General features: G+C 33.3%; 52 protein-coding genes and 1 tRNA gene (2 of these 53 only partly in view). 18 read left to right on the top strand and 35 right to left on the bottom strand.

Going from position 1 to position 57,671, the window contains the following annotated elements; genetic code table 11:
* The 4 genes from EV145_RS01220 to EV145_RS01205 all read right to left on the bottom strand — a co-directional run.
* On the bottom strand, positions 1-772 hold the 5' portion of the coding sequence (locus EV145_RS01220; protein ID WP_133523424.1) for a WD40/YVTN/BNR-like repeat-containing protein. 164 nt of this gene lie to the left of the window's left edge; only the first 772 of its 936 coding nucleotides appear in the window; the start codon lies at positions 770-772; its stop codon lies beyond the left edge, outside the window.
* 75 nt (positions 773-847) lie between these two features.
* Positions 848-1,501: a DUF1080 domain-containing protein gene (locus tag EV145_RS01215; RefSeq protein WP_133523423.1), complete on the bottom strand. Its 654-nt coding sequence runs from the start codon at positions 1,499-1,501 to the stop codon at positions 848-850.
* Positions 1,502-1,705: 204 nt separating this feature from the next.
* On the bottom strand, positions 1,706-2,221 hold the full coding sequence (locus tag EV145_RS01210) for a YcxB family protein (protein WP_133523422.1): 516 nt from the start codon (positions 2,219-2,221) through the stop codon (positions 1,706-1,708).
* A gap of 113 nt (positions 2,222-2,334) precedes the next feature.
* Positions 2,335-2,416, bottom strand: a tRNA-Leu gene (locus EV145_RS01205).
* Positions 2,417-2,525: 109 nt separating this feature from the next.
* Between EV145_RS01205 and EV145_RS01200 the strand changes: the two genes are divergently transcribed.
* The 7 genes from EV145_RS01200 (at position 2,526) to EV145_RS01170 (ending at position 9,668) form a co-directional block, all read left to right on the top strand.
* Positions 2,526-3,914, top strand: a complete 1,389-nt coding sequence (locus EV145_RS01200; protein WP_133523421.1) for a dipeptidase — start codon at positions 2,526-2,528, stop codon at positions 3,912-3,914.
* 408 nt (positions 3,915-4,322) lie between these two features.
* A complete protein-coding gene (locus EV145_RS01195; protein WP_133523420.1) occupies positions 4,323-4,760 on the top strand; it encodes an energy transducer TonB in 438 nt (145 codons plus the stop codon).
* Between the two features lie 105 nt (positions 4,761-4,865).
* On the top strand, positions 4,866-5,288 hold the full coding sequence (locus tag EV145_RS01190; RefSeq protein ID WP_133523419.1) for a hypothetical protein: 423 nt from the start codon (positions 4,866-4,868) through the stop codon (positions 5,286-5,288).
* A gap of 17 nt (positions 5,289-5,305) precedes the next feature.
* Positions 5,306-6,268 carry a DUF6624 domain-containing protein gene (locus tag EV145_RS01185; RefSeq protein WP_133523418.1) on the top strand — a complete coding sequence of 321 codons (963 nt, stop codon included), beginning with the start codon at positions 5,306-5,308 and terminating at the stop codon, positions 6,266-6,268.
* Positions 6,269-6,402: 134 nt separating this feature from the next.
* The gene (locus tag EV145_RS01180) at positions 6,403-6,774 is read left to right on the top strand and encodes a BlaI/MecI/CopY family transcriptional regulator (RefSeq protein WP_133523417.1); all 372 of its coding nucleotides are present in this window, start codon (positions 6,403-6,405) and stop codon (positions 6,772-6,774) included.
* Positions 6,771-8,189: an N-acetylmuramoyl-L-alanine amidase gene (locus EV145_RS01175; protein ID WP_133523416.1), complete on the top strand. Its 1,419-nt coding sequence runs from the start codon at positions 6,771-6,773 to the stop codon at positions 8,187-8,189. The genes EV145_RS01180 and EV145_RS01175 overlap by 4 nt, the downstream gene beginning before the upstream one ends.
* Before the next feature lie 123 nt (positions 8,190-8,312).
* On the top strand, positions 8,313-9,668 hold the full coding sequence (locus EV145_RS01170; RefSeq protein WP_133523415.1) for a M56 family metallopeptidase: 1,356 nt from the start codon (positions 8,313-8,315) through the stop codon (positions 9,666-9,668).
* Between the two features lie 215 nt (positions 9,669-9,883).
* Here the strand turns inward: EV145_RS01170 and EV145_RS01165 are convergent, their stop codons facing one another.
* Positions 9,884-11,248 carry a saccharopine dehydrogenase family protein gene (locus EV145_RS01165; protein WP_133523414.1) on the bottom strand — a complete coding sequence of 455 codons (1,365 nt, stop codon included), beginning with the start codon at positions 11,246-11,248 and terminating at the stop codon, positions 9,884-9,886.
* Positions 11,249-11,439: 191 nt separating this feature from the next.
* On the opposite strand from EV145_RS01165, the gene EV145_RS01160 reads away from it, so the two are divergent.
* Together EV145_RS01160 and pckA are read left to right on the top strand one after the other, a co-directional pair.
* Complete coding sequence (locus EV145_RS01160) at positions 11,440-11,826, top strand: DUF423 domain-containing protein (protein WP_133523413.1); 387 nt, start codon at positions 11,440-11,442, stop codon at positions 11,824-11,826.
* A 300-nt stretch (positions 11,827-12,126) separates the two neighbouring features.
* Positions 12,127-13,731, top strand: coding sequence for a phosphoenolpyruvate carboxykinase (ATP) (pckA, locus tag EV145_RS01155; RefSeq protein ID WP_133523412.1), 1,605 nt, complete (start codon positions 12,127-12,129; stop codon positions 13,729-13,731).
* A 242-nt stretch (positions 13,732-13,973) separates the two neighbouring features.
* On the opposite strand, the gene EV145_RS01150 is transcribed toward pckA, so the two are convergent.
* Positions 13,974-15,032, bottom strand: a complete 1,059-nt coding sequence (locus tag EV145_RS01150; protein ID WP_133523411.1) for a phytase — start codon at positions 15,030-15,032, stop codon at positions 13,974-13,976.
* A 73-nt stretch (positions 15,033-15,105) separates the two neighbouring features.
* Positions 15,106-17,916 carry a TonB-dependent receptor gene (locus EV145_RS01145; RefSeq protein ID WP_133523410.1) on the bottom strand — a complete coding sequence of 937 codons (2,811 nt, stop codon included), beginning with the start codon at positions 17,914-17,916 and terminating at the stop codon, positions 15,106-15,108.
* 267 nt (positions 17,917-18,183) lie between these two features.
* On the opposite strand from EV145_RS01145, the gene EV145_RS01140 reads away from it, so the two are divergent.
* Positions 18,184-19,284 (top strand): DUF4407 domain-containing protein, encoded by a 1,101-nt coding sequence (locus EV145_RS01140; protein WP_133523409.1) that lies wholly within the window; start codon positions 18,184-18,186, stop codon positions 19,282-19,284.
* A gap of 143 nt (positions 19,285-19,427) precedes the next feature.
* On the opposite strand, the gene EV145_RS01135 is transcribed toward EV145_RS01140, so the two are convergent.
* From EV145_RS01135 to ruvC, 7 genes are all read right to left on the bottom strand, one after another.
* A complete protein-coding gene (locus EV145_RS01135; protein ID WP_133523408.1) occupies positions 19,428-20,141 on the bottom strand; it encodes a PH domain-containing protein in 714 nt (237 codons plus the stop codon).
* A gap of 107 nt (positions 20,142-20,248) precedes the next feature.
* The gene (locus tag EV145_RS01130; protein WP_133523407.1) at positions 20,249-20,617 is read right to left on the bottom strand and encodes an MmcQ/YjbR family DNA-binding protein; all 369 of its coding nucleotides are present in this window, start codon (positions 20,615-20,617) and stop codon (positions 20,249-20,251) included.
* A 6-nt stretch (positions 20,618-20,623) separates the two neighbouring features.
* Positions 20,624-20,974 (bottom strand): DUF4260 domain-containing protein, encoded by a 351-nt coding sequence (locus EV145_RS01125; protein ID WP_133523406.1) that lies wholly within the window; start codon positions 20,972-20,974, stop codon positions 20,624-20,626.
* Positions 20,971-21,372 (bottom strand): GNAT family N-acetyltransferase, encoded by a 402-nt coding sequence (locus EV145_RS01120; RefSeq protein WP_133523405.1) that lies wholly within the window; start codon positions 21,370-21,372, stop codon positions 20,971-20,973. The genes EV145_RS01125 and EV145_RS01120 overlap by 4 nt, the downstream gene beginning before the upstream one ends.
* Positions 21,373-21,435: 63 nt before the next feature.
* The gene (locus tag EV145_RS01115; RefSeq protein WP_133523404.1) at positions 21,436-22,221 is read right to left on the bottom strand and encodes a cyclase family protein; all 786 of its coding nucleotides are present in this window, start codon (positions 22,219-22,221) and stop codon (positions 21,436-21,438) included.
* Positions 22,222-22,284: 63 nt separating this feature from the next.
* Positions 22,285-23,421 carry a radical SAM family heme chaperone HemW gene (hemW, locus tag EV145_RS01110; protein ID WP_133523403.1) on the bottom strand — a complete coding sequence of 379 codons (1,137 nt, stop codon included), beginning with the start codon at positions 23,419-23,421 and terminating at the stop codon, positions 22,285-22,287.
* 120 nt (positions 23,422-23,541) lie between these two features.
* Entirely contained in the window at positions 23,542-24,096 is a 555-nt protein-coding gene (ruvC, locus tag EV145_RS01105; protein ID WP_026982724.1) for a crossover junction endodeoxyribonuclease RuvC, read from the bottom strand.
* Between the two features lie 109 nt (positions 24,097-24,205).
* Here ruvC and EV145_RS01100 point away from each other — a divergent pair, with 109 nt between their 5' ends.
* Complete coding sequence (locus EV145_RS01100; RefSeq protein ID WP_133523402.1) at positions 24,206-25,150, top strand: lysylphosphatidylglycerol synthase domain-containing protein; 945 nt, start codon at positions 24,206-24,208, stop codon at positions 25,148-25,150.
* Entirely contained in the window at positions 25,147-26,250 is a 1,104-nt protein-coding gene (locus EV145_RS01095; protein ID WP_133523401.1) for a glycosyltransferase family 2 protein, read from the top strand. Before EV145_RS01100 ends, EV145_RS01095 begins: the two co-directional genes overlap by 4 nt.
* Positions 26,251-26,279: 29 nt before the next feature.
* Here EV145_RS01095 and EV145_RS01090 read toward each other — a convergent pair whose 3' ends face one another.
* Together EV145_RS01090 and EV145_RS01085 are read right to left on the bottom strand one after the other, a co-directional pair.
* A complete protein-coding gene (locus EV145_RS01090; RefSeq protein ID WP_133523400.1) occupies positions 26,280-26,765 on the bottom strand; it encodes a hypothetical protein in 486 nt (161 codons plus the stop codon).
* A gap of 48 nt (positions 26,766-26,813) precedes the next feature.
* Complete coding sequence (locus EV145_RS01085; RefSeq protein ID WP_133523399.1) at positions 26,814-27,197, bottom strand: hypothetical protein; 384 nt, start codon at positions 27,195-27,197, stop codon at positions 26,814-26,816.
* 45 nt (positions 27,198-27,242) lie between these two features.
* Here EV145_RS01085 and EV145_RS01080 point away from each other — a divergent pair, with 45 nt between their 5' ends.
* Together EV145_RS01080 and EV145_RS01075 are read left to right on the top strand one after the other, a co-directional pair.
* Positions 27,243-27,743: a DUF456 domain-containing protein gene (locus EV145_RS01080; RefSeq protein WP_133523398.1), complete on the top strand. Its 501-nt coding sequence runs from the start codon at positions 27,243-27,245 to the stop codon at positions 27,741-27,743.
* Positions 27,744-28,025: 282 nt separating this feature from the next.
* On the top strand, positions 28,026-28,628 hold the full coding sequence (locus EV145_RS01075; RefSeq protein WP_133523397.1) for a DUF937 domain-containing protein: 603 nt from the start codon (positions 28,026-28,028) through the stop codon (positions 28,626-28,628).
* Positions 28,629-28,688: 60 nt separating this feature from the next.
* Here EV145_RS01075 and EV145_RS01070 read toward each other — a convergent pair whose 3' ends face one another.
* From EV145_RS01070 to EV145_RS01050, 5 genes are all read right to left on the bottom strand, one after another.
* Positions 28,689-29,597, bottom strand: coding sequence for a pseudouridine synthase (locus EV145_RS01070; protein WP_133523396.1), 909 nt, complete (start codon positions 29,595-29,597; stop codon positions 28,689-28,691).
* Between the two features lie 356 nt (positions 29,598-29,953).
* Entirely contained in the window at positions 29,954-30,910 is a 957-nt protein-coding gene (locus EV145_RS01065; RefSeq protein WP_133523395.1) for a geranylgeranylglycerol-phosphate geranylgeranyltransferase, read from the bottom strand.
* 62 nt (positions 30,911-30,972) lie between these two features.
* A complete protein-coding gene (locus EV145_RS01060; RefSeq protein ID WP_133523394.1) occupies positions 30,973-31,563 on the bottom strand; it encodes a DUF502 domain-containing protein in 591 nt (196 codons plus the stop codon).
* A gap of 75 nt (positions 31,564-31,638) precedes the next feature.
* The gene (locus tag EV145_RS01055) at positions 31,639-32,577 is read right to left on the bottom strand and encodes a mevalonate kinase (RefSeq protein WP_133523393.1); all 939 of its coding nucleotides are present in this window, start codon (positions 32,575-32,577) and stop codon (positions 31,639-31,641) included.
* Positions 32,578-32,625: 48 nt separating this feature from the next.
* Entirely contained in the window at positions 32,626-33,729 is a 1,104-nt protein-coding gene (locus tag EV145_RS01050; protein ID WP_133523392.1) for a diphosphomevalonate/mevalonate 3,5-bisphosphate decarboxylase family protein, read from the bottom strand.
* A gap of 150 nt (positions 33,730-33,879) precedes the next feature.
* On the opposite strand from EV145_RS01050, the gene EV145_RS01045 reads away from it, so the two are divergent.
* Entirely contained in the window at positions 33,880-34,356 is a 477-nt protein-coding gene (locus EV145_RS01045; protein ID WP_133523391.1) for a TspO/MBR family protein, read from the top strand.
* A 72-nt stretch (positions 34,357-34,428) separates the two neighbouring features.
* Positions 34,429-35,418, top strand: a complete 990-nt coding sequence (locus EV145_RS01040; RefSeq protein ID WP_133523390.1) for a tetratricopeptide repeat protein — start codon at positions 34,429-34,431, stop codon at positions 35,416-35,418.
* Here EV145_RS01040 and EV145_RS01035 read toward each other — a convergent pair.
* The 14 genes from EV145_RS01035 to EV145_RS00970 form a co-directional block, all read right to left on the bottom strand.
* Positions 35,402-36,136 carry a hypothetical protein gene (locus tag EV145_RS01035; RefSeq protein ID WP_133523389.1) on the bottom strand — a complete coding sequence of 245 codons (735 nt, stop codon included), beginning with the start codon at positions 36,134-36,136 and terminating at the stop codon, positions 35,402-35,404. The two genes, EV145_RS01040 and EV145_RS01035, sit on opposite strands and share 17 nt — an antisense overlap.
* Before the next feature lie 6 nt (positions 36,137-36,142).
* A complete protein-coding gene (locus tag EV145_RS01030) occupies positions 36,143-36,865 on the bottom strand; it encodes a hypothetical protein (protein WP_133523388.1) in 723 nt (240 codons plus the stop codon).
* A 6-nt stretch (positions 36,866-36,871) separates the two neighbouring features.
* On the bottom strand, positions 36,872-37,624 hold the full coding sequence (locus EV145_RS01025; protein WP_133523387.1) for a hypothetical protein: 753 nt from the start codon (positions 37,622-37,624) through the stop codon (positions 36,872-36,874).
* A gap of 11 nt (positions 37,625-37,635) precedes the next feature.
* A complete protein-coding gene (locus tag EV145_RS01020; protein ID WP_133523386.1) occupies positions 37,636-38,352 on the bottom strand; it encodes a hypothetical protein in 717 nt (238 codons plus the stop codon).
* A gap of 110 nt (positions 38,353-38,462) precedes the next feature.
* Positions 38,463-39,110 carry an HAD family hydrolase gene (locus EV145_RS01015; protein WP_133523385.1) on the bottom strand — a complete coding sequence of 216 codons (648 nt, stop codon included), beginning with the start codon at positions 39,108-39,110 and terminating at the stop codon, positions 38,463-38,465.
* Between the two features lie 4 nt (positions 39,111-39,114).
* Positions 39,115-40,323 (bottom strand): NAD(P)/FAD-dependent oxidoreductase, encoded by a 1,209-nt coding sequence (locus EV145_RS01010; protein ID WP_133523384.1) that lies wholly within the window; start codon positions 40,321-40,323, stop codon positions 39,115-39,117.
* Between the two features lie 146 nt (positions 40,324-40,469).
* The gene (locus EV145_RS01005; RefSeq protein ID WP_133523383.1) at positions 40,470-41,147 is read right to left on the bottom strand and encodes a glycerophosphodiester phosphodiesterase; all 678 of its coding nucleotides are present in this window, start codon (positions 41,145-41,147) and stop codon (positions 40,470-40,472) included.
* Between the two features lie 226 nt (positions 41,148-41,373).
* Positions 41,374-43,041, bottom strand: a complete 1,668-nt coding sequence (locus EV145_RS01000) for an alpha-amylase family glycosyl hydrolase (RefSeq protein WP_133523382.1) — start codon at positions 43,039-43,041, stop codon at positions 41,374-41,376.
* 322 nt (positions 43,042-43,363) lie between these two features.
* On the bottom strand, positions 43,364-45,223 hold the full coding sequence (locus EV145_RS00995) for a glycoside hydrolase family 13 protein (protein ID WP_133523381.1): 1,860 nt from the start codon (positions 45,221-45,223) through the stop codon (positions 43,364-43,366).
* 170 nt (positions 45,224-45,393) lie between these two features.
* Positions 45,394-47,508: a glycoside hydrolase family 97 protein gene (locus EV145_RS00990; protein ID WP_133523380.1), complete on the bottom strand. Its 2,115-nt coding sequence runs from the start codon at positions 47,506-47,508 to the stop codon at positions 45,394-45,396.
* 20 nt (positions 47,509-47,528) lie between these two features.
* The gene (locus EV145_RS00985) at positions 47,529-49,832 is read right to left on the bottom strand and encodes a glycoside hydrolase family 65 protein (RefSeq protein WP_133523379.1); all 2,304 of its coding nucleotides are present in this window, start codon (positions 49,830-49,832) and stop codon (positions 47,529-47,531) included.
* Between the two features lie 236 nt (positions 49,833-50,068).
* The gene (gene pgmB, locus EV145_RS00980) at positions 50,069-50,725 is read right to left on the bottom strand and encodes a beta-phosphoglucomutase (protein WP_133523378.1); all 657 of its coding nucleotides are present in this window, start codon (positions 50,723-50,725) and stop codon (positions 50,069-50,071) included.
* Positions 50,718-52,235: an MFS transporter gene (locus tag EV145_RS00975; protein WP_133523377.1), complete on the bottom strand. Its 1,518-nt coding sequence runs from the start codon at positions 52,233-52,235 to the stop codon at positions 50,718-50,720. The genes pgmB and EV145_RS00975 overlap by 8 nt, the downstream gene beginning before the upstream one ends.
* A 173-nt stretch (positions 52,236-52,408) precedes the next feature.
* Positions 52,409-53,440 carry a LacI family DNA-binding transcriptional regulator gene (locus EV145_RS00970; RefSeq protein WP_133523376.1) on the bottom strand — a complete coding sequence of 344 codons (1,032 nt, stop codon included), beginning with the start codon at positions 53,438-53,440 and terminating at the stop codon, positions 52,409-52,411.
* Positions 53,441-53,675: 235 nt separating this feature from the next.
* Here EV145_RS00970 and EV145_RS00965 point away from each other — a divergent pair, with 235 nt between their 5' ends.
* Both EV145_RS00965 and EV145_RS00960 read left to right on the top strand, forming a co-directional pair.
* The gene (locus EV145_RS00965; RefSeq protein WP_133523375.1) at positions 53,676-56,618 is read left to right on the top strand and encodes a SusC/RagA family TonB-linked outer membrane protein; all 2,943 of its coding nucleotides are present in this window, start codon (positions 53,676-53,678) and stop codon (positions 56,616-56,618) included.
* Positions 56,619-56,635: 17 nt separating this feature from the next.
* Positions 56,636-57,671: the 5' portion of a RagB/SusD family nutrient uptake outer membrane protein gene (locus EV145_RS00960; protein WP_133523374.1), read on the top strand. 560 nt of this gene lie beyond the right edge of the window; only the first 1,036 of its 1,596 coding nucleotides appear in the window; its start codon is at positions 56,636-56,638; its stop codon lies beyond the right edge, outside the window.

Raw genomic sequence — 57,671 nt, 5'->3', positions numbered from 1 at the left:
CAGTATTTTCGTTAATGAAACAAACCGATGTTGGGGAACCAGAACCTGGCAAGTTTGATACTTTTGTCCAACTAGTTGATCCGTTGCTAGTTTTATATAATTCATGTTTAGAAGTAATGTAATAACCAATATTATCTGATATAAAGGAAAGAGAAAGAATATCTGAATCTGAAGCTAATGTTTGGGTCCAGGTTTCACCTCCATCAAGAGTTTTGACAATTATTCCTTTATCTATAACGTTATTGGTATAGCCGCCATAAGCGTATGCAACTAAATCTGAAGTTATTACTAAATTATCTACAGTAGGACCATCATACTTTTTTATCCAAGTATTTCCAGAATCATCTGATTTTAATATCGAACCAGCTCTTACAAGCAGCCCTTTTGAAGGATTAAAAAATTTAATATCAAAAATAGTTGGACCACCCGAAATACTTTCAATTTTGTTAAACGTAGTGCCAGAATTTGTAGTAACAAACATATCTATTCTTGCGGTGTAGAATTTTTGCTCATTTAGCATAAAAGCGCTCATAAATGTTTGCTTATCTCCTGTATTTAATACACCCCATGTTTTTCCGCCAGTATTGGTTTTTGCTAAAAATCCAAAAGTCCCGCAAATTATTCCTTGATTTTTATTTATAAAGGAAATGTCAGTTAAGCTTTGAGTGGTATAGGCATCTATTCTCTCAAAAGCGGATGTTTTATTATCTTCATTTGAAGAACAGCCAAGAATCCCTAAAGTTAAAATCAAAAAGCAAATCAATTTTTTCATAACAATCTTTTTTTAAGTAGATGATTGAATATCAAAATGGTTGCGTGGAATTAGGAAGAATTTTTTTGTTTAAATTTATTTAGAGCTATTTTTTATCGTAATATTTCTGAAGTCAATTGGCGAACGCTCATAATTCAAAGAAATTTTGCCTTCTGTAGAGGAAGCGTCCGTACATTCATTTACCAATTTTCCGTTTAAGTATTGCTTAATTTTTCCGTTGAAAGATTTAATAACCACAATATTCCATTCGCCATACGGATTCTCATTTTCTAAAAACTTCGCAGAAACCACACTGGCACCAGCTTCAATTAATTTTCCGTTTACTTTTGCCGTTACTTGGTCTAGAAAGATAAAATCTCCGGTAGTCTTTTCTTTTATTTGAAATTGAATTCCTTTTGGCCAGATTTTATCAGAAGCATCTAACGGAATATTGTACATAACCCCGCTGTTTTTTACGCCTTTCATTTTGTATTTCTCGTCAAGATTCCATCTGTATTCTAGAGTAAGTTCAAAATTTTTATAACTTTTTTTGGTCATCAAACAGCTCGGATCTTCACCATGCATACGAATCATTCCGTCTGTGAACTCATACACTTTTGATGGTTCTTGTTGTGCTGTATTGGTTTTGGTAAAAGCATACCAATCGTCCATTTCTAAAACTTTTCGCTGAACGAGACAGGAGCTTAAGGTAAAAAGAAGAATAAGGGCAAAAGATGATTTTTTGAACATAACGATGAGTTTAAAAAGAAGGGATTGATTTGATTGATGATTTATTGGAAAGTAAAAATAAGGATACGGACCAATATAAAAAATAGAAGTTCTGGTTTTTTTGTTTTGAAATGATTTTTAAACCATATAAGAAATATAAGTTCACTTTAATAAATGAGCATAGTTTAATTGACTCTAGTTTTAACCACTGGCTTTTCTATTTTTTTACAAGGAAGGCTTTTGCTGAAATTTGCTAGGCAATTGATTTTTTTTGTTTTTAATCTTCAAAAAAATATCATTTCTAAACCAGTTTTCATCTTCTGGGGTTTCAAAAATTCGTTTTGGAAAAAATAAGGTTTGACCCTTAGAAATATATAAAAGATAAAGATCTTTTAATTCGAAAACTTTTATAAAATTCTGTACATCAATTGTGCCTTCTGATATTTCACCCATACGGGAAATGATTCTATCAGGGAAAATTTCGTATTGTCTCTCTTTAAAAATAATTTTGTTTTCCTTTGAATTTGCAAAACTCCAATATTTATAGATCTTAAGAACAGGATACATGAATCCAACAACTATAATAAAAAAGCTAAAAGAATCTTTCTTTCCGGTAAAAAGAACTAGAGTAGAAAACATCCACATAAAAGCAAATAACCATCCTCGTCTTTTTAATTCAAGTCTAACAAGGAACATGAAGTATTCTTTTTTTGTGAGTTGAAATTTTTTGGTTTTAATCATTTGAGGTATTCTTAGGTTACTTAGATTAATCAAATGTAATGAAGAATTTCAAAAATCTAAGAAACAGCAATAAAACAAAAAAGCTTCTGAAATATCTTCAGAAGCTTTTTTAGTGCGGATAATAGGACTCGAACCTACACGCCTTGCGGCACCAGATCCTAAGTCTGGCATGTCTACCAATTTCACCATATCCGCGTAATTGTGGGTGCAAAGATAAGCATACTTTCGAATATTCAAAGAAAAATTTCAAAAAAATTATTAATTCTCTTTTTCGTACTTTTGGGTTTCTATAAAAATAATTTAAATGGAAAATATTAAGTCCTACGTTCAACAACATAAAGATCGGTTTATCAATGAATTGATCGAATTATTAAAGATTCCGTCGGTTAGTGCCGACACTGCATACTCACAAGATGTTATTGATACAGCAGAGGCTGTTAAAGAAAGTTTATCAAAAGCAGGCTGTGATTTTGTCGAAACTTGCGACACTCCGGGTTATCCAATTATTTATGGAGAAAAAATAATCGACCCAAATCTTCCAACTGTTTTAGTTTATGGACACTACGATGTTCAACCGCCAGATCCATTAGAATTATGGACTTCACCACCATTTGAGCCGGTTATCAAAACGACAGATATTCACCCTGACGGCGCCATTTTCGCACGTGGAGCATGTGACGACAAAGGTCAAATGTATATGCACGTAAAAGCACTTGAATATATGGTGCAGAACAATGTTTTGCCTTGTAACGTAAAATTCATGATCGAAGGTGAAGAAGAAGTAGGTTCGGCAAGTTTGGCTTGGTTCGTAGAGCGCAACCAGGAAAAACTGAAAAACGACGTTATTTTAATTTCAGATACCGGAATGATTTCTAACCAACAACCGTCAATTACGACAGGTTTAAGAGGTTTGAGTTATGTTGAGGTTGAAGTTACGGGACCAAACCGCGATTTGCATTCAGGATTGTACGGTGGAGCAGTAGCGAACCCAATTAATATTTTGGCAAAAATGATTGCTTCGCTTCACGACGAAGACAATCATATTACGATTCCGGGATTTTATGATAAAGTTCAGGAATTATCTGCCGAAGAAAGAGCCGAAATGGCAAAAGCGCCTTTTAGTTTAGAAAAATATAAAAATGCTTTAAACTTAAATGATGTTTATGGCGAAAAAGGATATGTAACCAACGAACGCAACTCGATCCGTCCGACATTAGACGTAAACGGAATCTGGGGCGGTTATACTGGCGAAGGTGCAAAAACAGTTATTGCGAGTAAAGCATTTGCTAAAATCTCAATGCGTTTGGTTCCAAATCAGGATTGGGTTGAAATTACAGAACTTTTCACGAAACATTTTACAAGCATTGCTCCGGCTGGAGTTACGGTAAAAGTAACGCCTCACCACGGTGGTCAAGGTTATGTAACGCCAATTGACAGTATCGGTTATCAGGCGGCAAATAAAGCCTATACAGAAACGTTTGGAGTTCCTGCAATTCCGGTTCGTTCTGGAGGAAGTATTCCAATTGTGGCTTTGTTTGAAAAAGAATTAAAAAGCAAAACAATCTTAATGGGATTTGGTTTAGACAGTGATGCAATTCACTCGCCAAACGAACATTTCGGAATCTTTAATTACTTGAAAGGAATTGAAACGATTCCGTTGTTTTACAAGTATTTTGTGGAACTTTCTAAGTAGGTTTTAACTGCAAAGTAAGGTATGTTTTTTGCTTGCAAAGACGCAAAGGCGCAAAGTTTTTTAAGGTTTAGATACTTTGTCAAAGTTCAAAACTTTGACAAAGTTGACTTCAAAATAAATCCGTTCAGCAATGAGCGGATTTTTTTTTTTTTTTTTTGAATTTGGAATTTCAGTATTGGATTTTGAAATTATTTTGGGCGTTGCCTCCGGCCGGGCTTTCGGCTATATCTTTTATTCCGCTACGCTTCATAAAGGATACCGCCTCTATCCCTAACGCTCAGGAATACTATTGAATATTCAGGAATTCAGGTTTTTATGCTTTTTGGATGCTTAATATTTTAAGGCTGTAATTAATATGTTTAAATTAAATTAGTATTTTTATAAGAGAATAACTAAAAAAATACCACTATGTATCCAAAATTAAATTCGGTTTCCAAGGTGAAAATAGTTTTGTGTTTTGCTTTTGTTTTGTTTTTCAATGTCAGAACAACTGCGCAGGAAACAAAGGCAAAAGCAGGCTATTATCAAACAGCAGATTTGACCGAAAAACCAACTTATCCTGGTGGTATGCCGGAGTTTTATAAATTTGCTGGCCATTTTTTTAAAGTACCATCAACGCCAACAGGAATTGTGCTAAAAGGAACCATACGCGTTACTTTTATTGTTCAAAAAGATGGTTCACTAACCGATATGAAAGTCGTCAAAGATCTCGGCTATGGTACCGGCGAAGAGGCTTTGAGAGTACTGCGATTATCTCAAAAATGGATACCTGGCAAACTAAATGGCCAAGTGGTACCAGCTGAATTTCATCTTCCAATTTCTATTCAAGAACCTGATAAGCAATAGTTTTTTTTATGATTAATTAAAAAAAATGATCATAAAAGTTGCACGTTTGATTTTTATTTCTACATTTGTAGAGCAGTGTCTATAAGTGTAGAAATAATCATTTTTATGAAAAGCCATTTTTTATTATTGTTATTCGGATTATTGCTTTTAAGTTGTAAAAGCAAATTGGTGAATCAGAAAATTGATCATAAGAAAGAAGGCGTTTGGATTGATAATTATAAACAGGACAGTACGACTTATAAATCGTATGAATATTACAAACACGATATTCCGGTAAAAAAGTGGAAAATGTATATCAACGGAAAAATCTACAAAACAGAGAAATATAAAAATGGAATCTGCATTGTAAAAAGCTATTACGAAAACGGAAAAATAGAATCAAAAGGAAAAACAAAATTAGAAACAAATTCGGTTGAAACGCATTGGTTTTATTTTGGAGAATGGAAATTTTATTCGAATAGCGGAAAATTAAAAGAAATCAGAAATTACAATAAAGGAGAATTAATCTCGGAACAAAAAATAAAATAAGCCACTAACATTAAACCATGAAAAATATTATTGCTTTTAGTTTTATTGTCATGATTTGTCTTTCCGCGCAAGCGCAGACTTATAAAGAATGGATTCGCAAAGCAGATTCTTGCTATGGGAAGGAAAACTATAAAATGTCTGTTGCTTATTATGAAAAAGCTTTTAAAATGGAGCAAAAAGTTGCGAAGAATTTTTACAATGCAAGCTGTTCTGCATCTATGGCAAAAGAGAACAAAAAGGCATTTAAATGGTTGAATTTGGCAATTGACAATGGATTTCAAAACATGGATGAGCTTCAAGTTGAAATGGATTTAAAACCGTTGCATTCAGAAAAAGATTGGGAAAAAACAATTGAGAAACTGCAAAAGAAATTAGACATTATAGGTGTAAATTACGATAAGGTGCTGGAAAAAGAACTTTCGGAGATTTATACTGAAGATCAGGAAATTCGTGGAGAATTTATGAATGTGTATAAAGCACCAAAACCTGATAAAAAGAAAATTGACAGTATTGGTCAAATCATGATAAAAAAGGACAGTATTAATCTTATCAAGGTTATGAAAATACTGGACGAAAGAGGATGGTTAGGAAAAAATGTTGTAGGTGTTCAGGGAAATAAGACTTTGTTTTTGGTCATTCAGCATTCTCCTTTAAAACAGCAGCAAAAGTATTTGCCAATGTTGAGACAGGCGGTTAAAAATGGAAATGCAAACCCAATAAATCTGGCGTATTTGGAAGATAGAGTAGCTTTAAGAGAAGGAAGGCATCAAATTTACGGAAGTCAAACAGCAAAGAATAGTATAACTAATAAATGGCATGTATCGCCCTTGATTGATCCAGATAATGTCGATAAAAGACGCGCAGAAGTTGGACTTGGACCTATAGCAGATTATGCAGCAAAAATGAATATCGAATGGAATTTAGAAGATTATAAGAAAGAATTGCCTGAATTGGAAAAACTTGAAAACATTAAAGAATAATGAATTAAGAATTAAGAATTAAGAATTAAGAATTAAGAATTAAGAATTAAGAATTAAGAATTATATTAATTAAACTTCAATGTGCTTAAAAAACTTAGCAACTTAGAATCTCAGAACCTTAGAACCTTAAAAAAATGCAACTATCAAACTCAGAAGAACAATTAATGGAACATCTTTGGAAGCTTGAAAAGGCTTTTATGAAAGATCTGCTCGAAGCGTATCCAGAACCAAAGCCTGCAACAACAACTGTTGCAACGCTTTTAAAACGAATGATTGACAAAAAATTTGTTGCGTATAATGAATTCGGAAATTCAAGAGAGTATTATCCGTTGGTAAAAAAGACGGCTTATTTTTCGAAACATGTAAACGGATTAATCAGCAATTTTTTTAATAATTCGGCCTCACAATTTGCTTCGTTTTTTACAACCGAAACAAATCTATCTGCTTCAGAATTAGAAGATCTTAAAAAAATAATCGACTCAGAAATTCAAAAAAAGAAAAAATGATAGACTTTCTTGTGAAATCAACGATTAGCTTAAGTATTCTTTTGGTTGTGTACCATTTATTCTTGCAAAAAGAAAAAATGTTTCGCTTCAACAGGTATTTTTTATTAGTCAGTTTGTTTTTTTCAATAACAGTGTCTTTTATATCTTTTGAAATTCAACAAGATATTCCTATTGCGTACAATAATGTAATTAAGTTTCAGAATATAACGGCAAACACGCTTCCAATTCAGGAAGAAGTGACAAGTATAAACATAGAAGAACAAACCAGTTATTGGCTTTCGCTCTTATGGATAACTTATATCGCAATTACGTTGATACTAAGCTATCGATTTATCCAAAATATTTATAGAATCACATCAAAGGCTAAAATTTCTAAAATCATTTTTTATCAAAATATAAGAATGGTTTTACTCTCAGAAGAAACTTTGCCTTATTCTTTTTGGAATTCCATTTACATAAATCAAAATGATTTTGAAAATGGACTAATAGAACAAGAATTGTTTACGCATGAAATTGCGCATGTAAAGCAAAAACATACTCTTGACGTGATTTTTATCGAAATTTTGAAAACATTATTTTGGTTCAATCCTATTTTTATTTTTTACAAAAAAGCCATGCAGCTTAACCATGAGTTTTTGGCAGATGAAAATGTAATAATGGCCCACAATGATGTTTGTTTATATCAAAAGCTTTTATTCAATAAATTAAGTACTTCGCAACCCATTTATCTGGCTAGCAATTTCAATTTTTTATCAACAAAAAAACGACTTATCATGATGACAAAAATCACTTCAAAAACAAGAATTTTAGTAATGAAATCTTTAGCCGTTTCAGGTATTTTGATACTATTTTTATTATTTGCTTTCAAACCATTACCATTGGGCAGCAAAAAGACTATAGTAATTGATGCCGGACATGGCGGGGAAGATATTGGAGCACAAATAGGTGTCGAGCAAGAAAAGAAAATTGTGGAAAATATTGCTAAAAAAATAAGCGTGCTGAATGGCAAAGATGAAATTGAAATTATTTTGCTTAGAAACGATGATAGTTTTATAGAATTAAGCGAAAGAGTATCGAAAATAAACAAGATAAACCCAAATTTGGTAATTTCTTTACACGTAAATAGCTCACCAGATCTAAATAAAAATGGGGTAAATGCATATGTTTCAAAACAAAATGGTTTTTATGAAAAATCAATGGAAGATGCTAAAAGTTTAGTTGATAAAATCTCAAATGAAAAACTTGCTAGAGGAGAGGTTAAAGAGGCAAACTATTATGTGCTTAAAAACTCAAAATGTCCCGCATTATTAGTGGAAATTGGCTATTTATCAAATGATAATGATAGAGATTATCTAGCTAGCGAAAATGGGCAAAATGAAATTGCAAATAAAATAGTTGAATTCATCAAATTATAGATGTCTACCAAGACATCTTATTACTATTGAATTAGGCAGTTAAATATTTCTATCGCATCATTAGCATATAAAATATTGGAAATTCAGTTAATTAACGGGTTTTAAACTTCAAAAAAAGAAAAAATGATAGACTTTCTTATAAAATCGACGATTGCTTTGGGAATTTTCCTTGCTTTTTATCATTTGATTTTAGAGCGGGAAAAAATACATCAGTTTAACAGATTCTTTTTGCTTTTTTCGATTATAATTTCGTTTGTGATTCCGTTTATTACGTTCGAGATTATTAGGGAAATTCCAGTGAATTTTTCAAATCAAATAAATATTGATCAGGCAACAATTACTCCAGTTCGAGCAGCTGAAAAAACGGATTATAAATTAAATTTCTTATGGAGTTTATACGCGATAATTACATTGCTGTTTTCGATACGATTTGGCAGAAATATTTGGGCAATAATGTCTAAATCCAGCAATAATCCAATAATTAAATTTAAGAATTCGAAATTGGTTTTGGTTGATGAAAAAATTCTTCCATATACTTTTTTAAATTACATTTTTGTCAATTCTGATGATTACAAAAAACGCAATATTGAAGAGGAATTGTACGCGCACGAATTGGTTCATGTTACTCAAAAACATACAATCGACATTTTGTTTATTGAGCTTTTAAAAACTATTTTTTGGTTTAATCCTCTCTTTGTGTTTTATAAAAAAGCAATTCAACTCAATCATGAATTTCTTGCCGATCAGGAAATAGTGAAAGAATATAATAATGTTCCATTTTATCAAAAATTGCTTTTAGAAAAAGGAAGTGGAATTCAACCCATTTTCCTGGCCAGTAATTTAAATTATTTAGTGACAAAAAAACGATTAATTATGATGACAAAAAGAACATCGAGAAATATAGCGGTTCTTAAAAAAATGGCTATTGTTCCGGTTTTCATGGCTTTAGTAACTTTTTTATGTGTTAAAATTGTAGCGCAGGAAACTAAAATAGAAACGAAAACAGATGTTCTTAAAAATAGTTCTGTTATTGAAAATAATTTTTCTAAAACAGCGGTTGTTTATACAGACAAAGTAAGAAATACTACTAGCGAAAAGAAAGACGTTGAAGCTACGCCAGAATCAAAAAAAGAAGTTCCATCTTCAACTGTTTCCGCCATAAAATCGACTGATATTATTGTTGACCCAGTAGATAGACAACCAGAATTTCCAGGTGGCATATTGGAGTTCTACAAATTTGTAGGGAAAAATTTTAAATCGCCAGCAGATAAAATTGAAGGAAAAATTATAGTAGAATTTATGATTGAAACAGACGGTTCGCTTTCAGAATTTCAAGTAGTAAAAGATTTAGGTTTTGGATTAGGCGATGAGGCAATTCGTGTTTTAAAACTTTCTCCAAAATGGAATCCAGGAATTCAAAGCGGACAGCCAGTTAGAGTGTTGTACACGTTACCGATAACTATTCAATCGGAAAAGTAAATTTTAAGATTCTAAGTTGCTGAGGTGCTAAGATTCTGAGTTTTTTGTAGAGGCGCACTGCAGTGCGTCTAACTCACAGCAGAAAAACCTCTGTCCCTTTGAAACCTTGCCTCTTTGAACCTTTTTTGAAAAAAAAATCCGCTTCTTTTGCATCATAGAAGCGGATAAAATAAACTAAAAAAAAAATTCTAAAAAATAAAAATCAAAAAACGGGACTAAAACAAGTCCGGATTATATCCAAAATAAGGCACAGTTTGTTCGTTAAAAATAACGCCGTACTCTTCTAATTCTGTTAGTATTGGTTCGTAAACTTCCTTTTTTATCGGAAGCTGAACGCCTGGAGTTGTAATCTTTCCGTTTAAAATAAGCAACGTTGCCATTGCAACAGGAAGTCCAACTGTTTTTGCCATTGCGGTATAAGTCTGATCGTCGCCAATGCAGACCATTTTAGAGTCAATTTGCTTCTTCTCGCCGTTTAGTTCATAACCGAATTTATGATACATTACAATCATGTCTTTGTCTCCTGTTTCCAAAGTCCAGCTGTCCGTTAATATTTTTTCTAAAATCTGAGCCGGAGTTGCATTAGGTAAGTTCAATTTTTTATCTGGGTTAAATAAATCCAGTTCCAAAAGTTTATCCCACATAATATCATCCTGATCAATTTTAAGAATAAAACGGGTTTTGATCTCAACAGAATCTGTTGGATGATAAGGCAAAAACGAATTCATAAATTGGCGATAACTCATGTTTTCAGAATCTTCTATAACATAACTGTCATCTGTCATTCCGAGTTGAACAAACATATTCCAAGCTTTCGAAAAACCAACTCTTCGAATTGTTCCTCTGTATAAAGTCAAAATATCATCAAGCCCGTAAACCGATCTGTATTTAAGTGAATCCCGATTTGAATACGCTTCAAATTTTCCATAACCTTCTACTTCCAGAAATTCGGTTCTGCGAAATAATGCGCTGTAAGGAATGTATTTATAAGTTCCTTCCTGAATAAATTTGGCTGCGCCTCCTTGACCTGCTAAAACCACATTTCTAGGTGCCCAGGTAAATTTATAATTCCACAAATTATTGTCAGATTCAGGTGCTACAAGTCCACCGCAGAAAGATTCAAACAAAAGCATTTTACCGCCTTTTGACCTGATTTCATCAATTACTTTCATGGCACTCATATGATCAATTCCGGGATCAAGGCCAATTTCATTCATAAAAATCAAATTGTTTTTCTTTGCTTCTTCGTCAAGCCCCTGCATGGCATCACTTATATAAGATGCAGTAACAAGATGTTTTTTGAAATGAAGACAGTCTTTGGCAATTTCAATATGCAAATGTGCCGGAAGCATCGAAATGACGATCGAAGCTTTTTCGATTGCCGATTTTCTTTCTTCAGAATTAAAAATATCTAAAGCAATTGGAGTTGCATTTGGGTGTTTCTGTGTCTTTTTTTCAGCTAAAGCCAAAGATAAGTCCGCAACCATTAAATGAAGGTTCTCACTCTCAGATTTCGAAAGTAAATATCGGATAAGCGATGATGCTGAACGGCCGGCTCCGAAAATTAAAATGCTTCTCATGTTTTAAATATATAACACAAATATATTAAAATGTTATAAATATAACAATTGAAAATAAAATAAAATGTGTATTTTTTTTGAAATGAGTTAAAAGATAGATTTTTCAGCTATTGCTATATATTTTGGAAAAATGAAATGTCTTTTTAGAATTGTATTAAGTATTTTTGCATCGTAATAAGAAAAACAAAAACATGAAAAGAAGAATAGTTTTGACGGGAGCTTTTATAGGAATGTTAGCTATTATTTTAGGCGCTTTTGGAGCTCATTTGCTAAAAAAATATTTATCTGTAGAGGAGTTAAATACTTTTGAAGTTGGAGTTCGCTATCAAATGTACCACGCTTTCTTTTTGTTCTTTATTTCTACCCGAAAAGATATCGCCGAAAAAACATTAAAAACAATTTATAATCTAGTTGTTGGCGGTGTACTTCTTTTTAGCGGCTCAATCTATTTATTAGCTACAAAAAACTTCACTTTATTCGATTTTAAATTTATAGGATTCGCAACACCTTTAGGCGGATTGCTATTAATTGTTGCCTGGCTAACGTTATTTGTTGCGATTTTGAGGCAAAAATCATAAAATGCCGAATAAAAAATTCTATCTAAAAATTAATATTTAATTTTGTCTCATAAATAACATATAATCTTATTTGTGTGAGTTTATTTTATTTTTTGCTTGAAAAAGAAAAAAATATAACATTTTCACGTAATAAGTTATAAGAAAACAATTTAGAGGCTCTTATTTTTTTATTTTATTGAATTTAAAGGTTAATTTTTGCTTTTTTGACATAAATAAAAGTGAAATTGAAATATTTTTAAAGGATTTACAATAAAACTGTAATTTTGCTTTCTATCAATTATCACACACAACTTAAAATTTATGGACACTAACACACTTTTCTCGCAATCGATTTCGTTAAAAGAATTAGGAATTGAAAATGCTAAAGTTCGCTATCAATTATCCCCAGATGAATTGCATGCCATTACTTTGCAGTCAGGCCAAGGTGTCGAGAGCTCTACTGGAGCGTTGGCGATTAATACAGGTGAATTTACAGGGCGTTCTCCACAAGACCGTTTTATTGTAAAAGACTCGATTACAGAAGATAAAGTTTGGTGGGGAAATGTAAATATTCCTTTTGCACCAGAAGCTTTTGAAAAATTATATAAAAAAGTAACAGCGTTTTTATCAGACAAAGAAGTTTTTGTTCGCGATTCATACGTTTGTTCTGATAACAATTACAGATTAAATGTTCGTGTAGTAACTGAAACAGCTTGGTCAAACTTGTTTTGTTACAATATGTTCTTAAGACCAGAAGAGTCAGAATTAGCAAATTTCACTCCAGATTGGACAGTAGTTTGTGCTCCAAGTTTTATGGCAGATCCTGCTGTTGACGGAACGCGTCAATCTAATTTTGCTATTTTAGATTTTACTAAAAAAATTGCACTAATTGGCGGAACTGGTTATACAGGAGAAATGAAAAAAGGAATTTTCTCTGCTTTAAACTTCATTTTGCCAGTTTTCGAAAATACACTTCCAATGCATTGCAGCGCCAATGTTGGTAAAAACGGAGATACTGCAATTTTCTTCGGATTATCAGGAACTGGAAAAACAACTTTATCTGCAGATCCAGAACGTAAATTAATTGGAGACGATGAACACGGATGGACAAGCGAGAATTCAGTTTTCAATTTTGAAGGAGGATGCTACGCTAAAGTAATCAACTTATCTGAAGAGAATGAACCAGATATTTATAGAGCAATCAAAAAAGGTGCTCTTTTAGAAAATGTGGTTTTCAAAACTGGAACAAACGAAGTTGATTATGATGATGTTTCAATTACTCAAAATACTCGTGTAAGTTACCCAATAACACACATTGATAATATTCAGCCAGGTTCAATTGGACAGAACCCTAAAAATATATTTTTCTTAACAGCAGATTCTTTCGGAATTCTGCCTCCAATTTCAAAATTGACTCCAGGTCAGGCAGCTTACCATTTCATTTCTGGATATACTGCAAAAGTTGCAGGAACAGAAGCTGGTGTAACGGAGCCACAGCCAAATTTCTCTGCTTGTTTTGGTGCGCCTTTTATGCCTTTGCACCCAACAAAATATGCTGAAATGTTAAGCAAAAAAATGAAAGATGCGGGAGTAAAAGTTTGGTTAATCAACACAGGATGGACTGGAGGTCCTTACGGAACTGGAAGCCGAATGAAATTAAAATATACTCGTGCTATGATTACTGCTGCATTAAACGGAGAACTTGATAATGTAGAGTATAAAGATCACGCAGTATTTGGAATTGCAAAACCACAATCTTGTCCAAACGTTCCTGAGGAAATTTTAAATCCAAGAAATACTTGGGCAGACAAAGATTTATACGATAAAAAAGCGTTAGAATTAGCTCAAAAATTCAAAGCTAATTTTGCCAAGTTTGAAGAATTTGCTAATGCTGAAATTTTAGCAGGAGCACCGATTACAGAATAAAGGGGCAATTACTAATTCAAAATTAAAAAAGCTGTTCATTTTTTGAACAGCTTTTTTTTTAGTTTACAGTCTCGGTTTTCAGCTTGCAGTCGCAGTCTAAGGCTCAGTTTTCAGTCTCAGGCTGACATTGCTTAAATTATAGTTACGGTTTACAGTCGTAGTTTAGCGTTTAGTTCGAAAACTGCAAACTGCGACTGCAAACTGCGACTGTAAACTGAAAACTGCGACTGAAAACTGAAAACTTATTTCTTCTGCGAGTCGATACGCTTCTGGATTAAATCCCAAGTATAATAATGAAATGTCATTCCGTTGCTCATCGCTACGAAAAGTCCGTTTTTATATTTTGGACCTAAGTTTATATTTGTAACATCGGCGCCGTCGCATTCAATTGTTGAAGTTGGAACTTCGGCTAATAAAGGATGATTATTTGGATTTCCGTTGGCTCCTTCTCTCGGATAGACGATAAAAGAATTTGCCTGTTGGTTTGAAACTAAAATATATCCAGTAGAATCTGTTTTTTTGTAAATCGCAATTCCTTCATGATCTGCTTTAAAATCTTTTTGGCCAAAGAAAGCCAATTCTTTATTATCATTTAAAGCAGGATCAGCTTTGTATTTTTTAATTCCAACTTGTTCGTCACAGTAATAAACATTTCCTAATTCGTTATCGACGGCAATAGCTTCAATTTCCTTTTTACCGCTATAAGTTCCGAATTTACGAATCACTTTTGCAACAACAAATTTTCCATTTCCTGAAAGTTCATACTGCCATAAATAACTTCCAGATGGTCCCGTTTTTCTTCCTACAATAGCGAAAATCTTCTGATCACTTGGACGTGTATATAAAGCAACTCCCATTGGATCTCTTTCTGCATCGCCTTCAAAAACTGGAATTCCGCCATTATCAATTGGCTCTAAATCAGGAAGGCTGAAGATTCTTATTTTGTTGCTTTCGCGCTCTGTTGTAACGGCAATATCAACTTTTTTTCCATCAATAAGTAATCCGTAAGCGATATCAACATTATTTGGACGTTTTAGCGGAATTGATTTTTTAAGGATTTTTCCATTCAAATCAAAAGCATATAAACCGCCGTCAGTATCTTTATCAGTTCCCACAATAATGCTTTTTGAAGCATCAGTTGGGTGAATCCAGATAGAAGGATCGTCTGTATCGTGAGGTAATGCCTCCGTAACGGTTGTAGGTTTTAAGGCATTTGGCTGTACTGGCGCTAATTTATCGTCTTTACAAGCTGTAAATAATGCAGTTAAAAGTAAAAACGATAGGATCGATTTATTTTTCATTCTAATATTTATTTTAAATTAATTAGACAGAACCGCAAAGTCCTGTCTAATTTAGTGGTTTTTATAATTGATTTTACAAGTCTAATTTCAATCCGAAATTGTAACGTGCTTGGTAATATTCAGCTTGTTTTGTGTGCGCTTCAACTCCTTGGTAATAACGCAATGGCTGATTTGTTAAGTTATTAGCTTCTGCGAAAACGCGAAGTTGTTTTGTGATTTTATAAGAAGCATTTGCATCTAAGAAAAACTGCTTGTCATAATAACTGTCTTTATACGATTCTGAGCCTAATTCATCTAAATAATCAGAGGTGAAGTTTGTCGAAATTCTCGCAGAGAAACGTTTGTTTTCCCAAGACAAAGATCCGTTGAACATATGAGGCGTTGTGCCCGGAAGACTGATATCGTTTCTTTCGTTTCCGTCTTCATCGGCAATTCCTTTCGCTTTAGATTTTGTGTAGGTATAATTCAAATAGATACCAAAACCTTTAAGGAATTTTCCAGGAAGGAAATCTAACTGACGTTGAAAAGCAACTTCAAATCCGTAAACATCAACTTTATCTCCGTTTCTTGATTGTAAAAACGACCAGTTTTCTCCTGCCGGAATTGGGTTGATTTGGTTTGGAAAATCGGCTGCAAATTTTGCATCGGTATATTGATTGTCACTATAATTGTAGATAAAATCATGTAATCTTTTGTAGAAAACACCTCCCGAAATCAAACCTACAGATTTGAAATAATTCTCGGCCATGAAATCATAATTGTATGAATAGGTAGCGTCAAGGTCTGGATTTCCAGCTGTAATTTCTTTATCAGCAGCAATATTATTTACATAAGGTGCTAACGCATAATAATTAGGACGCGCTAAAGCTGTTGTAGCCGCTGCTCTTAAAACTAAATCTTTAGTCGCATTATATTGAAATGAAATGCTTGGCAATAAATTAGTGTAAGAGTTTGTAGTGTTGATTTGGCTTTCCAATTCTTCTTCGTCTAAAACTCGGTTTCCAGTATAATCAATGTGTGTATTCTCAACACGGAAACCTAAAACCATCGAAAGCTTATCATTAAAATCCTGATCCCATCTTACATAAGCGGCATAAATGTTTTCTTTTGCATTATAGTTTACCGCTAAATATTCTGCTGGATTGGCTTCTTTATCAAATAATGTTGGGTTGTTCAAATCCAAACCTCCTAAAAAGGCAGCCGAAGCAAAAGTGCCTGGTACATATTTACTTCCTGGATTAAAGTTTTTTCCATCAAAATAACTTGTTGGAACTTCAGACAATAATTCCATTCCGTCATTGATTGGTTCATACGAATAGAAAGAGTTGTTTCTTTCTTTTTCTTTCAAACGAAGTCTTAAACCGGTTCTTAATCTTCCTTTTTCTCCAGCAATTACTGAGAATGGAAAGCGGATATTTACTTTTGCACCAAATTCGCTTTCGCTTGTCTCATCTGTATTTTCGGTAACGGAGTCAAATTCGAATTCATCTACAGATTCGCCAACAGTTGTCATTAAAGGAAATCTTGGATCAGATAAATCTTCTGTCATTTCAAGGCCTTTCTGACGGTATTCTATGTAACGTTCCTGCGGACGGTATTCTCTCGCTTTTGCATAATTAGCAGACCAGTCTAAATCTAAAGTTGAATTGATTAAATGCTCTCCGCGAATCGAATAATTTTGAACACGCTGATCTTCTAATCTTCTGTTTTTATTTCTATTGCTGTCAACTCCTCCTTTTGTCTGACGTTTTACACGGCCTTCAAAACCTGTAATCTCTTCACCATTGTAAATTGGTTCAATATCATCGTACGTTGTTCTAAAACGGTTTTCTCTGTCATCTCTCCAATTGTAAATGGCATTGGCAAAAATGGTATTGTTTTCGTCAAATTTATAATCTAAAGCAACAGAACCACTGCGACGAATACGTTGAACATCGTATTTTCTAATTTCAGAAGCCTGTAAATATTCATTTCCAAAATCATCTTTTACCCATTCGTTTTCGATATTATCAGATCCGTAATCTACATTATTGTATGATCCGCTGAAAACAGCTCCAAATTTATTGTCGAAAAAACGATTTCCATAAACTAAACCTGCCGTGTACGATGCATGCTCGCGAATTGGCAAGTAACCTCCAGCAAGTGTTGCAGAAATTCTTTCGCCATTTGGAGTTGCTCTTGTAATTAAGTTTACAGAACCTCCAATCGCGTCTGCATCCATGTCTGATGTAAGCGTTTTGTTTACTTCGATAGTCGAAATCATATCAGACGGAATCAAATCCATTTGTACGTTTCTGTTGTCTCCTTCTGCAGATGGAATTCGGTCACCATTTAAAGTAACTGAGTTCAAAGATGGGGCAAGACCTCTAATAATAATATTTCGAGCTTCACCTTGATCATTTTGCATTGTGATACCCGGAACACGTTTTAATGCGTCTCCAACATTGGCATCTGGAAAACGTCCCATTTGGTCAGATGAAATTACGTTTCCGATGTTTTTATTATTTTTTTGTTGATTTAAAGCTTTTGCCTGACCTTTTAAGATGTCTCCAACAACAACTTCATTCAACTCAGTTCCCGAAGTTTTAAGTGCAAAATCAATAACATTGTTTTTTCCTTGTTCTACGGTTATTTCTTTAGTTATAGAAGTGTATCCAATATATTTTACTTCAACTTTATATGTTCCGGCATTAATGTTTAATAGTTCAAAACGACCATTGTAATCTGATACCGTGTATTTGTTTTCACCAACGATTTGAATCATCGCTCCAGGCAAAGCAAGTTTGTCGTCAATATCTAGTACTTTTCCTGAAATTATTGCTTTTTGTGCATAACCAGAAAAGGCTAATAACATAAACGTTAGTAATAAATAAAATTTTTTCATTGTGTTTTAGTTTGATTTTAATTGCGAAACTAGAACCTTAGTATTACTAAAACCCTTTAAAAAAATTAATATAGTGTTATGATTAATCTTATAAAATTTCAACTTATTAATGTTTAAATAACATTTATTAAACTCAAATAATTTAGAGTCAAGTGAAAACAAATCAACTATTTACCTCAGAATTAAATTTTTGGCGCTAAATTTGCCATATCACACGAGCCCGAAGGGCGAACTGGCGAAGTAATCATCAATCAAAAATCATCAATCATGTTAAAACAATTTTTTATTCTATGTTCAGGAGCCGACCGAGACCTCTTGAAAGATTGTTCAGAAGGCGAACAAACCAAATATGTTGGTATTGGCGCAACCGTGTTTTTTACGGCAGTAATGGCTTTCTTGGCTAGTGCTTATGCACTTTTTACTGTTTTCGACTCTATTTATCCTGCTTTAATTTTTGGATTTGTATGGAGTTTGCTGATTTTTAATCTTGACCGATTTATAGTTTCTACGATTAAAAAAAGGGATCGTTTTATGGACGAATTTCTGCAGGCGACTCCTCGTATTGCATTGGCGATTATTATTGCGATCGTAATTTCGAAACCTCTGGAAATTAAAATCTTCGAAAAAGAAATTAATACTGTTTTATTGAAAGAAAAAAACGAAATGGAATTAGCCAATAAAAAACAAATTGGCACTTATTTCAAAACTGATTTAGATAAAAACAAAGCAGAAATTGCGGCTTTAAAAGCAGATATTGTAAAGAAAGAAAAAGAAGTAAACGCTTTATATTCAACTTATATTACAGAAGCTGAAGGAACTGCAGGAACTAAAAAATTAGGAAAAGGCCCAGTTTATAAAGAGAAACGTGAAAAACACGATGCATCTTTAAAAGAATATGAAACTTTAAAAACTACAAACGAAGCTAAAATTGCCGAGAAAGAAAAAGCAGGTAAACAATTACAAGCTGATTTAGATAAAAAAGTTTCGCAAACACAGCCAATTATTGAAGGTTTCGACGGATTAATGGCGCGTATAAATGCATTGAACAAATTGCCTTGGCTTCCGTCATTTTTTATCATGCTGTTGTTTTTAGCAATTGAAACTTCGCCAATTATTGCCAAATTGTTAGCTCCAAAAGGCGAATTCGATTTCAAGCAAGAGGAAGCTGAAACAGCGATGAAAGCAACTTTGGCACAAAACAAATATCAACGTGATTTATTGGTTAAAACCAGCGCCGAAATGCATGATAGAGTTTACGCTGATATTGCCGAAGATAAAGGATTATTTGATCTACAACGAAAAAATGCAAAAGAGTTGCTAGAATTGCAATCGCATAAATTTGTAGAAAAACAGAAAGCTACGCTTTAGTCTGAAAGTCAAAAATCAAAAAGTCTGAAAGTCGAAGAAAGGACTTAAAAAGATAAAGCCCTAAATAGAAATTCTATTTAGGGCTTTTTTATTTTAGACAAAGTCAAAGGACTTTAAGACTTTCGACTTTCCAACTTTAAGACTTACATGTAACTTAAAATCTCTTTTTTATACGCATCATATTCTCCTTGCATAATCAAACCATTGTCAAGAAGTTTTTTGTAATTCTGTAATTTATCAAAAAGTTCTTCTTTCGATAACTCACTTAATTTACGGTCTCCAGTTGGAGCTTGAGTCTGAATTGGTTCAAAAGTTTCGGTGAAAACAGGAGCCGAAGGTAAAATTTCAGCAAAGCTTGTGACCTCTTCTGTTTCTACTTCTTCAATTTCTTCAACTTCTTCTGCTTCTTCTTCAAAAACTGGCTCAGCAGTTTCTTGAACTGGAATTGCAGCAGAAACTGGATTTTTCAATAAATCCAATTGCTCTTTAGCATAAGTATAAATTTTTCTCGCTTGAATTTTCGGGATATAATCAATCGAAACCGCTAAATCTGTTTTTGTTCCAAATGAAAATTCAGAACCTAAAATGTTTTCTTTTACAAAAGTACTTGCAATATCATCCCAAGTATAATCTGTAAAATCCATAGAAAGACCTAAATTTTTAGGTTTGCAGATGATTATACGCTTATTAGTTAATACAATACTGTCAGGAAAAACAGTAATTGCAGGTTTTTTCTGTACAGCGATATAGCCAACTTCTTCACCTTTCATCAATAAATCTGTAAGTTTAGAAGTGATTTTTTCAATCGCTTTAGGATCTTGTTCTTCGTTCAGAAATTTTTTAAATTGTTCTTTCATGATTCTTTAAATTGCTAATTTGCAAACTGATTCGGGTTTTAAGTTTTGATCTTACCCTGCAAATGTAATGCCTAATTTTCTAATTGCTCTGCCTGTTCGCTAAAAAATTACCTCGGGTCGATAATTTCATTTTGAATTTTCTTTGTTAAACTTTTGAAAACCAATTCATACGAATGATCAATCAATTCTTTGACAAATCTGTCAGGGAGATTTCCGTTTAAAGCAATCGTATTCCAGTGTACTTTGCTCATATGAAATCCTGGTTTTATTTCGTCATACGCTGCTCTCAGTTCTTCTGCGCGGTCTGGATCACATTTTAAATTAACCGAAGCTTCATTTTTTTCCCATTGTAAAAGTGACGATAAAGCAAACATTTTGCCGCCCACTTTAAAAACCAAAGTGTCTTCGTCAAAAGGAAAATGTTCACTGACACCTTTTTTTGAAAGACAATATTCGTAATATGTTTCTAAATTCATAATTGCTTATTTACCAATTTCACCTAAATGTGTGTATTTAAAACCTTGTTCATATTTCAATCCGTAACCAAAAATTCGATCCATTGCCGAATGTGAAAATAAAATAATTCCGGCTAATTGAATACTTTCAATACTGAAATAATATCCTAAACCATAAACTATAAGTGCAATTCCTTTATGATGAAAAATATTGTACAGAAATGCACCAGCTTTATTCCCAAAAGCATATCCGATCATAGATAAATCTGGAGCTAAAATTAAAGCTAAAAACCACCACCAATCATAATTTAAACGGCTAAAAACAAATATTCCGAGAATAAATAAAGCAGTTTCTTCAAGTTTTAATACTATTTTCATTTGATTATTTTTTCCATCATCTTTTCAGGATGATTCAGTTTTGTAAACCCGAATTTCTCATACAAAAAGTGCGCGTCGGTTGTGGCCAATCGCCAAATTTTAACGTCTTTTAAAAGTGGTTCGTTCATCATTGCTTCAATTAAAATCGATGAATATCCTTTTCCTCGATGTTCTTCCGTTATAAAAACATCCATTAAATAAGCAAAAACCACATAATCTGTAATAACGCGTGCAAAGCCAATTTGTTTGTCATCTAAATAAATTCCAAAACAAACCGAAGCATCAATTGTAGTCTGTACTTCTTCAATAGTTCTTCCTGCAGCCCAATAAATATCTTTCAAAAAGTTTTGTATAAATGGAACGTCAAGTTTGGTTTTATCTGTAGAAACGGTTATCATTAGTATTCAGTGTTCGGTTTTTTAAGTGTTTAGTTTTAGTCTCAGTTTTCAGCAAATCTAAAACTAAATTCTACAATCTAAAATTTTATAGAGAATTGGTTTTGATGGGCTTGCGTCGTTTTCAAACGAAGCAATTTGAAGATTTAGTATATAATTTCCATCTTCAATTTCGTCTGGAACATAAATCATTTCAGTAATTGTGGCATTCAATCTTGCATCAGAATTTAGATTATTTGTGTCTTTTACATTCCAAAACGCTTTATGAGCCAGTAATTTACCTTCATCGTGTTCTTTGTCGACACTTGGTAAATCAATCAACAAATGCTGAATTTCGCTTTCGCGGATGAAAATTGCAGCGTCTTCAGACAAATAAGGCGGATTTGTATTCGAATATTTACGTGATTTTTTATCCTTTTGATTTGGAATAGTTCTGATCACTAAAGCCTCGTTTATCACACTGAGCGAAGTCGAAGTGCGCAATGCTTTTTCTATAAGTTCTTTCGTGATCACAAAATCATCACCAATTTTCTCAGGCTCAACTGTAATCAATTTAGCAAAAAAGAAAAACTGTTTTAAGGACTGATTAATGCTATAGAAATCATTCGTAATATGTCCTAAACATTCCGTGTGTGTTCCATGCCCATGCGGATTGAAGAAAATATTATTAAAATTAGTAGATGACTTTCCTTCAGAAACTTTTCCAATCCAATCGCCAAAAATTACAGGTTCAATAACTGGTTTTTCGATATACCAAGCAATTGGGTTTTCGTCTGTATTGGTTAATGGAATAGAGATATCAATAGGTTTTGATAAGTCGATTTGATATTTATTGTCAATAAGTGCTAGCATAATAAAACACGGATTTTACGGATATTCTAACGCAGATTTTTACGGATTATCAGCGTCCAATTTTTAGTCTTCCAAATTTAGATAAAATAAATCTGAAGCAATTCCATCCGTTAAAAATTTTCCTTTTGGAGTAGGTTTTAGAATATTGTTTTCGATTGAAAGCAAATCGTCGTTTAAGAATTTTTGAGATTGTTTTTTGAGATAATTCAAATATTCCAAACCAAATTCATTCTCGATTTTTTCTAAGGAAACGCCCCAAATCGTTCGTAATCCTGTCATAATATATTCATTATAGCGATCTGAAATAGTTAAGATTTCAGTTTCGATAGGAAGCTCATCGTTCTGAATTGCTTTTAAATACAATGAATTATTGGCAATATTCCAGCCTCTTTTTTCACCGTCATAACTGTGAGCTGAAGGCCCGATTCCAATATATTTTTTGCCCAGCCAATAAGCCGAATTGTTTTTGGAGAAATAATTCTCTTTCCCAAAATTGGATAATTCGTAATGAATAAAACCATTTTTTTGAAGTGTTTCGACCAAAATCATAAAATGGTTCGAAGCAACTTCGTCTTGCGGTGCAGCAATTTTTCCAGTCTGAATTAATTTGCTTAAAGCTGTTTTGGGCTCCACTGTCAAAGCATAACTCGAAATATGCGGAATACCAAAATTCAAAGCTGTTTCGATATTTTTTTTCCACATTTCATCACTTAATCCTGGAATGCCATAAATCAAATCAAGCGAAATATTATCAAAATATTTAATTGCTTCTTCTAAGCATTTTTTGGCTTCCGCCGAATTATGAGCGCGATTCATCAGCTTTAAATCTTCTTCATAAAAAGACTGAATTCCGATGCTTAAGCGGTTGATTGGACTTTTAGACAATTCAAAAATGCGTTCTGAAGACAAATCATCCGGATTGGCTTCCAGCGTAATTTCTGGATTTTCGGCAACTTTATAATTTTTATAAACTTCTGAAATCAAAAAGTTTATTTCGTCGTTTGATAATACAGAAGGAGTTCCGCCACCAAAATAGATTGTTTCTACAGTCTCATTTTCAAACTCATTTTTACGCACAACAATTTCTTTGGCCAAAGCCAAAACCATTTCGTCTTTCTTTCTCATAGAAGTCGAAAAATGAAAGTCGCAATAATGGCAAGCCTGCTTGCAAAAAGGAATATGAATGTAGATACCGCTCATTTTTTAATTAGGTAATGTGTCAATTTGATAATTAGATAATGTAATATTGGAATGTTGAAAATTATATAATTAGTTAATCTCAATTCAAGAATTATCTAATTTTCTAATTGGCACATTATCTCATTTCCTCACTTTGTCCTCATTCTGTTTCACAAAGGCATCCCAGCCCGAATAGCTTTTTCCTGCCACGATTTTTCCTGAATTAAAGAAATGACAAACCGCAGCCGCCAAACCATCGGTTGAATCAAGGTTTTTAGGTAATTCTTTCAAGCCTAAAAGCTGTTGGAGCATTTTGGCAACTTGTTCTTTGCTGGCATTTCCGTTTCCAGTAATGGCCATTTTTATCTTTTTTGGTTCGTATTCTGTAATCGGGATATCTCTTGAAAGTCCCGCCGCCATTGCAACGCCTTGTGCGCGTCCCAATTTCAGCATCGATTGTACGTTTTTGCCAAAGAAAGGCGCTTCAATCGCAATTTCGTCTGGATGATGCGTTTCGATTAATTCGATGGTTCTTTCAAAAATGATTTTTAGTTTTTGGTAATGATTGTCGTATTTGGACAGTTGCAATTCGTTTAATTGCAAAAACTCCATTTTTTTATTGATGACTTTTATCAATCCAAAACCCATGATGGTGGTTCCGGGGTCAATACCTAATATGATGCGTTCTTTTGTCAAAGTTTTTGTTTCAAGTTTAAGGTTTCAAGTTTAGAAAATCGACTCATTTTCTAATTTTCAAATTGACACATTTCCATTGCCACATCTTCAAATTGATTACTTTTGCGGCATGATTTCAATTCCTCACAAAGCTAAGCAATTCCTTGTTCTTCTAGTCAAACTTTTAATTGTTGGCGGCGCATTTTATTTTATTTACAATCAGCTGGCAAACAACGACAAATTGGACTGGAATAAGTTCATTATTTTGTTCCGAAAAAACCAATCGGTTTTAGGGGTTTCGTTTATCTTGCTTTTGAGTATTTTGAATCGCTATTTTGAGATTTTGAAATGGCAGAATTTAGCCAAGGTAATTCACGAAATCTCGGTTTACGAATCTACAAAACAAGTTTTAGCTGCTTTAACAGCCGGAATTTTTACGCCAAATGGAGTAGGAGAGTACGCTGGAAAAGCATTATACTATCCAAAAAATGAGGCAAAAAGAGTAGTATTCTTAAACTTAATCTGCAACGGAATCCAGATGATTTTAACCATCATTTTTGGAATTTTTGGATTACTGTATTTTAATGCGCAGTTTAATGTTATTACCACAAAAACAGTTTTGATTCTTTTTGGCGGATTTATATTAATTTTGATTGTTTTATTTTCAATCAAAAAAATAAAAGTCAAAGGCTATTCGATTGAAAAATTGATTCATAAAATCAATGAAATTCCGAAATCCATTCATCAGAAAAACATCTTTTTAGGAATTTGCCGCTATTTGGTTTTCTCGCATCAATATTATTTTTTGTTTTTAGGTTTTGATGTTGATTTGCCTTATTTGACTTTAATGGCAGCAATTACCTCAGTTTATTTTCTGGCTTCTTCTTTGCCAACTTTTCAGTTTCTGGATTTTGCTGTAAAAGGAAGCGTGGCAATTTATTTCTTCGGAATTTTGGGTGTAAATGAATGGATTGTAATTTTTATAAGCACACTCATGTGGTTTCTAAATGTTGTTTTGCCAGTAGTTTTAGGAAGTTATTTTGTGCTGAATTTTAAAACCAAAACCATCGAATGATTTTTGCTTTATTCTCCATATTAGCAATTTATTTATTTAGCATTAGCTTGCTTAGTTATGGTTTTTTCAGAGTAAAAAAATATCAAAAATCAGATAAAAAGCCACAAACGAATTTTACTATAATTGTTCCTTTCAGAAATGAAGAAGAGAATCTTCCAAAACTTCTAAATAGTTTTTCAAAGCTAAATTATCCAACAGATTTATTAGAAGTAATTTTGGTTGATGATTCTTCAAATGAAAAGTTTCAGGTTTCAGGTTTCAAGTTTCAAGTTTCGATAATTGATACTATTCGGGTTTCTAATTCTCCTAAAAAAGATGCCATTACAACTGCGATGAAACACGTAAAAACTGATTGGGTAATTACAACAGATGCCGATTGTATTGTTCCGGAAAGTTGGCTCTTGACTTTTGATAATTACATTCAGGAAAATAAAGTTTCAATGCTGGCGGGCGCGGTTACATACGAATGCGATAATTCATTTTTAGATCATTTTCAGCAATTAGATTTAACCAGTTTGCAAGGTGCAACAATTGGAAGTTTTGGACTTAATAAAGGTTTTATGTGCAACGGAGCCAATTTTGCGTACCAAAAAACATTATTTGAAAGTCTGAACGGTTTTGAAGGAAACGATAAAATAGCAAGCGGTGATGATGTTTTTTTACTGCAGAAAGCCATTGAAAAATTTCCAAATGAAGTGCAGTATTTAAAAGCCCAAGAAGCAATTGTCAGTACAAAACCAGCTGAAAACTGGAAAGCATTATTTTATCAAAGAGTGCGTTGGGCGGCAAAAACAAGTTCCTATAAAAGTGCTTTCGGAAAAGTTTTAGGATTAATTGTTTTCTTCGGAAATTTCAGTTTTGTAATTGGATTTTTCTTGCTTCTTTTCGGAATCGTTTCTTATCCGCTTTTTGTTCTGGCTGCCTTTTTTAAGTTTATAATCGATTTTATTTTGCTTTCAGTCACAAATAAATTTTTATCGAAAACGAAGATTAAAAGCCTTTTTCTGAGCAGTTTACTGTATCCTTTTTTTAGTTCAACCGTAGCTTTGTATAGTTTGTTTGGTTCTTATGAATGGAAAGGGAGAAGATTTAGTAAATAAATTTCAAATCAAATTTTCCTGATCAGAATTTATTTTTCGTTTTTTGCCTTGATAATTACGGGCAAAATAAACTGTGTTTTTACTGGAATTCCGCGTTTTATGGCAGGACTTACTTTAGGAAAATCAACTAGACGCGCATGCAGAATACTGTCAACTTTAATTGTATCATAAGTAACAGAATCTTTAGGAAACTGCGGTTCAAATTTCATTTTCGAATTCGGAAAAACAGTTACTTTTACTTCAATTGTGTCGAGTTCAGGATATAAAATAGACAAGCTGTCGATATCTAATTTTTGCTGTACAAGCTGCGCCATAACATCAAAAAAACATTTTTGACGTTGTTTTTCATCAGCAATTGTTTCACATTCTGCAAGGCTTGGATATTCGTCAACTTCTTTCCAATTAATGGTTTTCAGCTCTTTTTGAAGTAATTCTTTTTCAGACGGAACCTTCTTCTCAAAATATTGACAAGAATTAAATAATAGAAAAATTAAAAAAATGAAAAACTGCTTCAAGATTTTGAGGTTGAGTTGAATAAAGTGATTTGTGGTATAAAAATACGATTATTTTTTTTGCGAACCTTTGTATTCTAAATAATCTTCATAGCTTTCTGAGAGCCATTGTTGTTTGCTTTGAGCTGCAATTTCCTTTTGATCAGGATATAAGGAAGCAAGCCGGTCTGAAAATGTCGCAATCTGTACGGTATAAGTATAAAACTCAGTTTTAGTAAAAAGAATTTCGGGATCTTCTTTGCGATTAAAAAAATCAAGAAAAAGTGCATCAAATTCTTTAAGCGAAAAATTTAATACTTTTTTCTTATTACTTTTATAAATGCTGTCCTGAAGAAGTAGATCATCTATAGAAAGTTTTTGAGTCTGCGCATACAAATTCGAGTGAATCGAAAATAGCAGAAAGTGAAATGCAAATATTTTCAAAAATTTTGACATAGCTTATTTTTTATTGGATCTGCAAATACAATTTACAAAAAAAATATGGATTTAGTATTGTTGTTGCTCGGTTTTATATGTATGATTATCGGTGTTTTAGGCAGTTTTTTGCCTGTTTTACCTGGATTGTCAAGTTGTTGGGTTGGATTACTGCTTTTGTATCTCACAAAAGCTGTCGAAAACAATTATTGGGTTTTAGGCATCACATTGTTGATTACGATTAGTATTACAATTCTTGATTATGTCATTCCGTCAAAAGGAACTAAAAAATTTGGAGGAAGTTCTTACGGAGTCTGGGGAACAAACATTGGTTTAATCATTGGTATTTTGGCTCCAATACCTTTCGGGGTAATTATCGGGCCTTTTGTTGGTGCATTTTTAGGTGAACTTATTTATGATTCAAAAAACCATCAAAGAGCCTTAAAGGCGGCAACGGGATCACTGCTTGGCTTTTTGGCCTCTAGCTTTATAAATTTTATGTTTTGTATTATTTTTCTTGGCATTTTTTTACATCTTACATGGGAATATCGAAACATTTTATTTTAATTATGTAAATGTACTCAGGATTTTTCTTACAATTTGTTTGTTTTTGAAAAATGTTGAAATCTTTCGAAAAATATTTTCATTTTCTTTTGATTTCGAAAGTGTTATGTTTACTGGTCTTCATGACAGTTTTTGTTAATGAGCTGTTAATCGGGTATGTATATTCTTAACTTATTTTTTGGAAATGTTAAAATATTTTATATTTTTATCCTGATAAACGATAAAAAGCCTCACTTTATCGATTATTTTAAACAATTATAAATAATTATTTTATAAGTTATGAGTATGACCCCAAACCTACAAATTGAACTTAGACGTTTTATTTCATCTAATGTTGTTTCTAAGCTAAACAAGTTTTATTTTGAAAATGATGCACTTTTAATCAAAGGAATTGATGTTTCTATAGGCACAATTTTAATGGGTCTATACAACAAAGCCGAAGACCTAGGCTTTTATAAAGAAGTTGTAAAATTAATTGAAGATGATTCGACATTTTATCAGGAAGTTGATTTTACTGCGGGCCGAATTTTATCAGTTGACGACTGTTATCGCATCGAAGGAAACGCCATCTTAAAAGAAATCTTTACCAATAAAAAAGGAAGAATTTCTGAAATGATTTCAAATGAAGTCGGAATCAAAAGTGAAACTGCCCGCGAAATATTAAATTTTTCTGCACTTCTAGTAGTCTCTTATCTTAAAAATAATATGCAGCTATTAGACAGTTTAAAATTACTTCTTGAAGAACAGAAAAGAGAAATTCTAAACAGCATTCAGCCAGGAATCAAAATCATCTTAGGATTCTCATGTTACGAAACCGTTGAAGACAAAAACCAAAACATCGGAAGATCTATTTTCACTCTTTTCGGACATAATTTTTTCAGTTTCTAAAAAAAAAATCCCGTCTTACAAAAGCAAAACAGGATTGATATTTAATCTAATTTGAAAAACTTATGCGTTTTTCAAATTGATAACCTCTTGGTCTGTCAAGAAACGCCAGTTTCCTCTAGGCAGATTCTTTTTAGTTAAACCAGCAAATGAAACGCGGTCAATACGCAAGACATCATAATCAAAGTGTTCGAAAATAGCACGAACTACTTTTACATTAGACGATTTTAGTTTAAGGCCAACTTCACTTTTTGCTTCTTTTTCAATATAACTCACTTCTTCAACAAACACACGGTGTCCGTCAAGAACAAGACCTTTACTGATTTTTTCCAAATCTTCAAATTTCAAATTCTTATCTAAAGAAACCTGATAAATTTTAGACGATTTCTGACTCGGCAAAGTAAACTTGCGAATCATATCGGTATCATTAGTAAACAAAAGCAATCCAGTTGTGTTCTTGTCCATTCTTCCTATCGGAGCAATTTTTGCAGTAGTAGAACCGCGAACAAGCTCTAGAACGTTACGGTATTCCTGCCCTTCATCAAGCGCAGTAGTAAAGTTTTTAGGCTTGTTTAATAAAATGTATTCTTTCTTTTCAGGAGTCAAGGTAACACCATCAAAGTTTACAACATCATTCAGTTTTACTAAATAACCCATTTCAGTAACTGGAACGCCATTTACTTTTACGTTTCCAGACTGAATATATATATCAGCATCACGACGCGAGCACACTCCAGAATTTGAAATGTATTTATTCAGACGAATTTCATCTGAAGCCTTTTGTCTCTTTGGCGCCTGATTTTGTTTCTTAATTTTTTGCTCCGCTGCTTCCTGAGCCGCTTTAACTTCAGGCTTCACTTTTTTCGGCCCTTGAGCGCGCTTAGCCATAGGAGGTTTTGGCTTGCTTGAGTTTGATCTTGAGCTGTTTGGTCTCGATCCGCCTCTTTTATTATTGCCTTCCTTATTGTTCATAAATTCTGTAATTTGTGCAAAGATAGTTTTTTCTGACCAAATAAACTTAAGTTCATTGTTCTTAGATTAATAGCAAAAAAAATAAATGGATTTTGAAGCACCGCAATTGGCTTTTTTTCAGGCAGTAATTCCCGCTTTCCGTTTCAATCTTTTATGGCGAACCCCGCCATAAAAGGATTTTCACTTTAAACGAAGTTCACTGAACTCCTATGAAAATAAAGGTTAAGTGAAGTAATCGGGGCTAGAATTCAAACAATTGGCTTCTTTTAAACATTTGGGCTATTACATAAAGTTTAACAGAGATGCACAAAGAAAAAATCTGCTCAATCTGCCAAATCTGCGTGAAACAACTTTTTTTAATATTTAGAAATCAATTCGCGCCCGTGCCATAAAACACTGGGATTAATTAAAACAATGCAGAAAACGCCAGAAACGATCAAAAATTTTAAAACATTGTGAAGCATTAAAAACTGCTCTTTCGAATTTGATCTCCAAAGAAAAATCAGGAAAAAAAGCAATACCCCAAAACAGACATAAAAGTAAATGTCCATATAGCCAACATCATAAATATTTACCAAAATATAAACCGGAATTATGGTTAAAAAAGTCAAAATAGTAATAACCTGTTTCGAGACTTTTTCGCCATAGATAATAGGTATTGTGCGATAATCATTGGCCAAATCGCCTTTTAGGTTTTCCAAATCTTTTATCATTTCCCGAATCAAAAGCAATAAAAACAAAAATATTGCATGCGCCGAAATGACCATAAAATGACTCATATGATCTTCAATTTCTTCAAACGAAATCTTATTGTAGAAATACAGTAATATGGCAAAAAACGGAATTACAGCCATAAAAGCCGCCATTAGATTACCAATAATTGGGTATTTTTTGATTTTATGAGAGTAAAACCAAATCAGGAAAATATATCCCGAAAAGAATAAGAAAGCGCGCCATGAAACAATAGAAGCCATTAAAACCGCTAAGAAATTGAGACTGAAGTAAACCGTCAGTTTGGTTTTTTGGCTTACCAGACGATCCAGCATTGATTTGTTTGGCCTATTGATCAAATCCTTTTGGCTATCGTAAAAATTATTGATAATATAACCCGAAGCAATTGTTATAGCCGAAGCAAAAACAATAAGAAATAAATAAAAATCCAGCAGAATATCAAGCGCTCTTTTTTCTGGAGCCAAAATAAAAATCGCCGATAAATATTGTGCTAAAACAATAATAGGGATATTGTAACCGCGTACCACAGAAAACAAACTGACAATTTTCATTACTACAAGTTTGTGCTGTCTGCTTAACATAAATTATAAAGTATGATGGATTAGATTTGGGAAGTTAAAAGATATTTTTTGATTCTGAAAGTTTAGAGTTTGTTTTTTAACAATTCACCAGATCCGTAGCCTAATTTTCGGATGCAGGCCAAAGCTTGTTTTTGTGTAATATCAACTTCTGTAATGTCCTTTTTTTCTACAAGAACTACAGAGCCACTCCACGGATTTGGAGCATCAGGAATAAAAACAGCAAATTTATTTTCGTTTATTTCTTCGACCATAAAGGCAAATTGTATACCAGCATCTGTAGGAACAAGAATTACTTTTAAATCCTGATTTGATTCAAAACCCAACATACTTTCGTTCATGTTTTTCATGAAAGAATATCCAGGAACAAAGCTTAATATTCCGTCTTCCAATTTTCGTATTAATCTTTGTGCGCCACCAGTCTTGGCAATTAAACCTGCCGTAAAACAAATAAAAGCAATAATAAAGATGGCAACAATTTCTTCAACTGCCAATCCTAAAACTTTGACTTCGGGAAATTGATGAACAATTGGTTTTGTAATTTTTTGAATGATGCTAAATCCTTTCTCCAGAAGTACCAATAATAAAATTAAGGGTGCTAAAAAGAGAACTCCTCCTAAAAAAGTTGCTTTGATGATTTTTAAAATACTTTTCATAGGCAATAATTTTTTAGGATTAAGATTTTAAGAAAATGTATTCAAATAGCAGTAAGTTTTTTAAGAGATTGAAACTTAGAATTGATAAACTACTTCTAGTTTGTAATCTTTCAATGAAGCTTTTGCACGTTCTAAATCTTCAGTAAAACCAAGAATATAGCCACCACCGCCAGAACCGCAAAGTTTCAGGTAGTAATCGTTAGTATCAATTCCGTGTTGCCAGATTCCGTGAAATTGCTCGGGAATCATAGGTTTGAAATTGTTTAGAACAACTTTAGAAAGCTTTTTAGTATTTGTGAACAGAGATTTCATGTCGCCATGTAAAAAGTTTTCTACACAAGCGTCAGTATATTTAACAAATTGATTTTTAAGCATCGTACGGAAACCCTTGTCTTTTAGGTTTTCCATAAAAATATTGACCATTGGAGCCGTTTCACCAACAATTCCAGAATCCAATAAAAATACAGCGCCTTTTCCGTCAAAACTCTGAGTGGGAATTCCGGTTGCTTCAATATTATCTTTAGAATTAATCAAAATCGGAATACTCAAATAGCTGTTTAGAGGGTCTAAACCAGAGCTTTTTCCGTGGAAAAAACTTTCCATTTGAGAAAATATATTTTTAAGCTGTAATAGTTTTTCGCGTGTTAAATTCTCTAAAACAGTAATTTTATTGTTAGCATATTTGTCATAAATAGCCGCTACAAGCGCACCGCTGCTTCCAACTCCGTATCCTTGCGGAATACTAGAATCAAAATACATTCCGGTTTCAACATCCGTTTTTAAGGTTTCTAAATCAAACGTAACCAAATCTGGTTGCTGAACTTGTAAAACTGCAAGGTAAGAGGCAAAGCTTTGTAAACTTTTGTTTGATGCAATAGCTTCAGCCGAAGGTTCTTCAGACTTTTTTAAAGCGCCATTGTAAAAATTATAAGGAATAGAAAGTCCTTTAGAGTCGCGGATGATTCCGTATTCTCCAAAGAGTAATATTTTTGAGTAAAATAAGGGTCCTTTCATAATGTATTTAAAGTCTAAAAATCAAATTTTAATTAAAGATACGGAAAATTATAATGCAATTGATCCTTCTCCAATTTGGTCACAAATGTACTGACCATTCTGACAAAATACAACTAATTCGTCCTTAATAAATTGTAATACTTTTTCGCTAACGTTTTCGGGATAAAGCACATGCACATTTGCTCCTGCATCAAGGGTAAAACAAACCGGAATCTGAGTTTCATTTCTAAATTTCCAAATTGCATTTATGATCTGCAATGTATTTGGTTTCATTAAAATAAAATAGGGCATCGAAGTCATCATCATGGCGTGTAAAGTCAACGCTTCGCTTTCAACCACCTTGATAAATTCGTCTAAATTTCCGTTTTCAAAAATGGAAATTAGTTTATCCAGATTTTCGTGTGCTTGAGCGAAACGTCTTTCAGCATACGGATGATTGTGCATTAAATCGTGACCAACCGTGCTTGAAACTTGCTTTTCACCTTTATCAACTAATAAGATTGTATCTTGATAATTCTTGAAATTTTCATGAATTGCATACGGAAATTCAACTCCAAATAAATCTGTACTTCCTTCAATATTTGCCTGATTTCCCCAAACCACAACATTTCCTTTTACACTTCTACACGCACTTCCTGAACCTAAACGAGCAAGAAAAGATGCTTTTTGATAGAAATAATCATCTGTCATTTCTGGATTTAGCAATCGTTCTAAACTCATAAAATTCATCGCCAGCGCCGCCATTCCAGAAGCAGAAGAAGCAATTCCTGAACTGTGCGGAAATGTATTCTGAGTATCAATCGTAAAATGATAGTCTTTTAAAAACGGAAGATAAACTTCAACTCTTTCCAAAAACTTCTGAATTTTTGGTTTGAAATCTTCTTTTGGTTTTCCTTCAAAAAGCAAATCAAAAGAAAAGCTTTTATCTGTCATGTTGAACGAAGTCGAAGTGTCTCTTTTTTCAAAACCCAATTTCGTAATCGTTTTGCAATTATTCAAAGTAAAACTAACCGAAGGATTTGCTGGAATCTGATTGTCTTTTTTCCCCCAATATTTTACTAATGCAATATTGCTGGGAGCGCTCCATTCAAAGTTTCCGTTTTCGACTGTTGAAGTGTATGTGTTTGGAATAAAATCAGCTGCTGTAAACATGAATTATAAATTTTGGCAAAGATAGTTTTTAAATTTTTTCACCATATAAGTTATATAAGAAATTATAAGCAGGCTTTACTAGAATGAACTTATATAACTTATATGGTTTAAACTTTTCTTTTGACTATTTTTGATTCAAAATTTAATAAAATGAATAAATACATAAAAATTGCAATAGCTTTATTGGTTTGTTTAGCAGTAGGATATTCTGCAAGTACGGTAACCCGACCAAGTGTCGAAAGCTGGTATCCAACACTTGAAAAACCATTTTTTAATCCGCCGAACTGGATTTTCATGCCCGTCTGGACAATTCTTTACATTTTTATGGCTGTTGCTGCAGGATTAGTTTGGGATAAAATCAAAGAACAAAATGAAGAGGTAAAAAAAGCACTTCTATTTTTTATAATTCAGTTAACGCTGAATGCCATTTGGTCCTATTTATTCTTCGGATTAAAAAATACAATGTTGGCTTTAGTTGAAATCGTTCTTTTATGGCTGTTTATTTATGAGACGTATTTGAAGTTTGTGAAAATCAATAAAACCGCAGGTTATTTATTGATTCCGTATTTAGTTTGGGTTGCTTTTGCTACAGTTTTGAATGCGAGTATTTTGTGGTTGAATAGGTAAAATTTTGTTTCAAGTTTTTTTGTTTCAGGTTTCAAGTTTCAGGTTTCAAGTTTAATCAATACGTTTTATGCTATGAATAGATTTCAAGTTTTCATTATGCTGGTTTTTATTTCCTTTAAAAGTTCTGCCTGTTTGAATTGGGAAATTAAAACGTTGAAGAATAAAGTTGAAATTTATCGGGATCGAACACATCAATATGTTCCAACAGGGCATCAATTTAAAATTAAAGATTTTAATACTTTAATTTTGGATCTTGAAGAAGGATATGTGAAGACAAATGATATAGATTATTTGTCTGATAAAGGTTATGTTTTAATTATTCAGGGAAAATATAAAGAAGCTTTAGCCTTATATCTGAACATTGAAAAAATAAAACCAAACAGATATTCTACTGCATCAAATCTAGGGACTCTTTATGAATTGATGGGAGAAAATGAAAAAGCATATGAATGGATTAAGAAAGCGATCAAAATTAATCCAGAATCGCATGAAGGATCTGAGTGGCTGCACCTTAAAATTTTGGAAGCGAAAATTCATAAAAAGCAAAATCCAACAGGCGATTTTTTCATTAATACTAATTTTGGTTCGGAAATTATTCCGAAAACTAATTTGGGAGATGAAGAACTGTCGAAATTAAAAGATGCTTTATATTATCAGTTAAACGAAAGAATTTCATTTATAAAACCTGAAGATAAAATTATTTCGGTTTTGCTTTTTGAATTAGGAAATATAGCAGCAATAGAAGATTATGACCCAGATAGTGCTTCTAAAGTATATGAACTTTCAAAAACATACGGATTCCGTAACGAATTACTTAATGAAAGACTTATTTTATGTTATAGAAAAATAAATGATTTATGTTTAAAAAACAGTGATCAGGAGCAGCAAATTATGAGGAGAGAACAAAAAATGAGAATTAGGAGTTCAAACCAGTTGGCTAAAAATGATAATGTAATTCTAGCATTGATTTGTGTTTCGACTATTTCTATCGCCTTATTGATTTGTTTGATTATATTTTTCTTAAAATGGAAGAAACTAAAAAAATCTATTTCAGCTTCTTAAATTCTTCATTTTTAGCATACAAAAAATCTATTGTCGCCAAGAGGTTTGGATGTTCTGTTACTGTTTTAGATTTTGGATCGGCATCGCAGAATTGAAGGAAAAGTTCTTTTTCTTCTAGGTTTAATTTTAAATCTTTGACGAAGAAATCTTCAGTGCATGTGGCAGCAATTAATTTTCTAAAATTAATTGCTGCAGTTTCTTTTTTTGGTTCTTCTTCTTTTTTGAATAAGTTGTAAACTTCCTTGCCCAAACGAATGAAATCTATATCAAGCGGACTTCCCTTTACCTCATTAAAACCTTGAATTTTTAATCCCTCTTTTGATTTATGGGAATTTAGTTTGATTTCCTTTATATCTTCTTTGGTTAGGAAAATCTGTTTTGATGTTATATTTGAAATGATAACTTCATTTAATTCTTCCGCTTTCGGAATCATATTTACTATAAGATTATTGGTTCCCATTTCCTTTGCTGTAATTTTCAACCGTGCAAATAGATAATCTTTTGCGAAAAAAATTAAACTGTCTTCTGCTCTTGCCACAATTGAAAATTCTCCCAAAGTATTTGTTGTCGTAATTGTTTTAGCGGTTTTGTTTATGACTTCTACTTTGTTAAGCGGCATGTTATTAGAAATGACTTTTCCGTGAAGTAATTTTTCTGTCTGCGAAATAGAGAGCTGATAAGTGAAAAAAGAAATCGTGGTAAGTAGTTGTGCTTTCATTAAAATTTAGTTTTTAGTTTCTGTTTTCAGCTTTTTGAATTCTTCATTTTTAGCGTACAAAAAATCCAATGTGGCAAGAATATTAGGATTTTCCAAAAGCATTTTCGATTTGGGATCTGAGTCGCAAAAATCAATAAAAAGTTCTTTTTCTTCGGGCTTTATTTTTAAATTATTGATGAAAAAATCGGGTGGACACGAAGCAATTACCAGTTTCTTAAAACGATCGTCGTCAAGTTCGATTGTTTTCTTATGCTTGCCTTTTAAAGGAAATGAAATTCGAAGAGCTTCTCTAATTCTATTATCACTAACTCCTGTATTCCAGAATAAATCTTTGACATTTTTATCAATCAATACATCTGCAACAGCATCAGCATCGACCTTAACTTTATCAAATTTGACGTTAGTTATTACAACTTCATTCAATTCTTCAGGTTTCAGAATCTTATTCACAATTATATTATTCTGATTAATATTTTCCTGAGAAATTTTCAACCTTGAGAAAAAAGAATCTTTATAGAAAAAAATAAGACTGTCCTGTGCTTTTACCAAAATTGAAAATTCTCCCAACTCATTTGTTCTTGTGCTGGTCTGAGCTGTTTTATTAATTACTTCTACTTTATGAAGTGGTGTATGCTGCGAAAGAACTTTTCCGTTTAAAACTTTTTCCGTTTGAGAAATACTGAGCTGATATGTCAAAAAAGAAATTGTGGTAAGTAATTTTACTTTCATTTAATTTTAGTTTTTAATTTCGGTTTTCAGCTTTCTAAATTCTTCATTTTTAGTATATAAAAAATCCGTTACAGAAAGAATATTAGGATTTTCTGAAATTATTTTAGACTGAGGATCAGCATCGCAAAACTGTAGAAACAATTCTTTTTCTTCTGACTTCAGTTTTAAATCTTTGCCAAAAAAATCGGGATTTATAGTGTTTCTAATTAGTTGAATAAATTCTATTTCTTTGATTTTTGGTTTAGGTTTTTCTTCCTTACTTTTTAATAGGTAATAAATTTGCTTTCCAAGATAGACAAAATCAGGACTATAGGGGTCTGCCTTAAATTCGTGATAACCTTCTATTTTTAATCCTGGTTTCGGTTTGTGGGAATTTAGTTTAATTTGCAACATTTCTTCTTCACTCAGTTTAATTGAGGTAGTTCTCCTGTCTAAAATCACTACTTCATTCAATTCTTCCGCTTTCGGGATCATATTAACAATAAGATTGTTGCTTTCGATTTCTTTTGCCGTAATTTTTAATCTTGTAAATAAATAATCTTTGGAGAAAAACAACAAGCTATCCTGTAATTTCACAGAAATCGAAAATTCGCCCAAAGTATTTGTTGTTGTACTAGTGTGAGCAGTTTTGTTAATGACTTCAATACCTTTGAGAATTAAGCTGTTGGAAATTACTTTTCCGTTTAAAACTTTTTCCGTTTGAGAAATACTGAGCTGATAAGTCAAAAAAGAAATTGTGGTAAGTAATTTTACTTTCATTTAATGAACTTTTAGTTTTTTATCTGAGAATTTAATTGCTTAAATTCTTTATTTTTTGTGTGTAAAAAGTCCATAGTATAAAGCAGATTTTTCTGTTTTACGAGGATTTCGGCCTTAGGATCGGCATCGCAGAATTGCAGAAATAAATCTTTTTCTTCAGGATTTAATTTTAAGTCGTTTGTAAAGAAGTCGAGCGGAACTGTCGCTTCTGCTAATTTTTTGAAGTCTAATTCTTGAAATTTATATTTAGGCCTTTTATCTTTTTTTCTAAATAAATTAAAAATAGCGAGTAAGTCAGCGCCGTTTGTGATCGTTCCGTCATAAACGCCAGTAGATAAGGGAGGTTTTGGAACTATAATTGAATTTTCGTCAGCAGGGCCAACATGTGGAAATTTTATGTTTTTAATGATAATTTCATCCAGTTCTTCAGGTTTCAAAATCATATTCACAACAATATTATTTTGCTCTATAATTTGGGTAGAAACTTTTAATCTTTTGAAAAAATAATCTTTAGAGAAGAAAATCAAACTGTCTTTTGGACGAACTAGAATAGAAAATTCTCCCAATTCATTTGTTCTCGTACTGGTCTTCGCAGTTTTATTAATTACTTCAACATTTGGTAGTGAAGCGTTTTGCGAAAGGACTTTTCCGTTCAATAGCTTTTCGGTTTGAGAAATGCTAAGTTGATAAGTGAAAATAGAAATTGTGGTAAGTAATTTTACTCTCATATAGGATTAGTTAGTTGAGAGTAAAATTATTAGAATAGTCTTAATGAAAACTTACAGAATCTGTAAATTCTTGTTAATTCGGTTTTTTGGAGTTTTCAGTCGCAGACTTCTTACAATATTTCAATTAAATCTGAAGGCGTATTGATTACCAATTTGGCACCACTTGCAATCAGTTCTTCTTCTGTTCTATAACCCCATGAAACCCCAAGCGGAAACATATTGGCATTTGTTGCCGTCAGCATATCAATATCGGAGTCGCCTATAAAAATGATTTCTTCCGTTTTTAAATTCCAGTTTTTGCTTATTTCAATTGCTTCAAACGGATTTGGTTTTTTAAGCGCTTCAGTACTTAAACCAACGGCGGTGTTAAAATAATCCGGAAATATTTCGGATGCTATCTTTTTCGTTAGTTCATCTGCTTTATTTGAGAAAACCGCTAATTTAATATCGCGTGAAACTAAATCATCCAGCAATTCAACAATTCCTGCGTAAGGTTTTGTTTTAAGCGTACAAATTTCGCGATATTTTGCAATCATATTTTCGAGACAAACTTCGATTTCATTTTCCGAATTGTTTGATGCCGGCAAAGCTTTGCTTACTAAATTTCGTAACCCGCTTCCAATAAAATATTGATAAGCATCGTAAGTATGTGTTGGGTAATTTAGATTGGTAAGAACATTATTCATGGCATCTGAAATGTCTTCTAATGAGTTGACTAAGGTTCCGTCTAAATCAAAAATAATTCCTTTATATTTCATTCTATTAAATATTATTGGCTAAAATAAACCCGCTTGTCCAGGCATTCTGAAAATTAAAGCCTCCTGTTATAGCATCAATATTTACAATTTCGCCTGCAAAATAAAGATTTTGATGCAATTTGCTTTCCATAGTTTTAAAGTTGATTTCTTTTAAATCAATTCCGCCGGCAGTAACGAATTCTTCTTTAAAAGTGCTTTTTCCGTTGACCTGAAATTTTGCTTTTGTGAGTTGAGAAGCTAAATACTGTAATTGTATTTTAGATAAATCAGCCCATTTTGTTTCCGCGTCAATTTCAGAAGCCAAAACCAAACTTTCCCATAAACGATTAGGGAAGTCGAAAGGAGATTTTTTTGAAACGGCTTTTTTAGCGTGTTCCTGTTTTAAGTCTTTTAGCATTTTCTCTGCATCTTCCGTATCAACATCATTTAACCAATTTACGAAAATCGTAAACTGATAATTTTTGTCGAATAAAATGCGGGCGCCCCAAGCAGAAAGTTTTAGAATCGCTGGACCACTCATTCCCCAATGCGTGATTAGTAAAGGTCCGGTTGATTCTAGTTTGGTATCTTTTACGTTTACGGTAACTTGTGCCGCAACGCCTGGTAATTCTTTAATTCTCGGATCTTTGATGTTGAAAGTAAATAGGGAAGGGACTGGGCTGATAATTGCATGTCCTTTCTCTTGGAGCATTTCCCAAATTTTAGGATTACTTCCGGTCGCTAGAACTAATTTTTCAGCAATAAATTTATCGTTTTGTGTGTCGATTTTCCAATGATTTTCTGCTTTGTAAATCGATTGTACACTTTGACCCGTCAATACTTTTATGCCTAATTTTTCGGTTGCTTTTAAGAAGCAATCGATTATGGTTTGAGAAGAATTAGAAACGGGGAACATTCTTCCGTCGTCCTCAATTTTTAATTCCACACCATGTTTTTCGAACCATTCAATGGTATCTCCTGAACAAAATTGATGAAAAGGACCGCGAAGTTCTTTTTCGCCACGCGGGTAAAATTTAACCAATTCATTCGGTTCAAAACACGCGTGTGTTACGTTGCATCTTCCGCCTCCGGAAACGCGGACTTTAGAAAGGACTTCTTTTCCTCTTTCTAAAATGGCAATTTTCAGTTTCGGATTTTTCTCTGCAATATTAATCGCCGTAAAAAAACCTGCAGCACCGCCGCCAACAATTAGGATGTCGAAATTTTGAGTCATATTTTTTGGGTTGCCATTTTTTTTGCCACGAATTCCACGAATTTGCACCAATTTTTCTTTTGACTTTTGTAATTTTTTGCCACAGATTTCACAGATTTAAATGATTGAAAATCTGTGTTAATCTGTGAAATCTGTGACTATATCTTTTATATTTTATCTGGAAAATCAGAGATTATTCCGTCAACTTTAAAACTTTTTATTTTTTGAATGTCTTCCTCGATATTTACTGTCCAGGGTAAAACCAGAAATCCTTTTTCCTGAATTTCCTTAGTGTTTTCCTCATTCAGTAAATGATAATAAGGATGAATGGCCTTTGCTTTTATTGTTTCGGCGAAAGCCAAAGCTAAATTCAGATCCGTTTCGGTTAATACGCCAATCGGGATATTTTGATTTAAATCATGAACATCTTTTAAAGCACTCCAATCAAAACTCGAGACAATAAAATGCTCGTATTTCCAATTTTTCTCTGAAACATATTTTTCAATTAATGTAGAGACGCACTGCAGTGCGTCTTTACTTTTCAATTCGATATTGATCAGGCATTTTTTGTCTACCAAATCAAAAACTTCATTTAAAGTTGGAATTTCATGCTTATCAGCAACCAAAAACGACTTTAATTCCTGCAAAGATAGGGTATTTACAAAACCTTTCCCGTTGGTCATTTTGTCAATGGTTTCGTCGTGAATGACAATTATATGTCCGTCAGCACTTAGGTGAACGTCGAGTTCGATTCCGTCAGCATTTAAGTCTAATGCTTTTTGGAAGGCTTGTAAAGTATTCTCGGGTTCGTATCCTTTCGCACCGCGATGTGCTATTTTTAGCATGTCTAGAGAGTTTAACCGCAAAGGTCGAAAAGTTTTGCGCAAAGTGCGCTAAGGATTTATTAAAAAAGTTTGCTACAGAAAACAATAATAATCCAGATTTGTTTGCCACGAATTTCACAAATTTCCACGAATTATTTATCATATTTAAATTTGTGACAATTTGTGAAATTCGTGGCGAAAGAAAAAAACTTCGCGCACTTTGCATAAAACTTTGCGCTCCTTGCGGTTAAGTACGTTCCAATAAAACGACATCGAAATCACTATCAATAGTAACTTTTCCATCGATCACTTCTACTTTTTGATCTGAATAAGTGTCTTTTAATTTTGTTCCGTTTTCGAAGATAGCATTTACCGGAATTTCTTTTTTGCCTTTTGGTAAATCCAAACCAATAACGACTTTATCTTCGAAAGTTCCTTTTGTGAAAGTTCTGGAGAAAACATAAGGTTCTGAATTAATTTGCTGATGAATTCCAGCGCCAATTGCAGGATGATTTCTTCTAAATTGTCCTAATTTTTGCCAATGTAAAAGTGTCTTTTTAGTTTCGGGATTATTCAGAATATCATCCCAATTCATGTTGGAACGTAAAGTGGCATCGCCATTAGTTCCTTCAACAACTAATGATCTTCCAGATTCATCTCCGTAATAAACTTGCGACATTCCTGAAGACAGTAATAGTTTTGTTCCGGCTTCTAAAGTTTTAGTTCTATTCGCATCAAATGGCTGACCATCGTCGTGGGAAGACATATAATTAAGCACAGAATATCCTTTTAAATCATTTTTTAAAGCATTTGAATATTTAGAAAATAAACCTTCATAATTGTTTTGCCCTGCGTTCCATTTGAATTCAAAATTAATCATGCTGTTGAAACCATTTTGGAAATAATTTACTTTTCTATCGCCAAAATCATAATCCTGACCACCGCTGATTCCGTAACCGTAAACTTCGGCAATCGTATAAAACGGGTTTTGATCTAAAACTTGTAAAGGATGATGTTTCTTCCAGGTTTCAAAAGCGTAATCGCATTCTTTTTTAAAATCGGCCCAAACGTCTTCGTTGGTATGTTTTACGGTATCGGCTCTGTAACCGTCAATTCCGAATTCAACAATATAATCTGTCAGCCATTTTATGATGTAATATTTTGGTGTTCTTGGATAATTTGTTCTTTTGAAAAATTCATCCAACGACGCAATCTCTTTTTCATAACGTCCTTCTTTTTTCCATTTTTCAATCAAAAAAGGAGGGAGTTGAACCTCCTGTGTACTTTCTGTTCTTACATCCGGAAGATTATCAACTAAAGTACACATCGTTGTATTTTCGAATGATTTGTAATCGCAAACAACGCCAGTTCTAACCCAGTCAGAAGGCCAAACAGGATCTTCGGCAGTTACAGGTCCAGTATGATTGATTACGCCATCCAGAATAATTCGGATGCCCTTTTCATGTGCTTTTTGAACCAATTTGGCTAAATCTTCTTTAGTTCCGAAATTCGGATCCAAAGCCGTCCAGTCTTTTGCCCAATAACCGTGAAAGCCATAAGTCAAACCCGTTCCTTCATCAACGCCATCGTGAATTTGCTCTACAATCGGCGTAAGCCAAATGGCATTTATTCCTAATTTTTCAAAATATCCGGATTCGATTTTTTTTGTAATTCCGATGATATCTCCGCCTTCAAATCCTCGCAATTTTGCCGGAGTTTTGGTTCGGTTGAAATTTATGTCGTTGTCGGTATTTCCATTATAAAAACGATCGGTAAGTAAAAAGTAAACATTTGCTCCTTCCCAAACGAAAGGTGTTTTCGAAGTATTTTCGTTATTCATTGAAACTGATTTTGAGCCAGAACAACTCGTGATTAAGAATACTAAAGGTAAAAAAAGGAAAGTGTATTTTTTCATTTATATAAAATTTAACGTTGTAGAGACGCACTGCAGTGCGTCTTTACGATAGACATTGTGTTGTAAACCGTATTAATTAAAAAAAAAATAGCCACTAATTCACGAATTATTTTAATACTCTATGAAAATATAAATTCGTGAATTAGTGGCGGAAAATAGTAACCTATAATTTTAAACACATAGAAACATAGGTTTTCATTCTCTTGAAAAGGTTGAAAAAAAATGACAAATCATTTCACACATAGCTATGTGTCTTAATGCTAGTGACACGTCTTTTTTTAGACTATCAATTACTATGTCTCTATGTGTTTAAATAAAATATTTATTCCAATTCTAAAATCAAAGCTGATTTTGCCTCCAATGTAATTTCAGTAGCTAAATCGAATGTCTTGCCGGTTAAAACATCTTTTCCTGATTTAAAGTTTTTGATGTTTTCTTTAAAACGATTTGTTTTGATAGTTTGTGTTTTAGCGTTGTTATTGAAAACGACCATTACCGTTTTTGCATCAGTATATCTGAAATAAACATAAGTGTTGTTTTCTGGAATATAATGCGTCATTTTCCCGGTATGAATCGCTTCATTTGATTTTCTCCAATTGAATAATTTGGATGTAAAATCAAAATATTGTGCTTGCTCGGCTGTTCTTCCTGTTGCAGTTAGTGCGTTGTTTTTGTCGCCGGCCCATCCGCCAGGAAAATCTCTTCGAATGTCTGCATCGCCTTTACCTTTATCTCCGCCCATTCCAATTTCTGAACCATAATAAACTTGCGGAATTCCACGAATCGTTGCTATTAAAGTCATTGCCAGTTTGTATTTTGGAAAATCGTATTTAAACTTCTCGTTCATACGATCAGTGTCATGATTTTCGGCAAAAACCAAAATGTTATTTGTGTTTGGATATAAAAAATCCATGGCAAAATTGTTGTAGAATTTAATCAACCCGTTGTCCCAGCTTGGTTCGTCTTCGTTGAAAGAAGAAGTAATCTGACTTTGAAGCGTAAAATCCATTACACTTGGTAAGTTCGAATTGTAGTTTTCAATTGCGCCAATTTTACTGTCTTTTTGCCAAAACGCTAAATTCGCCTGATTGTGCATCCAGATTTCTCCAACGATATTAAAATTAGGATATTCATTCGTAATTGCTTTTGCCCAATTGGCCATTCCAGTTTTGTCAGAGTAATTATAAGTATCCACTCTAAATCCATCCAAATTGGCATATTCAATCCACCAGATTGCATTCTGAGTTAAGTATTTAGCCACTAGAGGATTTCTCAAATTCAAGTCTGGCATAGACGGTACAAACCATCCATCAACACAAACTTCCTGATCTATTTTTGAAGCGTGAATATCTGTAATTACCTCACGTCTGTGGTGTGTTTGCGTGAAGTTTTCAAATTGATTGAACCAGGTTTTTGTTGGGATGTCTTTCATCATCCAGTGGGTAATTCCCCAGTGATTCGTAACATAATCCATAACCAGTTTCATGTTTTTTTTGTGCATTTCTGATGATAAACGAACGTAATCTTCGTTAGTTCCGTAACGCGGATCTATTTTGTAAACATCAGATTGTGCATATCCATGATACGAATGTTGTTTGTCGTTGTCTTCGCATAAAGGCGTGTTCCAGATTGTAGTGGCACCCAAAGACGAAATATAATCTAAGTTTTTTATAATTCCTTCGATATCTCCGCCGTGACGTCCTGCTGGTTCTGCGCGATTTCCTTTTTCAGTTAAAGATGCATTGGTATCATTTTTCGGATTTCCGTTAGCAAAACGATCCGGCATGATTAGGTAAATCAAGTCTGAAGAATCGTAGCTTTTTCGGTCAGCCGAATTCGCTCTTCTTTCTTTAAGGGAATATTTTTGAGTAAAAGCAATTTTGTTATTGGCTTTAAAAGAGAAAACCAATTCTGAAGCTTTTAGGTTTTGTGTGTCAATCGTAACAAAAAGATAATTTGGATTTTCTGTTTTTTCGACATTTTTAATCGCCACATTATTAGAAACTGAAGCTTCATATTGCGCGATATTTTTTCCGTAGAACATAATCTGTAACTCCGGATTTTTCATTCCCGCGTACCAAAATGGCGGTTCTACTTTCTGAATTTGCGCTTTCGCGGAAGCAGAAAAGATCAGAACAAATAGGAGTATTTTACAGAATGTGTGCTTAATTTGAATTCTCATAATTTAAAGTTTTTAGTTTTCCTGCAAGGTTTTCAAAACCTTGTAGGTATAATTGAGTAATCCTTTGGAAGACCTACAAGGTTTTGAAAACCTTGCAGGAAAACTCTAAGTATATCTGATTTTAAAAAAAAGACAAGTAATTCTGGGGAAAATTACTTGTCTTAAAAAAATTATTTAGTTTCAATTATGCTGATCGCATAACCTCCGCCAGGAGCAGATAACTGAGATAATTTTGATTTATTAGTTACAGCAATTTTCTTGATAGTATATGCTTGCGGATTTGTTTTGTAATGCGCATCTTTTGCATCAGCATAAATTGTTGCAGTGTATTTTTTACCTTTTTCAAGGAAACTAAAATCGATGTTTGAAGTACGAGATGTTTCTCCGTTTACGTTTCCAACAAACCAGTTGTTTGTTCCTTTTGCTTTACGGGCAACCGTAATAAAATCGCCTGGTTCAGCTTCAATATATTTACTTTCAGACCAATCTACAGCAACATCTTTAATGAACTGGAAAGCATCTGGAAAACGGTTGTAATTATCCGGAGTATCAGCTGCCATTTGTAATGGGCTGTACATTGTAACATATAAAGCTAATTGGTTGCAAATTGTACTGTTTACATGTGATTTATTGTCTGGATTCATTTTGCTGATATCCATTTCGAAGATTCCAGGCGTATAATCCATTGGACCTCCAATTAATCTTGTAAAAGGCAATACCGTAACGTGATTTGGTTTAGAACCACCAAAAGCCTGATATTCTGTCCCTCTTGCTGCTTCGTTTCCAATTAAGTTAGGATACGTTCTTGCAATTCCTGTTGGGCGAACCGCTTCGTGAGCGTTTACCATAATTTTATAATCAGCTGCTTTTTCGATTGCATATTGGTAATGGTTTACAATCCATTGACTGTAATGATTTTCACCACGAGGCAAAATGTCTCCAACGTACCCGCTTTTTACAGCATCGTACCCGTTGTCTTTCATGAATTGGTACGCTTTGTCCATATGACGCTCGTAGTTACGAACTGAACCAGAAGTTTCATGGTGCATGATAATTTTGATTCCTTTAGATTTTGCGTATTCGTGCAAACCTTTTACATCAAAATCCGGATATGGCGTTACGAAATCAAAAACATAATCTTTTGAATGTCCAAACCAGTCTTCCCAACCTTCGTTCCATCCTTCAACCAAAACAGCGTCGAAACCATTTGCAGCAGCGAAATCAATGTATTTTTTTACGTTGGCATTGTTTGCTCCGTGTGTTCCGCTTGGTTTTGCTTTTGAGAAATCAGAAACACCCAATTGTACTGTTGGGAAATCGTTAGTGTACGACCAAGAGCTTTTTCCTGTAATCATTTCCCACCAAACACCAATGTATTTTACAGGCTTAATCCACGAAGTATTATCAATTTTTGATGGATCGTTTAAGTTATAAGTCATTTTTGAAGCTAAGATTTCTCTTGCGTCGTCGCTTACCATAATTGTTCTCCAAGGCGAGTGGCTTGGCGCCTGCATATAACCTTTGTCACCTTTTGCATCTGGAGTTAACCAAGATTCGAAAGTCATGTTTTTATCATCTAAATTCAAATGCATACAAGAATAGTTGATCAAAGCCGCTTCGTGCAAGTTGATGTAAATTCCATCAGCTGTTTTTAACATCAAAGAAGTCTGAACTCCTGTTGGTGAAAAAGATTTTTGAGAAACATTTGCAGTATATGCTTTTTGAGATAAACCTCTAATTTCAGATAATTTCGATTTTGTATAATCGTATTCCTGAGTATCATAATCTCCTGGAATCCAGAAAGCAGTATGATCTCCAGTCATAGCAAATTGAGATCTTTCTTCTTTAATTACAAAATAAGTAAGATTCTTTTGCGCTGGAAATTCATATCTAAATCCAAGTCCGTCTTCAAATAAACGGAAACGGATAATGATTTGTCTGTCGGTTCCTTTTTGATTTAAGGTTACAGCCAATTCATTATAATGATTTCTGATGTTGTCTACTTCTCCCCAAACTGGTTTCCAAGTTTCATCAAAAGTGGAAGTTTTAGTATCCACAACTGTAAAGTCATTCAATAAAGATTTTTTGTCATCTTTAAGTTCAAGACCTAATTTACTGGTTTTTACAACTTCTTTGTTTTTGTATTTTAAATTGTACGTTGGAGTTCCATCGTTTTGAAGAGAAAATTCCATTACGAACTTGCCTTCGGGTGATTTTAATTGTTGTGCTTTGGCAATCGAGCTAAAAGCAAACAAGATTAAACTTGCGAAAAATAAGTTTTTCATGTTTTTTAGTTTTATGTAATTTAATTTATTTGTACAAATTTACTTGCAATTACAGGATTTCCGTTAACCATAATAGTTAAATCTTGATCACCATCTACAGTAAAAGTTGTTTCGTTATGATTTACAGCGACTTTCAAAATTTGATTTCTGAAATTAATTTTAAACGAATAGCCTTTCCATTCTTTTGGAATTTTCGGAGCAAAATGAAGCTGGTCATTTTTAACACGCATTCCGCCAAAACCTTCTACAATACTCATCCATGTTCCCGCCATCGACGTGATGTGACAACCTTCTTCAACTTCTTTATTATAATCATCCAAATCCAGACGAGAAGTTCTTAAATAGAAAGTATATGCCATATCCATTTTGTCTAAAACCGCAGCCTGAATCGAGTGTACACAAGGAGAAAGTGAACTTTCATGAACAGTAAAGGATTCATAAAAATCAAAGTTTCTTTCTAATTCTTCTCTCGAAAAATGATCTTCGAAGAAATAAAAACACTGTAAAACATCAGCTTGTTTGATATACGGTGAACGTAAAACGCGATCCCAAGACCATTTTTGATTGATTGGTCTTTGTGAACGATCTAAATCTTTAACCGGAACTAAATCTTTGTCTAAGAAACCGTCTTGTTGTAAATAAATACCCAATTCTTTTGAAGTTGGGAAATACATATCATCAGCCACTTTTTTCCATTCCTGAATTTCATTAGCAGAAAGACTTACTTTTTCTAAAATACGTTTGTGATCTGCTAGATATTCTAAACCAACTTTTGTAATTTGTTCCGATGCAAAATCAATACACCATTTTGCAATATAATTGGTATAGAAATTATTGTTGATGTTGTTTTCGTATTCGTTTGGACCAGTAACTCCAAGAATTACATATTGATTTTTCTCTTTTGAAAAAGAAGCTCTTTGGTGCCAGAAACGTGCAATTCCGATTAAAACTTCTAAACCTTTTTCTGGAATATAAGAGTAATCGCCTGTGTAACGGTAATAATTGTAAATCGCAAAAGCAATTGCACCATTTCGGTGGATTTCTTCATGTGTGATTTCCCATTCGTTATGGCATTCTTCACCATTCATGGTCACCATTGGATACAGCGCTGCGCCATTTTTGAAACCTAAATTATCTTTAGCATTCTCAATTGCTTTATCCAATTGATTGAAACGGTATGTCAATAAGTTTCTTGCAACCTGTTGATCTTTTGTCGCCATATAAAACGGAATACAATAAGCTTCAGTGTCCCAATAAGTTGATCCACCATATTTTTCTCCAGTGAAGCCTTTTGGTCCAATGTTTAAACGGCTGTCTTTTCCTGAATAAGTTTGGTTCAATTGGAAGATGTTGAAACGAATTCCTTGTTGTGCTTTCACATCGCCTTCAATAGTAATATCAGACATTTCCCAGATTTTTGCCCATGCCTCAATTTGATTTTGAAGCAAAGCATCATAACCTAAAGAAACCGCAGATTTGATTACTTTTTCGGCTCCAGCCAAAGTGTTTTCGTGGTTTAAAGAAACCGTATATCCACCAATTTTTTGAATAGATGAGGTTTGTCCTTTTGCAATAATTGTTCCGTAAGTATACTGAACTTTATCAGTTGTTGAATCGATTGTCGATGGCGAAACATTGATGTTTTCTCCGTTTGCCAAAATCGTATTGTGCATGAAAGTCGTAACTTTAAAATGCGTTTTAAAGGTCTGCGCCGTTACAAAAGCTTCATTTGTGCCTTTTTTAACTTCAAGCGGTTCCCAGAATTTTTCTTCCCAGTTCGCATCTTCATTGGTTACACCAGCGTCAACGTAAGGTTTGTAAACGATTTTTGCATCTTTGTTTAAAGGTGTGATGTCGTATTTAATGATTCCGGATTCGTCTAAATCTAATGAAAGAAAACGACGAACGTTTACAGCGATTTCAGTTCCGTTTTTAAGAACAGCTTCAAAAGAACGATTGTACCATCCTTCTCTCATATTCAATTCCCTGCGAAAGTTTCTAACTTCGGTGCAAGCATTTAAATCAAGATTTTCTTCGTTGATTTCAATGTCAATTCCAATCCAGTTTGGAGCGTTAAGAACTTTTGCAAAATACTTAGGATAACCGTTTTTCCACCAGCCCACTTTTGTTTTGTCTGGATAATAAATTCCGGCGATATAGCTTCCCTGAAAAGTTTCAGCAGAATAGGTTTCTTCAAAATTGGCACGCTGTCCCATAGCGCCGTTCCCGATACTAAAAAGACTTTCAGAAGATTTTACTCTTTCGGCATCAAATCCTTCTTCGATGATGGACCAATTGTCTGGTTTTATATAATCTTGATTCATTTCTTTTAATTTGATAATTGGGCAATTAGGGTAATTAGATAATGTGTCAATTAGAAAATGAGACAATTACTTGTCTTTGGCCGCTTCTAGTTTGATTTTATCCTTAATTGCTTGTTGTTGTTCTATTTTACTTTTTAATTGATGATTTTATTTTTAAAAATTGGTTTCTTTAAATTAGATAATTCAAGATTGCGTGATTATCTAATTATCAAATTGACACATTGCCACATTCTTTCCTAACCAATCAGTTTCTCGATAAACTGTGAGTCGATTTGGGTAAAATCTTTAAAAATATAGTCAGCTTCATGTAAAATTGTTTCCTCACCAATTCCCACACTTACCATTTCTGCGATGTTTGCTGCCTGAATTCCGGCAACAGAATCTTCAAATACAATTGAGTCTTTTGGATCAATATGTAATAATTGAGCCGCTTTTAAGAAAACTTCAGGATCTGGTTTTGCATTGGTAACGTCATTACCGTCAACAATAACTTCGAAGTAAGATAGAATCCCTGTTTTTTCTAAAATTGGTCTTGCATTTTTGCTGGCAGAACCTAATGCAATTCCTTGGTTTTTATCTTTTAATAGTTTTAGAATTTTTAAAACTCCTGGAAGAACCTCACTTTCATCCATGTCAACTAAATAAGATAAATAATCTTCGTTTTTTTGAATCAGCCATTTGTCTTTGTCTTCCTGAGAAGCCTGAACATTTCCTAATCCAAGTATAATATCTAACGAACGAACGCGGCTTACACCTTTTAAAAGTTCGTTGTCTTCATGTGTAAAATTTATATTTAATGATTTGGCAATTTTTTGCCAAGCTAAAAAGTGGTATTTAGCGGTATCAACGATCACTCCATCAAGATCGAAGATGAATGCTTTTTTATTATTCATGGATTTCAATTTTAGTTTTGCTATTTACTCTAAGCGTCAATAATCCTGCGAAAATCATTGATATTCCTCCAATTATTAGAGCATAAATAGGTTCATTATTAAAGAATTGTTTGATTACAAATCCTAATATCGTAGCAGCTACAATTTGTGGAATTACAACGAAAAAATTAAAAACACCCATGTAATAGCCCATTTTAGCTGCAGGCAAAGCTCCAGATAACATGGCATAAGGCATTGATAAAATACTTGCCCAAGCAATACCAACTCCCAACATTGGAAGGATAAGCAGCTGTTTATCACCAATAAAATAAATCGAAATTAAACCAACACCTCCAGCGCATAAGGCCAATAAGTGTGTTGCTCTAACGCCTACTTTTTTTGCAATAACTGGTAATAAGAAAGCCACTGCGGCAGCAACTCCGTTATAAACTGTAAACAATACCGAAACCCAGTCAGCAGCATCATTATATACTTTTGAAGTTGTGTCTGTAGTGCCAAATATGTGTTGTGTAACGGCTTGTGTAGTATAGATCCACATAGAGAAAAGCGCAAACCAAGAGAAAAACTGAACCCACGCTAATTTTTGCATTGTTCTAGGCATGTTCAATAAATCGGTCATGATTATGGTAAAACCATTTTGAACTTTTTTTGTTCGTAGTTGTGATGCAATTACAAACAAAACGCCCATGAAAATTAAGCCTACAAAAAGAATATATAGCTCTTTTGCAAGGCTGTTTTCGAAAATTAAAAATGAAATTAATCCTCCAATACCAGCAAACAATAATCCTAAAAGCAATTGTTTTTTTGTAGAAACACCCGCTTCTGTTTCAGAATTAGAGATCCCTTCTGTGTTTTTTTTGCTGTTAGCTTCAAATGCATGAAGTTCTTCGGGAGTATATTCGGTTGTTTTAAAAACAGTCCATAAAACCGAAAGCAGAAAAACGATGCCGCCAATGTAAAAAGACCATTTTACAGCATCCGGAATAATTCCCTTAGGTGCAACGTTGCTAACATCGAAAACATTTGTAAAAAGATAGGGCAAAACCGAACCCACAACGGCACCGGTACCAATAAAGAAACTCTGCATAACAAAACCTAATGCGCGTTGTTCATCTGGTAAATTATCACCAACAAAAGCACGGAAAGGTTCCATTGAAACATTTATTGAAGCATCCATTATCCATAAAGTTCCCGCAGCAATCCATAAAGTAGGAGAGTTAGGCATGATGAATAATGCAATTGAAGACAAAATAGCTCCAATTAAAAAATAAGGGCGACGTCTGCCTAAACGAGTCCAGGTTCTGTCACTGAAATAACCAATAACGGGCTGAATAATTAAACCTGAAACAGGCGCAGCAATCCACAAAATTGGGATTTCATCTATTTTAGCACCAAGGGTTTCAAAAATTCTTGAAGTATTTGCGTTTTGCAGTGCAAAACCAAATTGTATTCCTAAGAAACCGAAACTCATGTTCCAAATTTCCCAGAAACTTAATTTACGCTTTTCCATTATCGTAATTTGAAAATTATACGATAAGCGCTTTGCTTATCAAAACTTTGTTTCTTTCGAAGTAAAACTAAAAGCCTTGACGGGCGTAAAAGTATTAATTATTTTTTTATTTATGCTAATAAAAAAGCCATAAATATTTTTTATGGCTTTAGAATACGTTGATTTTAAGAAAATTAGTCAGTAGATTCTCTTTTTATTAAGTGGGTTTCTATTACTTCTGTAGTGTAGTTTTCATTTTCTTCTTCGTCATCGTCATGTTCGGCTTCCAGTCTTTCGATAAGCATTTTGGCGGCTTTATTACCCATTTTTTCACCACTCTGACTTACCGTTGTAATACTTGGAGTTGAGTATTTTGAGATGATTCCGTCTGTAAAAGCAATTACAGCCAAATCTTCAGGAACTTTCAATCCCATTTTTGATGCCGTTTTAATAATTGTTACCGCAAAAAGCTCATTTACAGCAAAAACAGCATCAAAAGCTCTGGCGTGCAAAAGCTCAGAAATAGTGATTTCGCACGTATCAACATCTTCAATTTTAATGATTAAATCTTCATTGAAAGGGATTCCGTTGTCTAAAAGCGCTTTCTCATAACCATCGGTTCGTAATTTTCCAACACTCACATAATCGACAGTTGTTACTAAAGCGATTTTTTTTCTTCCATTGTCAATTAAACTTTGAACCGCTTCATATGCGGCAGCCTTGTCGTCAATAATTACTTTGTCACATAAAATATCATTGGTGACACGATCAAACATGACAACCGGCATTCCTTGATTGATCACTTCGGTAATATGGTGAAAATCACCCTTATATTGGGTTTCTTTTGAAAGTGACATGATAAAACCATCGATACTTCCATTTGCCAGCATTTCCATATTCAACACCTCTTTGTCAAATGAATCGTCTGATAAACAAATTACAACACTATAGCCATGTTCATTCGCGACCTGTTCAATTCCGTTGATTACAGTAGAGAAAAAATAATGTACAATTTCCGGAATGATAATACCAATACTTTTGGTTTTTCGGTTTTTTAAACTAAGAGCAATGTTGTTAGGCTTATAGTTGTAAAACTTAGCAAAAGCCTGAACTTTTAGACGTGTTTCTTCGCCTATTTCTAGACTGTTTCTAAGTGATTTTGAGACAGTTGAAATAGATACGTCAAGTTCTTTTGCTATCTGTTTTAAGGTTATTTTACGTTTCATGGTGTTTTTTGGAAAAAATCTAATTGATAATAAAGGTGGACAATATTTTTGGTATTGGCAATTTTTGACTTAAAAGATTACAAAAAATAGAAAGTTTTCAACACTATCACGTTTTCGTAAACCAATAAAAATTGCCACCGGTTGTTCGTGTTAATAAATTCATAATTTTGAAATTCGAAGTAAAATTAAAAACTTAACTAACAATCACAAACTCAAACTAATTTAAACAAAAAGTATGAAAACAATTTACAAAAAGTTGTTATTTTTATTCCTACTGCTGCCGTTTACTGTGTTAGCTCAAAGCACACTAAGTGGAACTGTTGTCGATAAGGCAACGGGACAGCCGATTCCGGGGGTAAATGTAAATGTACAAGGCTCAAAAGCAGGTACTTCTACAGATTTTGACGGGAAATTTCAATTGCCAAATTTAAAAAATGGTGATAAAATTGTCGTGTCATTTATTGGATATGTAAGCAGTACAGTAACTTTTTCTGGACAAAAAAACGTAAGCATTTCTCTTGAAGAAGATACAAACCAACTTAAAGAGGTTGTTGTACAAGTAGGTTACGGTACTGTTAAGAAAAAAGACGCGACAGGAGCTGTAACAGTTTTAGGCGCAAAAGACTTTAATAAAGGACCAGTACAATCTGCTGATCAAATGATTCAAGGTAGAGTAGCTGGTTTGCAAATTATTAACGGAGGTGGTTCTCCAGGAGCTGATCCGATCGTAAGAATTCGTAGTGGATCTTCTCTTAGTGCAAACAACGATCCGTTATATGTAATTGATGGTATTCCTGTTGCAAATGGAGGAGTTGAAGGAGGAAGAAACCCTTTGTCTACAATCAACCCGAATGATATTGAATCACAAACTGTTTTAAAAGATGCTTCAGCAACTGCAATTTACGGTTCAAGAGCTTCTAATGGTGTAATCATTATTACCACTAAAAAAGGTAAATCAGGTGATATCAAAGTAAGCTATAACGGTAATTTCCAAGTTTCAGAAATTACTCAAAAAGTTGATGCTTTATCAAGCGGGCAATTTAGAGATTTTGTAAATGCAAACGGAAGTGCATCTCAAATAGCAGCAATGGGTCAGGCTAATACAAATTGGCAAGACGAAATTTACAGAACTGCAATGGGTACAGATCAAAACGTTTCTGCAAGTGGTGGTGCTGATAATGTTACTTATAGAGCTTCTGTAGGGTATACTAACTTAAATGGTGTTTTATTAAGAGATAATTTTGAAAGAACAACTTTAGGAGTTTCGTTAACTGGAGACTTTTTTGACAAACATTTAAAAATTCAGGTAAACAACAATACATCTGTAATTAAAAGTAACTACAGTAACACTGGAGCAGTTGGTGCGGCTGTAGGTTTTGATCCAACTCAATCTGTTAGAAATGCTGATGGTACTTATTTCCAATGGATGACATCTCCAACAGAATTTAATCAATTGGCTGGAAAAAACCCAGTTGCAATGATTAATCAACAAGATAATTTAGGTACCTTTAATAGAAGTATCGGAAATATCCAATTGGATTATAAAATGCACTTTTTGCCAGAATTAAAGGCAGTTGTGAATTTAGGTTATGACCAAATGAGCGGTAGAGGTTATGGAGGAACAGATTCAGATTATTTATTTGGTCTTAAAGGTTCTGGATATAATAACTCTTATGAAAATATAGAGAAAAGAAATAACAAGTTAATGGACTTGTATTTGAACTACAATAAGTTTTTTGATGGTATCAAAACACAAATTGATGTAACAGGTGGTTATACTTACCAAGATTTTAGAGAAGAAAAAAACAAATCAAATTATAATTTTGAGAATGATGTAAATACTGTAGAATTGTTTACTCCTACACATATCAATTTACAGTCTTTCTTTGGAAGAGCTAATTTTACAGTGGCAGATAAATACTTAGCAACTGTTTCTATTAGACGTGATGGAACTTCAAGATTTACAGAAGATTACCGCTGGTCAAATTTCCCTGCAGTTTCTGTAGCATGGAAATTAAATGAAGAAAGTTTCTTAAAAGATGTTGCAAGCATCAACTCTATTAAATTAAGAGGAGGATGGGGTATTACTGGACAGCAAAATATTGGAAGTGCTTATCCTTCGATTCCATTATATTTAGCATCAAACAGTGCTGCTCAATATCAATTAGGAAATACTTTTTATACTACTTACAGACCACAGCCGTATAACAGTAATTTGAAATGGGAAGAGACAACAACAATAAACATTGGATTGGATTTTGCTCTTTTCAATAATAGAGTGACAGGTACTGCAGATGTTTACGAAAGAACTACAGACGATTTATTATTAAATACTTTGAATCCACCTTTCTTCGGATTCTCTAATAGAGATAATTATAACGTAGGTAGCCTTAAAAATAAAGGTATTGAATTATCTGGTGAAGTAATTCCGGTTCAAAATAATAATTTAGAATGGAGAATTGGTGGAAATATTACATTCCAAAATTCAAAAATTACAGCATTAACAACAACTCAGGATAATACTCCTGGATTAGAAGCCGGAGATAATATATCAGGTGGAACAGGAAATAAAATTCAAAATAATCAGGTTGGTTATGCACCAAATTCATTTCATGTGTTTGAGCAAGCATATGATGCTGCTGGAAAACCAATGGATGGTGTTTTTGTAGACCGTAATAAAGATGGAATCGTAAATGAAGATGATATGTATCGTTTTCATAAACCAGCTGCTGATATTTTTTACGGATTCTATACAAGCGTGAATTACAAAAACTGGGATTTTTCTATGAACTGGAGAGGTTCTTGGGGTAACTATATGTACAATAACGTAGATTCTGGTAATGGTGTATATAATACGGTTTTAATCAGACAAAATGATTTAGCAAATGGTGTTGAAAATCTTTTAGAAACAGGTTTCAAACAAGGAAGTAATTTCCAGTTAAAATCTGATTACTATATTCAAGATGCTTCTTTTGTTAAATTAGATAACGTTACTGTTGGTTACACTTTTAATCAAAAAATAAAAGGAATCTCAATGTTAAAATTAACAGCATCAGCTCAAAACGTTTTAACAATCACCAAGTATGAAGGTTTGAATCCTGAAATTTCAAATGGTATTGATAATAATCTTTATCCAAGACCAATTACTTTCATGTTAGGATTAAACGCTAACTTCTAATTCAAATAACAAGAAAAATGAAAAAGATACAAATAAAATTATTAGGTATTTCTTTGTTTATGATGACGATGTTGTTTTCATCATGTACAGATGATCTAAACCAATCACCAGATAATGGAGATTCTGTAAGTAGTGACGAGCTTTTTAAAGATCCGGCTGCTTACAAACAAAATTTAGCAAAATTATATGCAGGTTTTGCTACAACAGGTCAGCAAGGACCTGCAGGAAGTCCTGATATTTCTGGAATTGATGAGGGAACAAGTCAATACATCAGAGGTTTTTGGATGATGCAGGAATTAACAACTGATGAAGCAGTAATTGCTTGGAATGATGGAACAATTAAAGATTTTCATTCACAGACTTGGTCATCAGCAGATACTTTTCTTGCAGCAACATTTGCACGTTTTTCTTTTCAGATTGTAAACTGTAATGAGTTTTTAAGACAAACTACAGATGCAAAATTAGCAGGAAGAGGTGTAACAGATGCAGCTGTTTTAGCAGATGTTAAAGCATATCGTGCAGAAGCTCGTTTTTTACGTGCAATGACATACTGGCATTTAGTAGATACTTTTGGAGCTGGATCAATCGTAACAGAAGATTCTCCAACAACATTCTATTATCCAGAATATTCTTCAAGAGCTGAGATATACAAATTTATCGACGAAGAACTTACTGCTATCGAGCCATTGTTGAAAACACCTAAAACTAATGAAGCTTATCGTATTGATCAGGCAGCAGCTTGGATGTTGCATGCTAAATTGTACATGAACGCAAAAGTTTATATTGGTACAGATCATTATACTGAGGCACTTCCTTTAATTGATAAAGTAATCAATTCTGGATATTCAATTCATAATAACTACAATCAGTTATTCTTAGCAGATAATGATAAAAATGGTGCTCAGAAAGAATTTATCTTCACAATTGCTTTTGACGGTATTCATACTCAAACTTATGGTGGTACAACATTCTTGGTTCATGCTCCAGTAGGTGGCAGCATGGTAGCATCTGAATTTGGTATCAACGGAGGCTGGGGAGGTGTCAGAACAACTT

The organism is Flavobacterium sp. 245 (genome assembly GCF_004362055.1).
Taxonomy (GTDB): Bacteria; Bacteroidota; Bacteroidia; order Flavobacteriales; family Flavobacteriaceae; genus Flavobacterium.
Note: the sequence above shows the minus strand (reverse complement) of the source record. Positions and strands in the feature narration are given on the sequence as shown.

What these genes read in the sequence shown, in the direction of transcription:
- EV145_RS01215 (WP_133523423.1), bottom strand. Translation starts at nt 1,501, where the DNA reads ATGTTCAAAAAATCATCTTTTGCCCTTATTCTTCTTTTTACCTTAAGC.
- EV145_RS01210 (WP_133523422.1), bottom strand. Translation starts at nt 2,221, where the DNA reads ATGATTAAAACCAAAAAATTTCAACTCACAAAAAAAGAATACTTCATG.
- EV145_RS01200 (WP_133523421.1), top strand. Translation starts at nt 2,526, where the DNA reads ATGGAAAATATTAAGTCCTACGTTCAACAACATAAAGATCGGTTTATC.
- EV145_RS01195 (WP_133523420.1), top strand. Translation starts at nt 4,323, where the DNA reads ATGTATCCAAAATTAAATTCGGTTTCCAAGGTGAAAATAGTTTTGTGT.
- EV145_RS01190 (WP_133523419.1), top strand. Translation starts at nt 4,866, where the DNA reads ATGAAAAGCCATTTTTTATTATTGTTATTCGGATTATTGCTTTTAAGT.
- EV145_RS01185 (WP_133523418.1), top strand. Translation starts at nt 5,306, where the DNA reads ATGAAAAATATTATTGCTTTTAGTTTTATTGTCATGATTTGTCTTTCC.
- EV145_RS01180 (WP_133523417.1), top strand. Translation starts at nt 6,403, where the DNA reads ATGCAACTATCAAACTCAGAAGAACAATTAATGGAACATCTTTGGAAG.
- EV145_RS01175 (WP_133523416.1), top strand. Translation starts at nt 6,771, where the DNA reads ATGATAGACTTTCTTGTGAAATCAACGATTAGCTTAAGTATTCTTTTG.
- EV145_RS01170 (WP_133523415.1), top strand. Translation starts at nt 8,313, where the DNA reads ATGATAGACTTTCTTATAAAATCGACGATTGCTTTGGGAATTTTCCTT.
- EV145_RS01165 (WP_133523414.1), bottom strand. Translation starts at nt 11,248, where the DNA reads ATGAGAAGCATTTTAATTTTCGGAGCCGGCCGTTCAGCATCATCGCTT.
- EV145_RS01160 (WP_133523413.1), top strand. Translation starts at nt 11,440, where the DNA reads ATGAAAAGAAGAATAGTTTTGACGGGAGCTTTTATAGGAATGTTAGCT.
- pckA (WP_133523412.1), top strand. Translation starts at nt 12,127, where the DNA reads ATGGACACTAACACACTTTTCTCGCAATCGATTTCGTTAAAAGAATTA.
- EV145_RS01150 (WP_133523411.1), bottom strand. Translation starts at nt 15,032, where the DNA reads ATGAAAAATAAATCGATCCTATCGTTTTTACTTTTAACTGCATTATTT.
- EV145_RS01145 (WP_133523410.1), bottom strand. Translation starts at nt 17,916, where the DNA reads ATGAAAAAATTTTATTTATTACTAACGTTTATGTTATTAGCCTTTTCT.
- EV145_RS01140 (WP_133523409.1), top strand. Translation starts at nt 18,184, where the DNA reads ATGTTAAAACAATTTTTTATTCTATGTTCAGGAGCCGACCGAGACCTC.
- EV145_RS01135 (WP_133523408.1), bottom strand. Translation starts at nt 20,141, where the DNA reads ATGAAAGAACAATTTAAAAAATTTCTGAACGAAGAACAAGATCCTAAA.
- EV145_RS01130 (WP_133523407.1), bottom strand. Translation starts at nt 20,617, where the DNA reads ATGAATTTAGAAACATATTACGAATATTGTCTTTCAAAAAAAGGTGTC.
- EV145_RS01125 (WP_133523406.1), bottom strand. Translation starts at nt 20,974, where the DNA reads ATGAAAATAGTATTAAAACTTGAAGAAACTGCTTTATTTATTCTCGGA.
- EV145_RS01120 (WP_133523405.1), bottom strand. Translation starts at nt 21,372, where the DNA reads ATGATAACCGTTTCTACAGATAAAACCAAACTTGACGTTCCATTTATA.
- EV145_RS01115 (WP_133523404.1), bottom strand. Translation starts at nt 22,221, where the DNA reads ATGCTAGCACTTATTGACAATAAATATCAAATCGACTTATCAAAACCT.
- hemW (WP_133523403.1), bottom strand. Translation starts at nt 23,421, where the DNA reads ATGAGCGGTATCTACATTCATATTCCTTTTTGCAAGCAGGCTTGCCAT.
- EV145_RS01100 (WP_133523402.1), top strand. Translation starts at nt 24,206, where the DNA reads ATGATTTCAATTCCTCACAAAGCTAAGCAATTCCTTGTTCTTCTAGTC.
- EV145_RS01095 (WP_133523401.1), top strand. Translation starts at nt 25,147, where the DNA reads ATGATTTTTGCTTTATTCTCCATATTAGCAATTTATTTATTTAGCATT.
- EV145_RS01085 (WP_133523399.1), bottom strand. Translation starts at nt 27,197, where the DNA reads ATGTCAAAATTTTTGAAAATATTTGCATTTCACTTTCTGCTATTTTCG.
- EV145_RS01080 (WP_133523398.1), top strand. Translation starts at nt 27,243, where the DNA reads ATGGATTTAGTATTGTTGTTGCTCGGTTTTATATGTATGATTATCGGT.
- EV145_RS01075 (WP_133523397.1), top strand. Translation starts at nt 28,026, where the DNA reads ATGACCCCAAACCTACAAATTGAACTTAGACGTTTTATTTCATCTAAT.
- EV145_RS01070 (WP_133523396.1), bottom strand. Translation starts at nt 29,597, where the DNA reads ATGAACAATAAGGAAGGCAATAATAAAAGAGGCGGATCGAGACCAAAC.
- EV145_RS01065 (WP_133523395.1), bottom strand. Translation starts at nt 30,910, where the DNA reads ATGTTAAGCAGACAGCACAAACTTGTAGTAATGAAAATTGTCAGTTTG.
- EV145_RS01060 (WP_133523394.1), bottom strand. Translation starts at nt 31,563, where the DNA reads ATGAAAAGTATTTTAAAAATCATCAAAGCAACTTTTTTAGGAGGAGTT.
- EV145_RS01055 (WP_133523393.1), bottom strand. Translation starts at nt 32,577, where the DNA reads ATGAAAGGACCCTTATTTTACTCAAAAATATTACTCTTTGGAGAATAC.
- EV145_RS01050 (WP_133523392.1), bottom strand. Translation starts at nt 33,729, where the DNA reads ATGTTTACAGCAGCTGATTTTATTCCAAACACATACACTTCAACAGTC.
- EV145_RS01045 (WP_133523391.1), top strand. Translation starts at nt 33,880, where the DNA reads ATGAATAAATACATAAAAATTGCAATAGCTTTATTGGTTTGTTTAGCA.
- EV145_RS01040 (WP_133523390.1), top strand. Translation starts at nt 34,429, where the DNA reads ATGAATAGATTTCAAGTTTTCATTATGCTGGTTTTTATTTCCTTTAAA.
- EV145_RS01035 (WP_133523389.1), bottom strand. Translation starts at nt 36,136, where the DNA reads ATGAAAGCACAACTACTTACCACGATTTCTTTTTTCACTTATCAGCTC.
- EV145_RS01030 (WP_133523388.1), bottom strand. Translation starts at nt 36,865, where the DNA reads ATGAAAGTAAAATTACTTACCACAATTTCTTTTTTGACATATCAGCTC.
- EV145_RS01025 (WP_133523387.1), bottom strand. Translation starts at nt 37,624, where the DNA reads ATGAAAGTAAAATTACTTACCACAATTTCTTTTTTGACTTATCAGCTC.
- EV145_RS01020 (WP_133523386.1), bottom strand. Translation starts at nt 38,352, where the DNA reads ATGAGAGTAAAATTACTTACCACAATTTCTATTTTCACTTATCAACTT.
- EV145_RS01015 (WP_133523385.1), bottom strand. Translation starts at nt 39,110, where the DNA reads ATGAAATATAAAGGAATTATTTTTGATTTAGACGGAACCTTAGTCAAC.
- EV145_RS01010 (WP_133523384.1), bottom strand. Translation starts at nt 40,323, where the DNA reads ATGACTCAAAATTTCGACATCCTAATTGTTGGCGGCGGTGCTGCAGGT.
- EV145_RS01005 (WP_133523383.1), bottom strand. Translation starts at nt 41,147, where the DNA reads ATGCTAAAAATAGCACATCGCGGTGCGAAAGGATACGAACCCGAGAAT.
- EV145_RS01000 (WP_133523382.1), bottom strand. Translation starts at nt 43,041, where the DNA reads ATGAAAAAATACACTTTCCTTTTTTTACCTTTAGTATTCTTAATCACG.
- EV145_RS00995 (WP_133523381.1), bottom strand. Translation starts at nt 45,223, where the DNA reads ATGAGAATTCAAATTAAGCACACATTCTGTAAAATACTCCTATTTGTT.
- EV145_RS00990 (WP_133523380.1), bottom strand. Translation starts at nt 47,508, where the DNA reads ATGAAAAACTTATTTTTCGCAAGTTTAATCTTGTTTGCTTTTAGCTCG.
- EV145_RS00985 (WP_133523379.1), bottom strand. Translation starts at nt 49,832, where the DNA reads ATGAATCAAGATTATATAAAACCAGACAATTGGTCCATCATCGAAGAA.
- pgmB (WP_133523378.1), bottom strand. Translation starts at nt 50,725, where the DNA reads ATGAATAATAAAAAAGCATTCATCTTCGATCTTGATGGAGTGATCGTT.
- EV145_RS00975 (WP_133523377.1), bottom strand. Translation starts at nt 52,235, where the DNA reads ATGGAAAAGCGTAAATTAAGTTTCTGGGAAATTTGGAACATGAGTTTC.
- EV145_RS00970 (WP_133523376.1), bottom strand. Translation starts at nt 53,440, where the DNA reads ATGAAACGTAAAATAACCTTAAAACAGATAGCAAAAGAACTTGACGTA.
- EV145_RS00965 (WP_133523375.1), top strand. Translation starts at nt 53,676, where the DNA reads ATGAAAACAATTTACAAAAAGTTGTTATTTTTATTCCTACTGCTGCCG.